Annotated in this window: 47 protein-coding genes and 1 pseudogene (1 of these 48 cut by a window edge); 28 read left to right on the forward strand and 20 right to left on the reverse strand. The window is 73.9% G+C overall.

Translation table 11 applies throughout. The features are described from left to right. Positions 1-1104: Ig-like domain-containing protein (locus tag EDJALFJO_RS26890; protein WP_088289405.1), on the forward strand; the 1104-nt coding region annotated here is incomplete at its 5' end. 3 nt (positions 1105-1107) lie between these two features. Here EDJALFJO_RS26890 and EDJALFJO_RS26895 read toward each other — a convergent pair. Together EDJALFJO_RS26895 and EDJALFJO_RS26900 are read right to left on the reverse strand one after the other, a co-directional pair. After that, entirely contained in the window at positions 1108-2166 is a 1059-nt protein-coding gene (locus tag EDJALFJO_RS26895) for a LacI family DNA-binding transcriptional regulator (RefSeq protein WP_088289448.1), read from the reverse strand. A gap of 10 nt (positions 2167-2176) precedes the next feature. Then, on the reverse strand, positions 2177-4690 hold the full coding sequence (locus tag EDJALFJO_RS26900) for a glycoside hydrolase family 3 N-terminal domain-containing protein (protein WP_198950684.1): 2514 nt from the start codon (positions 4688-4690) through the stop codon (positions 2177-2179). A 287-nt stretch (positions 4691-4977) separates the two neighbouring features. Between EDJALFJO_RS26900 and EDJALFJO_RS26905 the strand changes: the two genes are divergently transcribed. The 5 genes and pseudogenes from EDJALFJO_RS26905 (at position 4978) to EDJALFJO_RS26925 (ending at position 10042) form a co-directional block, all read left to right on the forward strand. Beyond that, on the forward strand, positions 4978-6339 hold the full coding sequence (locus EDJALFJO_RS26905; RefSeq protein ID WP_088289406.1) for an extracellular solute-binding protein: 1362 nt from the start codon (positions 4978-4980) through the stop codon (positions 6337-6339). Further along, positions 6336-7259 carry a carbohydrate ABC transporter permease gene (locus EDJALFJO_RS26910; RefSeq protein WP_233150058.1) on the forward strand — a complete coding sequence of 308 codons (924 nt, stop codon included), beginning with the start codon at positions 6336-6338 and terminating at the stop codon, positions 7257-7259. The genes EDJALFJO_RS26905 and EDJALFJO_RS26910 overlap by 4 nt, the downstream gene beginning before the upstream one ends. Before the next feature lie 32 nt (positions 7260-7291). Continuing rightward, positions 7292-8166: pseudogene (locus tag EDJALFJO_RS35835) on the forward strand (carbohydrate ABC transporter permease); the annotation flags it as partial. Positions 8167-8195: 29 nt separating this feature from the next. Next, entirely contained in the window at positions 8196-8948 is a 753-nt protein-coding gene (locus EDJALFJO_RS26920; RefSeq protein ID WP_088289408.1) for a ThuA domain-containing protein, read from the forward strand. After that, positions 8945-10042 carry a Gfo/Idh/MocA family protein gene (locus EDJALFJO_RS26925; RefSeq protein WP_088289409.1) on the forward strand — a complete coding sequence of 366 codons (1098 nt, stop codon included), beginning with the start codon at positions 8945-8947 and terminating at the stop codon, positions 10040-10042. Before EDJALFJO_RS26920 ends, EDJALFJO_RS26925 begins: the two co-directional genes overlap by 4 nt. Here the strand turns inward: EDJALFJO_RS26925 and EDJALFJO_RS26930 are convergent. Together EDJALFJO_RS26930 and EDJALFJO_RS26935 are read right to left on the reverse strand one after the other, a co-directional pair. After that, positions 10028-11587: an FGGY-family carbohydrate kinase gene (locus EDJALFJO_RS26930; protein WP_088289410.1), complete on the reverse strand. Its 1560-nt coding sequence runs from the start codon at positions 11585-11587 to the stop codon at positions 10028-10030. The two genes, EDJALFJO_RS26925 and EDJALFJO_RS26930, sit on opposite strands and share 15 nt — an antisense overlap. Next, positions 11584-12615: a zinc-binding dehydrogenase gene (locus tag EDJALFJO_RS26935; RefSeq protein ID WP_198950685.1), complete on the reverse strand. Its 1032-nt coding sequence runs from the start codon at positions 12613-12615 to the stop codon at positions 11584-11586. The genes EDJALFJO_RS26930 and EDJALFJO_RS26935 overlap by 4 nt, the downstream gene beginning before the upstream one ends. Before the next feature lie 66 nt (positions 12616-12681). Between EDJALFJO_RS26935 and EDJALFJO_RS26940 the strand changes: the two genes are divergently transcribed. The 4 genes from EDJALFJO_RS26940 (at position 12682) to EDJALFJO_RS26955 (ending at position 16089) form a co-directional block, all read left to right on the forward strand. After that, positions 12682-13485 carry an MBL fold metallo-hydrolase gene (locus tag EDJALFJO_RS26940; protein WP_158220580.1) on the forward strand — a complete coding sequence of 268 codons (804 nt, stop codon included), beginning with the start codon at positions 12682-12684 and terminating at the stop codon, positions 13483-13485. Positions 13486-13534: 49 nt separating this feature from the next. After that, positions 13535-14449, forward strand: coding sequence for a LysR family transcriptional regulator (locus EDJALFJO_RS26945; protein WP_198950686.1), 915 nt, complete (start codon positions 13535-13537; stop codon positions 14447-14449). A 159-nt stretch (positions 14450-14608) separates the two neighbouring features. Further along, on the forward strand, positions 14609-15343 hold the full coding sequence (locus EDJALFJO_RS26950; RefSeq protein WP_088289413.1) for an SDR family NAD(P)-dependent oxidoreductase: 735 nt from the start codon (positions 14609-14611) through the stop codon (positions 15341-15343). Between the two features lie 20 nt (positions 15344-15363). Next, positions 15364-16089: a Stf0 family sulfotransferase gene (locus tag EDJALFJO_RS26955; protein WP_088289414.1), complete on the forward strand. Its 726-nt coding sequence runs from the start codon at positions 15364-15366 to the stop codon at positions 16087-16089. Here the strand turns inward: EDJALFJO_RS26955 and EDJALFJO_RS26960 are convergent. From EDJALFJO_RS26960 to EDJALFJO_RS26970, 3 genes are all read right to left on the reverse strand, one after another. Continuing rightward, positions 16086-16823, reverse strand: coding sequence for an SDR family NAD(P)-dependent oxidoreductase (locus EDJALFJO_RS26960; protein WP_088289415.1), 738 nt, complete (start codon positions 16821-16823; stop codon positions 16086-16088). The two genes, EDJALFJO_RS26955 and EDJALFJO_RS26960, sit on opposite strands and share 4 nt — an antisense overlap. A gap of 1 nt (position 16824) precedes the next feature. Next, positions 16825-18081 carry an NAD(P)/FAD-dependent oxidoreductase gene (locus EDJALFJO_RS26965; RefSeq protein WP_088289416.1) on the reverse strand — a complete coding sequence of 419 codons (1257 nt, stop codon included), beginning with the start codon at positions 18079-18081 and terminating at the stop codon, positions 16825-16827. A gap of 97 nt (positions 18082-18178) precedes the next feature. Further along, positions 18179-20920, reverse strand: coding sequence for a helix-turn-helix transcriptional regulator (locus EDJALFJO_RS26970; protein ID WP_088289417.1), 2742 nt, complete (start codon positions 20918-20920; stop codon positions 18179-18181). Positions 20921-21052: 132 nt separating this feature from the next. Here EDJALFJO_RS26970 and EDJALFJO_RS26975 point away from each other — a divergent pair, with 132 nt between their 5' ends. Beyond that, positions 21053-22153 carry a trans-aconitate 2-methyltransferase gene (locus EDJALFJO_RS26975; RefSeq protein WP_088289418.1) on the forward strand — a complete coding sequence of 367 codons (1101 nt, stop codon included), beginning with the start codon at positions 21053-21055 and terminating at the stop codon, positions 22151-22153. 35 nt (positions 22154-22188) lie between these two features. Continuing rightward, complete coding sequence (locus EDJALFJO_RS26980; RefSeq protein WP_198950687.1) at positions 22189-24384, forward strand: alpha/beta fold hydrolase; 2196 nt, start codon at positions 22189-22191, stop codon at positions 24382-24384. Between the two features lie 159 nt (positions 24385-24543). Here EDJALFJO_RS26980 and EDJALFJO_RS26985 read toward each other — a convergent pair whose 3' ends face one another. After that, positions 24544-25473 (reverse strand): S8/S53 family peptidase, encoded by a 930-nt coding sequence (locus EDJALFJO_RS26985; protein ID WP_158220581.1) that lies wholly within the window; start codon positions 25471-25473, stop codon positions 24544-24546. Here EDJALFJO_RS26985 and EDJALFJO_RS34575 point away from each other — a divergent pair. Then, the gene (locus EDJALFJO_RS34575; protein WP_158220582.1) at positions 25465-25848 is read left to right on the forward strand and encodes a hypothetical protein; all 384 of its coding nucleotides are present in this window, start codon (positions 25465-25467) and stop codon (positions 25846-25848) included. The two genes, EDJALFJO_RS26985 and EDJALFJO_RS34575, sit on opposite strands and share 9 nt — an antisense overlap. A 348-nt stretch (positions 25849-26196) precedes the next feature. Here EDJALFJO_RS34575 and EDJALFJO_RS26990 read toward each other — a convergent pair whose 3' ends face one another. Continuing rightward, positions 26197-26814 (reverse strand): hypothetical protein, encoded by a 618-nt coding sequence (locus EDJALFJO_RS26990; RefSeq protein WP_143448807.1) that lies wholly within the window; start codon positions 26812-26814, stop codon positions 26197-26199. Between the two features lie 18 nt (positions 26815-26832). Between EDJALFJO_RS26990 and EDJALFJO_RS26995 the strand changes: the two genes are divergently transcribed. The 4 genes from EDJALFJO_RS26995 to EDJALFJO_RS27010 all read left to right on the forward strand — a co-directional run bounded on the left by EDJALFJO_RS26995 (position 26833) and on the right by EDJALFJO_RS27010 (position 32082). Then, the gene (locus EDJALFJO_RS26995) at positions 26833-28545 is read left to right on the forward strand and encodes a CHAT domain-containing protein (RefSeq protein ID WP_143448808.1); all 1713 of its coding nucleotides are present in this window, start codon (positions 26833-26835) and stop codon (positions 28543-28545) included. 330 nt (positions 28546-28875) lie between these two features. Next, on the forward strand, positions 28876-30084 hold the full coding sequence (locus tag EDJALFJO_RS27000; RefSeq protein ID WP_233150059.1) for an iron-containing alcohol dehydrogenase: 1209 nt from the start codon (positions 28876-28878) through the stop codon (positions 30082-30084). 10 nt (positions 30085-30094) lie between these two features. After that, entirely contained in the window at positions 30095-31417 is a 1323-nt protein-coding gene (locus tag EDJALFJO_RS27005) for a sensor histidine kinase (protein WP_088289423.1), read from the forward strand. Continuing rightward, positions 31414-32082, forward strand: coding sequence for a response regulator transcription factor (locus EDJALFJO_RS27010; RefSeq protein WP_088289424.1), 669 nt, complete (start codon positions 31414-31416; stop codon positions 32080-32082). The genes EDJALFJO_RS27005 and EDJALFJO_RS27010 overlap by 4 nt, the downstream gene beginning before the upstream one ends. 27 nt (positions 32083-32109) lie before the next feature. Here the strand turns inward: EDJALFJO_RS27010 and mftM are convergent, their stop codons facing one another. From mftM to mdo, 4 genes are all read right to left on the reverse strand, one after another. Then, entirely contained in the window at positions 32110-33066 is a 957-nt protein-coding gene (gene mftM, locus EDJALFJO_RS27015; RefSeq protein WP_088289425.1) for a mycofactocin oligosaccharide methyltransferase MftM, read from the reverse strand. Beyond that, complete coding sequence (locus tag EDJALFJO_RS27020) at positions 33063-34577, reverse strand: VWA domain-containing protein (RefSeq protein ID WP_088289426.1); 1515 nt, start codon at positions 34575-34577, stop codon at positions 33063-33065. Before EDJALFJO_RS27020 ends, mftM begins: the two co-directional genes overlap by 4 nt. A 3-nt stretch (positions 34578-34580) precedes the next feature. Then, complete coding sequence (locus tag EDJALFJO_RS27025; protein WP_088289427.1) at positions 34581-35903, reverse strand: MoxR family ATPase; 1323 nt, start codon at positions 35901-35903, stop codon at positions 34581-34583. Between the two features lie 108 nt (positions 35904-36011). Next, entirely contained in the window at positions 36012-37304 is a 1293-nt protein-coding gene (mdo, locus tag EDJALFJO_RS27030; RefSeq protein WP_088289428.1) for an NDMA-dependent methanol dehydrogenase, read from the reverse strand. Between the two features lie 440 nt (positions 37305-37744). Between mdo and EDJALFJO_RS27035 the strand changes: the two genes are divergently transcribed. Beyond that, entirely contained in the window at positions 37745-39559 is a 1815-nt protein-coding gene (locus tag EDJALFJO_RS27035; RefSeq protein ID WP_143448809.1) for a hypothetical protein, read from the forward strand. A gap of 15 nt (positions 39560-39574) precedes the next feature. Further along, complete coding sequence (locus EDJALFJO_RS27040; protein ID WP_158220583.1) at positions 39575-42154, forward strand: helix-turn-helix domain-containing protein; 2580 nt, start codon at positions 39575-39577, stop codon at positions 42152-42154. Here EDJALFJO_RS27040 and EDJALFJO_RS27045 read toward each other — a convergent pair. Further along, positions 42114-42767 (reverse strand): hypothetical protein, encoded by a 654-nt coding sequence (locus EDJALFJO_RS27045; RefSeq protein WP_088289431.1) that lies wholly within the window; start codon positions 42765-42767, stop codon positions 42114-42116. The two genes, EDJALFJO_RS27040 and EDJALFJO_RS27045, sit on opposite strands and share 41 nt — an antisense overlap. Positions 42768-42921: 154 nt before the next feature. Between EDJALFJO_RS27045 and dinB the strand changes: the two genes are divergently transcribed. Continuing rightward, positions 42922-44202, forward strand: coding sequence for a DNA polymerase IV (dinB, locus tag EDJALFJO_RS27050; protein WP_233150060.1), 1281 nt, complete (start codon positions 42922-42924; stop codon positions 44200-44202). A 28-nt stretch (positions 44203-44230) separates the two neighbouring features. Here dinB and EDJALFJO_RS27055 read toward each other — a convergent pair whose 3' ends face one another. After that, positions 44231-45073 (reverse strand): DUF2785 domain-containing protein, encoded by an 843-nt coding sequence (locus EDJALFJO_RS27055; RefSeq protein ID WP_088289432.1) that lies wholly within the window; start codon positions 45071-45073, stop codon positions 44231-44233. 170 nt (positions 45074-45243) lie between these two features. Between EDJALFJO_RS27055 and EDJALFJO_RS27060 the strand changes: the two genes are divergently transcribed. Together EDJALFJO_RS27060 and EDJALFJO_RS27065 are read left to right on the forward strand one after the other, a co-directional pair. Further along, positions 45244-46398, forward strand: coding sequence for an acyl-CoA dehydrogenase family protein (locus tag EDJALFJO_RS27060; protein ID WP_088289433.1), 1155 nt, complete (start codon positions 45244-45246; stop codon positions 46396-46398). A gap of 23 nt (positions 46399-46421) precedes the next feature. Further along, positions 46422-47579: an acyl-CoA dehydrogenase family protein gene (locus EDJALFJO_RS27065; protein WP_088289434.1), complete on the forward strand. Its 1158-nt coding sequence runs from the start codon at positions 46422-46424 to the stop codon at positions 47577-47579. Between the two features lie 4 nt (positions 47580-47583). Here the strand turns inward: EDJALFJO_RS27065 and EDJALFJO_RS27070 are convergent, their stop codons facing one another. Then, a complete protein-coding gene (locus tag EDJALFJO_RS27070; protein ID WP_088289435.1) occupies positions 47584-47946 on the reverse strand; it encodes a hypothetical protein in 363 nt (120 codons plus the stop codon). A 245-nt stretch (positions 47947-48191) separates the two neighbouring features. Here EDJALFJO_RS27070 and EDJALFJO_RS27075 point away from each other — a divergent pair, with 245 nt between their 5' ends. Continuing rightward, positions 48192-48656: a VOC family protein gene (locus tag EDJALFJO_RS27075; RefSeq protein WP_088289436.1), complete on the forward strand. Its 465-nt coding sequence runs from the start codon at positions 48192-48194 to the stop codon at positions 48654-48656. A 12-nt stretch (positions 48657-48668) separates the two neighbouring features. Here EDJALFJO_RS27075 and EDJALFJO_RS27080 read toward each other — a convergent pair whose 3' ends face one another. Beyond that, positions 48669-49604 carry a 3-keto-5-aminohexanoate cleavage protein gene (locus EDJALFJO_RS27080; RefSeq protein WP_088289437.1) on the reverse strand — a complete coding sequence of 312 codons (936 nt, stop codon included), beginning with the start codon at positions 49602-49604 and terminating at the stop codon, positions 48669-48671. Between the two features lie 230 nt (positions 49605-49834). Between EDJALFJO_RS27080 and EDJALFJO_RS27085 the strand changes: the two genes are divergently transcribed. The 3 genes from EDJALFJO_RS27085 (at position 49835) to EDJALFJO_RS27095 (ending at position 52550) form a co-directional block, all read left to right on the forward strand. After that, the gene (locus EDJALFJO_RS27085; protein WP_088289438.1) at positions 49835-50509 is read left to right on the forward strand and encodes a hypothetical protein; all 675 of its coding nucleotides are present in this window, start codon (positions 49835-49837) and stop codon (positions 50507-50509) included. Between the two features lies 1 nt (position 50510). Further along, complete coding sequence (locus EDJALFJO_RS27090) at positions 50511-51101, forward strand: TetR/AcrR family transcriptional regulator (RefSeq protein ID WP_088289439.1); 591 nt, start codon at positions 50511-50513, stop codon at positions 51099-51101. Positions 51102-51191: 90 nt separating this feature from the next. Further along, positions 51192-52550 carry a hypothetical protein gene (locus EDJALFJO_RS27095; protein ID WP_088289440.1) on the forward strand — a complete coding sequence of 453 codons (1359 nt, stop codon included), beginning with the start codon at positions 51192-51194 and terminating at the stop codon, positions 52548-52550. 193 nt (positions 52551-52743) lie between these two features. Here the strand turns inward: EDJALFJO_RS27095 and EDJALFJO_RS27100 are convergent, their stop codons facing one another. From EDJALFJO_RS27100 to EDJALFJO_RS27105, 3 genes are all read right to left on the reverse strand, one after another. Next, a complete protein-coding gene (locus EDJALFJO_RS27100; RefSeq protein WP_198950688.1) occupies positions 52744-53328 on the reverse strand; it encodes an NUDIX hydrolase in 585 nt (194 codons plus the stop codon). Between the two features lie 63 nt (positions 53329-53391). Continuing rightward, positions 53392-53523 (reverse strand): hypothetical protein, encoded by a 132-nt coding sequence (locus tag EDJALFJO_RS36035; RefSeq protein WP_255392591.1) that lies wholly within the window; start codon positions 53521-53523, stop codon positions 53392-53394. Between the two features lie 128 nt (positions 53524-53651). Next, on the reverse strand, positions 53652-54362 hold the full coding sequence (locus EDJALFJO_RS27105) for a response regulator transcription factor (RefSeq protein ID WP_088289441.1): 711 nt from the start codon (positions 54360-54362) through the stop codon (positions 53652-53654). A 117-nt stretch (positions 54363-54479) separates the two neighbouring features. Between EDJALFJO_RS27105 and EDJALFJO_RS27110 the strand changes: the two genes are divergently transcribed. Continuing rightward, positions 54480-54860 carry a response regulator gene (locus tag EDJALFJO_RS27110; RefSeq protein WP_158220584.1) on the forward strand — a complete coding sequence of 127 codons (381 nt, stop codon included), beginning with the start codon at positions 54480-54482 and terminating at the stop codon, positions 54858-54860. After that, positions 54857-57262, forward strand: partial view of an ATP-binding protein gene (locus tag EDJALFJO_RS27115; RefSeq protein WP_088289443.1) — the 5' portion only. It continues 126 nt past the right edge of the window; only the first 2406 of its 2532 coding nucleotides appear in the window; it begins with the start codon at positions 54857-54859; its stop codon lies beyond the right edge, outside the window. The genes EDJALFJO_RS27110 and EDJALFJO_RS27115 overlap by 4 nt, the downstream gene beginning before the upstream one ends.

Raw genomic sequence — 57262 nt, forward strand, 5'->3', positions numbered from 1 at the left:
ACCCCGACCCCGACCGCCCCCGCGCCGGTCGTCACCGTCGCCGGCGGGTCCAAGATCGGCTACGGCAAGCGCGTCCGGCTCGCGGTCACCGGCGGGTCGTTCACCTCCGTCCAGGTCGCGACGGCGAAGGGCGCCGTCGCGCTCGACGGCGACATCGCCCCCGACGGGGCCACCTGGCTCTCCGAGGAGACCCCGACGCCCGGGACGTCGTACGTCGTCTCGGCGACCGTCAAGGACGCCGTGGGCCAGGACCGCCCGTCGGCCGCGAAGTTCGCCGTCAAGCCGGTCCCGGTCGACCAGAAGCTCGGCTTCACCGTCTCCCCCGCGGCCGGCGCGAAGGTCGGGATCGCCGAGCCGATCGTCGTCCAGTTCTTCACCACCGTCACCGAGAAGGCCGCGGTCGAGAAGCGCCTCGTCGTCGACGCGCGGACACCAGCCGGCGAGAGCGTCGTCGGCAGCTGGCACTGGCTCAGCGACACCCAGGTCGACTGGCGCCCCAAGGAGTTCTGGACGCCGGGCACGAAGGTCTCGCTGAACATGCGCGTCGGCGGCGTCAAGGCGGCCGCCGGCCGTTACGGCCGCAAGGACTACGCGCAGACGTTCACGATCGGCGCCAAGCGGCTGCTCAAGGTCGACCTCACGACCCACACGGCGAAGCTCTACCACGGCAGCAAGCTCGTCGGGACGTGGCCGACCGGCGGCGGCAAGCGCGGCCTGGAGACGTACAGCGGCACGTACACCGTGCTCAACAAGTCGCAGACCGTCCAGATGGACTCCTGCAGCGCCCGGATCACCTGCGACAAGAAGAACCCCGAGTACTACGACCAGGAGGTGTTCTGGGCGACCCGGATCACCCGGTCCGGCACGTTCGTCCACGCCGCCCCCTGGGACGGGCTCATGGGGCGCGCCAACGTGTCCCACGGCTGCGTCCACCTGTCGACGCGGAACGCGAAGATGTTCTTCGACCAGGCGGTCCCCGGTGACCCGGTGATCGTCTCCCGCAGCGGCCGCGGTCCGCAGGAGCGGATCGCCACCAAGGACCCGGGCCTCTACCCGTGGAACCTGTCCTGGAAGAAGTGGGTCGCCGGGTCGGCGCTGGCCTGACGGTCAGCCCGACCGTCGGCCCGCGGGCGCGGCGGTCGACCCGCGGACGACGAGCCGCGTCGCGAGCTCGACGTGGTGGGAGTCGATCGTCTCCCCCGCGGCGAGCCGTAGCGCCGTCCGCAGCGCGACGGCGCCCATCTCGGAGAGCGGCTGCCGGATCGTCGTGAGCGGCGGCGACGCCATCCGCGCGAGCTGGGTGTCGTCGAAGCCCATGACGGACAGGTCCTGCGGGACGCGCAGCCCCCGCACCCGGGCCGCCTCGATGACGCCGAGCGCGACCTCGTCGGAGCCCGCGAAGATCGCCGTCGGCGGCTCGGGCAGGTCGAGGAGCTGGGCCCCGCCCTCGAACCCCGACCCGTAGTCGAAGAGCGCCGCCGTGACGTACTCCGGCGGCAGCGGCAGCGCCTGTGCCTCGAGGGCGGCCCGCAGCCCGCCGACCCGGGCCTGGTTGCACGCGGCGGTCGGCGTCCCGCCCGCGTACCCGATCCGCCGGTGCCCGAGGGCGAGCAGGTGCTCGCCGGCGGTCATGCCGCCGGCGAAGTTCGTCGCCCCGACGCTCGTGAGCCGGGCGAGCTGCGGGTTGAGCGGGTCGATGACGACGACCGGCACCTTCGCCCGGTCCAGCGCCGCGAGGTGGGTGGCCGTGAGCTCACCGGTGATCGCGACGACGGCGCGCCGGCCGGCCGCCGCGATCCGCCGGGCCCACGCGCTCGGCGACTCGAGGGCGGGCTGGACGCGGTCGCGCCGCGGCCCGCTGCTCACCGAGACCGTCACGCCGAGCTCGACGGCGGCGTCGAGCACGCCCTGGACCACCTCACCGGTGTAGGCGTGGAGCCCGTAGTCGAAGACGAGCTCGACGGTCGTCGTCCCGTGGCCCTCGGCCCGCCGCGGGGCCGGAGCGACGTACTGGTGCTGCTGGAGCACGTCCTGGACCCGGGCCCGGGTGTCCGCGGCGACGTCGCTGCGCCCGTTGAGCACCTTGCTCACGGTGGCGACGGACACGCCGGCGGACGCGGCGACCGTCGCCAGCGTCGGCCGCCCGCGGCGCGCCCCGTTGTCCATGGCGTGCTCGCTACCCGGTGACCGCGACGACGTCGACGGGCGTGTGGAGCCGGCGGCCGTGCCCGACGGTGCGCAGCGCACCGGTGAGCGTGAACCCGCTGCGGCACGGCAGGTCCTGCGCCGAGGTGCCGACGAGCACCTCGACGTCGCCGGGCTCGACGACGCGCTGCAGGTCCCGGCCGGTGAACGCCGTCCGGTCGGCGTGGACGTGGAACGTCACGTCGGCGGCGGCCCCGGCGGCGAGCGGCAGCCGGGCGAAGCCCACGAGCTGCTTGACCGGCCGGGTGACGCTCGCGAGGACGTCGTGCAGGTACAGCTGGACGACCTCGTCACCGGCCCGCCCGCCGGTGTTCGTCACGCGCACGGTCACCGCGAGCTCGCCGTCGGTCGGCACCTCGGCGGCGGACAGTCGCAGGTCGGAGACGGCGAACGTCGTGTAGGAGCGGCCGTGCCCGAACGGGAACAGCGGGGCGGCGTCGAGGTTGCTGATCCCCGCGCTGTCGGGCGCGCCGAGCGGCGGCACGAGGTACGTGCCGGGCTGCCCGCCGACCCCGCGAGGGATCTGGACGGGGAGCTTGCCGGTCGGCTGGACACGACCGGAGAGTACCCCGGCGACCGCCCCGCCGCCCTCCTCCCCGGGCATGAACGCCTGGACGAGCGCGGCGGCGCGTCCGTGCAGGTCACCGAGGGCGTAGGGCCGCCCGGAGACGACCACGACGACCACCGGGGTGCCGGTCGCGAGGACGGCGTCGAGCAGGTCCTGCTGGACGCCCGGCAGCCGCAGGTCGGGCGCGTCGCAGCCCTCGCCGGAGGTGCCGAGGCCGAAGAGTCCGGCCCGGTCCCCGACGAACGCGACGCAGACGTCGGCACCGCGGGCGGCCTCGACGGCGTCCGCGAAGCCCGACCGGTCCTCACCGAGGACGTCGCAGCCGCGGGCGTGGACGACGTCGACGCCGCCGGCCGGGTCGCCGTCCGCACCGACGGACAGCTCGGCGCGCAGCGCGTCGACGGCCGACGTCACGTCGACCCCGAGGCCCTTGTCCGCGTAGCGGGGCAGCACGTGGTTGGGGAAGGCGTAGCAGCCCATGAAGGTGCGGGGGTCGTCCGAGCACGGCCCGACGACGGCGACGCGGCGCAGCGCCGGGCGACCCTCGCCGAGCAGCGGCAGCACGGTGCCAGGGTCGAGGAGGACGACGGACCGCTCGGCGAGCTCACGGGCGATCGCTCGGTTCGCCGCGGAGTCGAGGTCGACACCGGCCGCCTTGGCGACCGAGGCCTCGGGGGTCCAGTCCGGGTCGAGCAGCCCCAGCTCGACCTTCTGCCGCAGGTGCCGGCGCACGGCACGGTCGACGAGCGCCTCGTCGAGGGCACCGCTGCGGACCCGCTCGGCGAGGTTCTGGCCGAAGCCGAGGGTGTCGGGGAGCTCGACGTCGATCCCCGCGGCGAGGGCCTGCGCCCCGGCGTCGTCGAAATCCGCCGCGACCCGGTGCATCGAGGCGAGGAACGGGACCGCCCAGTAGTCCGAGACCACGGTGCCGGTGAAGCCCCACGCGTCGCGCAGGAGCTCGGTGAGCAGCCACGGGTCGGCCCCGGCGGGGATGCCGTCGACGTCCGAGTAGGAGTTCATCACCGACCGGGCGCCGCCGAGCGCGATGGCCGTCTCGAACGTCGGCAGGATCATGTCGAGCAGCTCGCGACGTCCCATCGGGACCGGGCCGTGGTTGCGGGCCCCCCGGGACGCCGAGTACCCGGCGAAGTGCTTGAGGGTGGCGACGACGCCGGCGTTCTCCAGCCCGCGGACGTAGGCCGCACCGAGCATCCCGACGAGGTACGGGTCCTCGCCCATCGTCTCCTCGACGCGGCCCCACCGGTAGTCGCGGACGACGTCCATGACGGGCGAGAGGCCCTGGTGGATCCCGAGGGCGGCCATGTCGTGGCCGATCGCGGCGGCCATCCGCTCGACGAGCTCGGGGTCGAAGGTGGCGGCCCAGGCGATCGCTGCCGGGTAGACGGTCGCGCCGTAGGCGGTGAAGCCGGTGAGGCACTCCTCGTGGACGATCGCCGGGACGCCGAGCTCCGAGGCGGCGAGGACGACGTGCTGCTGCCGGACCACCTCGGCCGCCCCCTCCGCGACCGAGACGGGGCGGCTGCCGTAGACCCGGGTCAGCTGCCCGAGGCCGTGGACGGCGGCGTCCTCGAGCGCGACGGTGCCGCCGGCGGCGAAGACGTCCTGCATGGGGGCGACGTTGAACGTCTCGGCGGGCTCGTCGGAGCCGTCGAGGGCGAGCGGTTCGGCGGCCGCGCCGTTCGCGTCGGCCGGCGCCTGGACGGCGTCGTGGCCGACGTCGGCATCGTCGTCGGCGTGCATGTCGTTGCCGGCCCACCGGCTGCCGAGCTGGCCGACCTTCTCCTCGAGGGTCATGGCGGCCAGCAGCGCCTCCACCCGCTCCTCGACCGGACGGCTCGGGTCCCTCCAGGCCGCTGCCGTGCGGGTGTCGGGCGCGCTGCTCGTGGGGCCTGCCATCGTTGTCTCCTTGCCGGACCGAACACCGAAACTTTTCGCAATGTAAGCCAGTATCGCCGGCGTCTCCAAGGACCATCGGCACGCTCGGCACTGCTGGGAGTGTTGCGCTTTGGTCGCGATGTCGCAAGAGACCTCCCCACCTATTGACACACCGGCGCCCGAAATCTACGTTACGGCTCACGGCAGTCTTTCGAAATGTTTCGCTCCATGCCTCAGCCTGGGGATGACTGCCGGGTGGAGCACCCCGTGCCCGCGGCCGGACCGCGGCCCTCACCCCGGAGATCAGCGTGGATCCAAGGACCACCTCTCGGCGCAGCTTCCTCACCTTCGCCGCCGGCCTCCCCGTCGCCGGCGCCACCCTCGCCGCCTGCGGCAGCTCGGGGCCCACGTCGACGAGCAGCAGCGCGGCCGCCGGCGGCGACTCCGCAGCGGCCGGCAGCGGCGCCACCTACTGGACCCTCACCGGTCAGCCGCAGGAGGACATCCGCAAGGCGACCGTCGCCCGGTTCAACACGGCGAACGCGAGCACCAAGATCACCCAGACGCTCTTCCAGAACGACGCCTACAAGCAGAAGATCAAGACGGCGCTCGGTGCCGGCCAGGGCCCGACGATCCTGTGGGGCTGGGGCGGCGGCGGCCTGAAGAGCTGGGTGGACGCCGGCCAGGTCGACGACCTCACCTCGTGGTTCGGCGAGAACGCCGACGTCAAGGACAAGCTGTTCCCGGCGGCCTTCGGTGCGGCGACGGTCAACGGCAAGATCTACGCGATGCCGGCCGAGACCGTCACGCCGATCGTGCTCTTCTACAACAAGAAGGTCTTCGAGAAGGTCGGCGCCCAGCCGCCGCAGTCGTGGGGCGACATCCTCGACCTCGTGCCGAAGTTCAACGCGGCGAAGATCGCGCCGTTCTCGCTCGGCGGCCAGTCCCGCTGGACGAACATGATGTGGCTGGAGTTCCTCTTCGACCGGATCGGCGGCCCGGAGGTCTTCCAGGCCGTCTTCGACGGCGAGAAGGACGCGTGGTCCAACCCGGCCGCGATCCAGGCCCTCACCGAGATGCAGAAGCTCATCAAGGCGAACGGCTTCATCAAGGGCTTCTCGTCCATCACGGCCGACTCCAACGCCGACCAGGCCCTGCTGTACACGGGCAAGGCCGCGATGATGGTCCACGGCGCCTGGACGTACGGCGGCATGAAGGGCAGCGGCGGCGACTTCGTCACCGGCGGCAACCTCGGCTACATGAACTTCCCCGGCGTGGACGGCGGCAAGGGCGACCCGAGCGACTCGGTCGGCAACCCGGCCCAGTACCTGTCGATCTCCTCCAAGGCGACGGACGCGGAGAAGGAGACGGCGAAGAAGTTCTTCAAGACCGCCGTCCTCGACGCCGACGAGCAGAAGGCCTGGATCGGCGCCGGCAACATTCCGATCGTCCAGGGCGCCGACAGCCTCATCGGCAGCGGCGAGGACGCCGACTGGCTCAAGTTCCAGTACTCGATCGCCAGCGGCGCGAAGAGCTTCGCGCAGTCCTGGGACCAGGCACTGAGCCCGACCGCGGCAGAGGTGCTGCTCGACAACATCGCCAAGCTGTTCCAGCTGTCGATCAGCCCCGAGCAGTTCGCGACCAACCTGAACGCGACGATCGGCCAGTGAGCACGCTCGCTCCGCCCGTCGTGAAGGGCACCCGGTCCGCCAACAGCGGCGGGCGGAGCGGGTCCCTCGGCTGGCTGGTCCTCCCGGCTCTCCTCTTCTTCGTCACGTTCGGGGTCGTCCCGCTGTTCGGCGTCCTCTTCCTGTCGTTCACCCGGTGGGACGGCATCGGTGCCATCCACCCCGACGGGCTCAACGCCTGGCGGTCGGTCCTGGGTGACCCGCAGCTGCTGCACTCCCTCGGGGTCACGTTCCTCATCATGATCCTGTCGTGGCTCGTGCAGACCCCGGCCAGCCTGCTGCTCGGCACCTTCCTCGCCGGCCACCAGCGCTACCGCGGGTTCCTCGCCGTCCTGTACTTCATCCCGCTGCTGCTGTCGTCCGCGGCGATCGCCATCACCTGGAAGGCCCTGCTCGACCCGAACTTCGGGCTCGGCGCGGGCCTCGGGCTGTCGTTCCTCCAGCAGGACTGGCTCGGCAAGGACGCCCTCGCCGTCGGGGTCGTCGTGTTCATCGTGTCCTGGCAGTTCATCCCGTTCCACTCCCTGATCTACCAGGGCGGCGTCCGGCAGATCCCGCGCTCGATCTACGAGGCGGCCGAGATCGACGGCGCGGGCCGGTGGCGGCAGTTCGTCTCCATCACCCTGCCGCAGCTCAAGTACACGATCATCACGTCGTCGACGCTCATGGTCGTCGGGTCGCTGACCTTCTTCGACCTCATCTTCGTCCTCACCGCGGGCGGCCCCGGCGACGCCACCCGCGTCCTCGCGCTCGACATGTACAAGCGTGGGTTCATGGCCAACCTCATGGGCCCCGCGAGCGCGATCGCCGTGATCCTCGTCCTCGTCGGCCTGGGCATCGCGCTCGGCCTGCGCCGCCTCGGCGGCACGGACCAGACGGACAGCATGCTGGAAGGTGCCTGACATGGCCGTGACCACGCCCCCCGCACCCACCNCCACCCGCCCCAGCCGTCCGACCAGCAGCGCCAGCGGCACCAGCACGACGGCGAAGCTGCTGCGGCTCAACTGGTTCGGCGGTATCGCCGGCTGGATCTGGCTCGTCGTCGGGATGCTCCCGATCTACTGGATCGTCATCTCCAGCTTCAAGAGCCAGAGCAACTTCTTCGCCACCAACCCGCTGCTGCCCCCCGACGAGTGGACCCTCGACAGCTACCGGCTCGTCGTCGAGTCCGACTTCATCCGCTACTTCGCCAACAGCGTCGCGGTCACCGTCGGCGCGATCGTCCCCGCCGTGCTCATCTCGTTCATGGCCGCGTTCGCGATCGTCCGGGGCGGCAACGGCTGGTTCCTGCGGCTGTCGAACTCGCTGTTCCTCATGGGCCTGGCGATCCCGCTCCAGGCGGTCATCATCCCTATCTACCTGATCATCATCCGGCTGCAGCTCTACGACACCCTCACCGCGATGATCCTGCCCTCCATCGCGTTCGCGATCCCGCTGTCGGTGCTCGTGCTGAGCAACTTCATCCGGGACGTCCCCCGCGAGCTCTTCGAGTCCATGCGTCTGGACGGCTGCAGCGAGTGGGGCACCATGTGGCGTCTCGCGTTCCCGCTCACCCGGCCGGCCATCGTCACGGTGACCATCTACAACGCCCTCGGGGTCTGGAACAACTTCATCCTGCCGCTGATCCTCACCCAGAGCCCGGAACGACGCACCCTGCCCCTGGCGCTGTGGACCTTCCAGGGCCAGTACGGCGTCAACGTCCCCGCCGTCCTCGCCTCCGTCGTCCTCACCACCCTGCCCATCCTCATCTTCTACGCCGTCGGACGACGGCAGCTCCTCTCCGGCCTCACCGCCGGCTTCGGCAAGTAGGTCCTCGGCGACAGCGGCGGAAAGGCGTCATGAGCAGCGAACGCACCGCACTCGTCGTCCGCGGCGGGTGGTTCGGCCACCAGCCCGTCGAGGCCACGGGGCTGTTCCTGCCGTTCCTCGAGGCACAGGGCTTCCGGGTCGACGTCCACGACTCGCCCGCGCCGTACGCCGACGCCGGCTACATGGCCGGGGTCGACCTCGTCGTCCAGTGCATGACGATGTCGACGATCGAACCGGACGAGCTCGCGGGGCTGCGCTCGGCCGTGGCGGCCGGCACCGGGATGGCCGGCTGGCACGGCGGCATCGCGGACTCCTACCGCAACAGCTCCGACTACCAGCAGCTCGTCGGCGGGCTCTTCGCCTGCCACCCGGGCAAGGCCCCCGAGGAGCGCGTCGGCGAGCAGTCGGACAACTACGTGCCCTACCGGGTGAACGTGCTCCCCGCCGCGGCCGGGCACCCGATCACCCGCGGGATCGAGGACTTCGACCTCGTCACCGAGCAGTACTGGGTGCTCGCCGACGCCTACGTCGACGTCCTCGCGACGACGACCCAGGCGGTGCGGCCGTGGGACGAGTGGGACCGGCCGATCACCTCCCCCGCCGTCTGGACCCGGCGCTGGGGCCGCGGCCGGCTCTTCGTCTGCACGCCCGGCCATCGGGTCGAGGTGCTCGAGAACCCGAACGTCCGCACCCTGGTCGAGCGCGGGATGCTCTGGGCGGCAAGGGGTTCGACCGACCCGGACCCGTCCCGCGACGCCGCCGACCAGCCGGCCGCCCTGTGACGCCGCTGAGGGTCGGTGTCGTCGGGGCGGGGAAGATCAGCGGCCAGTACGCGGCGACCCTCACCGGGCTCGCGGACGTCGAGGTCACGGCGGTCGCCGACCTGGACCGGGCGCGGGCGCAGGCGTTCGCCGCCGCGGCGGGGGGTGCCGCCGTCCGCACGCTCGACGACCTGCTCGCCGCCGACGACGTGGACGTCGTCCTCAACCTCACCGTGCCCGCGGCGCACGCCGACGTGGCCCTCGCCGCCCTGGCCGCCGGCAAGCACGTCTACGGCGAGAAGCCGCTCGCCGCGACCGGTGCGCAGGCACGCGCCGTCGTCGAGGCCTCGGCCGCGGCGGGCCGGCGGCTCGGCTGCGCCCCCGACACCGTCCTCGGGACCGGCGTCCAGACCGCCCGGGACGTCGTGGCGGCCGGCACGATCGGCGTCCCGCACGCGGCGACCGCGTTCATGACCACCCCCGGCCACGAGCGCTGGCACCCGGACCCGGAGTTCTACTACCGGCCCGGCGGCGGGCCGCTGCTCGACATGGGGCCCTACTACCTCACCGCCCTCGTCCACCTGCTCGGCCCCGTGGACCGGGTCGTCGGGCTCGCGTCCCGGCCCGCCCGCAGCCGCACGATCGGCAGCGGGCCACGGGCCGGGACGGCGTTCGACGTCGAGGTCGACACCCACGTCACGGGCGTCCTCCAGCACGCCGGAGGCGCCCTGACGACCCTCGTCATGTCGTTCGACGCGTGGGCCACCCGGATGCCCCGGATCGAGGTCCACGGCCCCGGGGGCTCGCTGTCGCTGCCCGACCCCAACTACTTCGACGGCACCGTCGAGGTCTTCCCGGCCGGCGCCGACGCCTGGCGCGAGGTGCCGCCGTCGGCCGGCTACGTCGCTGCCGGCCGCGGGGTCGGCGTCGCCGACCTGGCCCGCGGGCTCGCGGAGGGTACGCCGCACCGGGCGTCCGCCGACGTCGCGCTCCACGTCCTCGACGTCATGGAGTCGCTCCTCGAGGCGGCCCGCACCGGCGAGGCCGAGACGATCGGGTCGACGTGCACCGTGCCGGCGGGCGTGCCGGGGCTCGTCGACCTACGCGCCGGCTGACCGCGGCGGCAGGCTCGACCCCTGCGCGGTGCCCTGCGCACCGCCCTGCAGGGCGGCGAGCCCGGAGAACACCTCGCGCAGCCGCGGGTAGACCTGCTGCTGGAGGCCGAAGACCGGGTCGTACGCGGCGGTGACGTCCGGCCGCGGGGTGACGGTCGCCCCGAGGTGCCCCACGGCGGCGCACACGTCGGCGAGCGCCCCGCCCCCCACGGCGGCCCAGGCGAGCGCTGCGGCGCCCCGGGCGCTGATCTCGCGCCCCTCCGCGAGCCGGAGCCCGCGGCCGGTGACGTCGGCGACGACCTGCGCCCACAGCGGGCTGCGGCTCCCGCCACCCATCGCGCGCAGGCTCGTCACCGGTGTCCCGGCCGCCGCCAGCCCGTCGAGGTGCAGGCGCAGCTCGAACGCGACGCCCTCGAGCAGCGCGCGGTAGACGTGGGCGCGGGTGTGCGCCCCGGTGAGGCCGACGACCGCGCCGCGCGCGGCGGCGTCCCAGTAAGGGGTCTGGGCCGCGTTCCAGTACGGGACGGCGAGCAGGCCGTCCGCCCCCGGCGGCAGCGCCGCGGCCGCGGCCTCGAGCCCGGGGTCGGGGGCCCCGCCGAGTGCGGGGTCCCCGAGCTCGCGGCGGAACCAGTCCGCCAGGTACGCCGCCGCGTTGAGCACCGTCTCCAGCACGTACGTCCCGGCCGGCGCCCCGGCGAGGGTCCGGAAGGCCTGCCCCGTCACATACCGGTCGGAGGGCGTCCCGAGCACCATCGAGGTGCCGAGGTTGAGGTACGCCGCACCGGGCTCCCCGCCCGTGACCACACCCGCCCCGAGCCCGGCGGCCTGGCCGTCGCCGATCCCGGCGACGAGCGGGACGGGCGCGGGCAGGCCGATCGTGCGCGCGACGTCCGGGAGCAGGTCGCCGAGGACGGCGCCCGGCGGCACGAGGTCGGGCAACTGGTCGGGCCGGACCCCGGCGACCGCGAGCAGCTCCGGCGACCACTGCGCCGCGGCGAGGTCGAGCAGGCCGAGGGAGTCCGCCGACCCGGTGCTCGTCGCCCACCGGCCGGTGAGCCGCTCCGCGAGGAACGCGTGCACCTCGGCGACCCGGGCGGCGGCGCCGAGCATCTGCGGCTCGTGCCGTGCGAGCCAGGCGAGCTTGTAGATCGCCGGGGTCGTGTCCGGCGGCTTGCCGGAGACGGCGAGCACCCGGGGCGAACCGAGCGCTGCGATCTCCGCGCCGGCCCGGGAGTCGAGCCACAGGATCGCGGGCCGCAGCGGGCGGCCGTCGGCGTCGAGGCACACGAACGACTCCCGCTGGTGCGTCACGCACAGCGCCCGCACCCGGCCCGGGTCGTCGAGGGCGGCGACGCACCGGGCGAGCGAGGCGAGCGTCGCCGTCCACCACTGCTCGGCGTCCTGCTCGTGCCGTCCGGGGCCGGGGCGGTCGAGGTCCAACGGTGTCGACGCCGTCGCCACCTCACGGCCGCGCGCGTCGAACGCGACCGCCTTGGACGCCGTCGTCGAGCAGTCGACGGCGAGGACCAGCGGCTCGCCCGTCACACGTCGTCCGTCGGTGTCACGACGACCTTGAGACCGGTCCGCGCGTGCGCCACCTCGAACGCCTTCTCGGTGTCGGCCAGCCCGAACGTGTGCGTGACCATGCTCCGGACGTCGACGGTCCCCCGCTCGACGAGGGCGGTCGCCCGCGGGTAGACCTCCTTCATCCGCCGCACGAGCGCGAGCGTCAGACCCTTGCGGCGGGCCGTCGAGGCTGTGAACGTCGTGCTGTCGACGCCGGGGATGCCGGCCAGGACGACGCGCGCCCCCGGCATCGCGGCCTCGATCGCGAGGCCCACGCCGTCGTCCGACCCGACCGCCTCGAACGCGACGTCGACGCCGCGCCCGCCGGTCCGCTCCGCGACAGCGGCGGCGAACGCGGCCGGCTCGTGCGGGAGGACGACGTCGGCGCCGAGCCGCAGAGCGGCCTCGGTGCGGTGCGCGAGCGGGTCCGCCACGAACACCGTCGTCGCGCCCGCGGCCCGCGCGACCTGCACCAGGCCCAGGCCGATCGGGCCGCAGCCGACGACGACGACCGTGTCGCCGACCTGCTGGTGACCCAGGTCGTGCGCGTGGATCGCCACCCCGAGCGGCTCGAGCATGGCGACGTCCGCCGCGGACAGCGCGTCGGGCACCGGGTGCAGCAGGTGGTCGGGCCATGCGAGGTACTGCCGCAGCGCGCCGTCCGTCAGCCCGTGCCCGAGGAACCCGACGGTGGGGCAGAGGTTGCGGTGCCCGGCGACGCACAGCTCGCAGTGCCCGCACGGCACCGCCGGGTCGATCGCGACCCGTTGCCCGGCACGGGGTCCGGCGGCGATCACACCGCCCGCCTCGTGCCCGACGACGACCGGGCGGGTCAGCCGGACGTCACCGATGCCGCCCTCCGCGTACCAGTGCAGGTCGGAACCGCAGATGCCGACGGCGGTGACCCGCACGAGCGACTCGCCCTCACCGGGCACGGGGACCGGCTCCGACGCGACCCGCAGGTCGCCGGTGCCGTGGAGCCTGGCCGCGAGCATCTGGTCGTCCATGGGGACCACTCTTCCCCATCGGTCCGGGCGGTGCGGCGTGGGGCGTCCGGCGCTAGCGTGCGCGGGGTGACGCATCGCGAGCCGGACGACCTGCCGGTCGTCGCACCCGACCGGTGGTTCCGGGTGACCGAGGTCGGGGACGGCGTCACGCTCGTCGAGGAGCCGCACGGCGGCGAGCTGCTCGCCGCGAACATCTGGCACGTCCGGGGCCGCGACCGGGACCTCGTCGTCGACTCCGGCCTCGGCGTCGTGGCACTGCGCGAGAGCCTGCCGTGGCTCTTCGAGAACGACCCGGTGCTCGTCCTCTCCCACGCGCACCTCGACCACATGGGCGGTGCGCACGAGTTCGCCGACTGCCGGGTGCACGCGGCCGAGGTCGACGAGGTCCGCCGTCCCGGCCCGGCGAGCCTGCGCACCGCGACGCTGCTCGACCTGCTGGGCCTGGCCGACGACCCGGCGTGGGCGCTGCCGGACGTCGCGCTCACCGCGCTGCCCCACGCGGGCTTCGACCTCGACGCCTACGGGCTGCGGGGCGTCCCCGCCGCCCGGCCGCTCGAGGAGGGCGACGTCGTCGACCTCGGGGACCGCACCGTCACCGTGCTCTCGCTGCCCGGGCACACCCCCGGCTCGCTCGCGCTGCTCGACGGCTCGGGCGCGCTCTTCAGCGGGGACGTCCTCTACGAGGGCGGCCTCATCGACTCCTGCCACGGCGCGGACGTCGCGGCGTACCGGCGCACGATGGAGCGCCTCCTGCGCCCCGACCTCCTCGGGCGGGACGTCACGCGGGTGCTCCCCGGGCACGGCCGGGTGCTGCCGCCCGCGGACGCCCGGGAGATCGCCGCGGGGTACCTCGCCTCGACACGCCCCTGACGACGGTCGGCGGCCGCCGACCGAACCTGCGCACCGCTAGGTTCCGGGTGTGCCGGCCCGGGTGACGCTCCTCCAGCTGGAGTACTTCGTCGCCGCCGTCGACCACGGGTCGTTCTCCGCCGCCGCGCAGGCGCTGCACATCGCGCAGCCGAGCCTGTCCGACCAGATCCGCCGGCTCGAGCGGCAGCTCGGGGTCGTGCTGTTCGTCCGGACGAACCGCCGGCTCGCCCTCACCGAGGCCGGCCGGCTGCTGCTCCCCCGGGCCCGCACGACGCTGGCCACCGTCGACGACGCGGTGGACGCCGTCCGGCCGGTGCGCACCCTGACCGGCGGCACCGTCTCCTTCGGCACCTTCAGCAGCGCCCACCACTTCCTCCTGACCGACCTCGTGACCCGGTTCCGCGAGCGCTACCCGGGGGTGCGGGTCCGGGTGCTGGGGCGCAACTCGGCCGAGGTCGCGGACGCCGTCCGGGACGGCAGGCTCGAGGCCGGGCTCGTCGCGCTCCCGGTCGACGAGCGCGGCCTCGACGTCACCGCGCCGGTCTGGACGGCGGAGGCGGTCTACGTGAGCGTCGACCCGGCCCGGACGGCGTCACCCGTGACGGTCGAGCAGCTCGCGCAGGCCCCGCTCGTGCTGCCCGAGGCCCGCTGGGGCGACCAGGACCCGACCCGCCGCCAGCTCGGCGAACGGGCCCGGGCCGCCGGTGTCACGCTCGAGCCGGCCATCGAGGTCGAGCTGCCCGCGGCGGCACTGGCGCTGGCCGCCCGGGGCGCCGGCGACGCCGTCGTCTCCCGGCCGCTGCTCGGCGAGAGCGCGTGGTCCGAGCACCTCACGTGGGCACCGCTCGACCCGCCGCTCGTCGAGACCTTCGCGTTCGTCACCCGGACCGGGAGCCAGCTGTCGCCGGCCACCCAGGAGATGATCCGGATGGCGGCCGAGCTGCTGCGCCGGCTGCCCTCCTGACCCCCTGCTGCGGTAAGGCGTCCTCTGGAGGGAGACGCACGCTTCTCGGCCCGGGTGAGGTGCGCAGGGCGCCAGAGGACGGTCGCCATAGGCGTCGCCTACCGGACGTGTCGGCGAGTGCCGCTGTACAGGGCCGGCCCTGCCGTCGATAGTCCGACCATGACGCAGATGACCTCCGCGGCCGTCGTGACCGGAGCGGCCAGCGGCATGGGCCGCTCGGTCGCCGAACGCTTCGTCGCCGAGGGCTGGCGGGTGCTCGCGGTGGACGTCGACGCGAGCGGCCTCGCCGCGGTCGCGGCCGAGGTCGGGGCGGGCTACGTGCCGGTACCCGTCGACATCCGGGACCGCGCGGCCGTCGCGACCGCCCTCGGGTCGGCGCACGACGCCGACGGCACGCAGGTGCGCGCCGTCGTCAACGCCGCGGGGATCTACCCGACGACGACGCTCGACGACTTCACCGAGGACACCTACCGGCGGATCTTCGACATCAACGTCCTCGGCACGCTCAACGTCACCGCCGAGGCCGTCGCGCTCGTCCGGGCGCACGACGGCGGCGGTGCGGTCGTGAACTTCGCGTCGATCGACGCGTTCGCGGTCTCCCGCGGCCAGCTCGTCTACAGCGCCTCGAAGGCCGCCGTCGTCTCGGTGACCCGGTCGCTCGCGATCGAGCTGGCCGGCGACGGCATCAGCGTCAACGCGATCGCCCCGGGCTGGGTCTCGACGCCGGGAACCCTTGCGGGCGGCCGGATCGAGCAGGCCGTCAAGGCGGTCCCGCTCGGCCGCGCCGCGACCCCCGAGGAGATCGCCGACTGGGTCTACCGGCTCGGCAGCGTCCCCGGCGCCTACCTCACCGGCGAGACCGTCGTCATCAGCGGCGGCCTCGTGATGCGGTAGGCACTGGCTACGCTGCCGCGATGAGCGAGCCGTCGGGCTACCTCCTCTGCGGCACCCCGCGCACCGGGAGCACCCTGCTGTGCAGTCTCCTGAGGTCGACCGGCGTTCTCGGACGACCCGAGTCGTACTTCCGCGAGCCCGACGAGGCCGCGTGGGCTCGGCGGCTGGGCGTAGGGGTCGCCGCGGAAAGGGCGGCCGACTATCCGAGCTACGTCAGGGCCGTTCGCGCCGCCGCCACGACGGGGAACGGGGTCTTCGCGGCACGCGTCATGTGGGGCTCCCTCGACCGGGTCGTGCACGGCCTGGGTGGGCAGCCGGGGGACCACGAGATCCGTGCCCTCGAGGGCGCTCTGGGGCCGCTGGTCTTCGTCCACCTCCGGCGTCTGGACGTCGTCGCCCAGGCGGTCTCCTGGTGCCGCGCCGAGCAGACCGGCTACTGGCAGGACGGCGACAGCGCGCTCCGGGAGCCGTACGAGGACGCCCACCTGCTGAGGAGGCTGCACGACACGGTGCTGGCGCACGAGGCCGCGTGGTCGTCCTGGTTCGACCGGCATGCCCTGCGGCCGCTCGAGGTCAGCTACGAGGAGATCGTCGCCGAGCCGGGTGACGTCGTCCGGCGGATCGCGGAGCACGTCGGGGTCGTGATCCCGAGCACCTGGCAGCCGGTCCTGGAGCACCGCCGGCAGGCTGACTCTCTCGACGATCTCTGGCGCGCGGCCATGCGTTCCGCCCTCGACGACGGCTAACGCGCCAGGTACCCGCCGTCGACGACGATCTCGGTGCCGGTGACGAACGTCGAGTCGTCGCTCGCGAGGAAGAGCACGGTGCCGCTCACCTCGCGGGCGTCGGCCCGCCGTCCCATCGGGGTGAGCGGGACGACGCCCGTACCCTCGTTCTCGTTCATCGCTGTCCGGACGCCGCCGGGGCAGACCGCGTTGACCCGGATCCGGTCCGCGGCGTGCTCGATCGCAGCGGTCTTCGTCATCGTCACGAGCGCCGCCTTGCTCGCGCAGTAGGCGACGTAGCCGCTCGCACCGGCGAGGCCGAAGATCGACGAGATGTTGACGATCGAGCCGCCGCCGCGCTCGCGCAGGGCCGGGATCGCGGCCTGCATGCCGAGCAGGGCGCCGGTGACGTTGACGGCGAGAAGTGCGTTCCAGTCCTCGAGGCGCTCCTCGAGGAGCGGGTTGACGTGGATGATCCCGGCGTTGTTCACGAGGACGTCGAGGCCGCCGAACCGGTCGGTGGCCGTGCCGACGGCGGCGGCCCAGTCCTGCGGGGAGGTGACGTCGAGGTGCAGGTAGTCGACGCTCAGGCCCTCGGCCCGCAGCGCCGCCGCGGTCGCCTCGCCGTCGGCGTCGAGGACGTCGCCGGTGAGGACCCGGGCCCCCTCCTCGGCGAGCCGGCGCGCGTGCGAGGCGCCCTGTCCGCGGGCGCCGCCGGTGATGACCGCGACCTTGCCGTCGAGCCGTCCCGCCATGTCAGGCCACCTTCTGCTCGAGCGCGGCGACGGCCTTCTCGGCGTCGGCCATCTGCTGGTTCCAGACCACCTTGACGATGTCGATGCGGCTGTCCGGCCGCTGGCGGTCGAAGGCGTGCGCCACCGTAGTGCCCTTCTCCAGCAGCCGGATCACCCGGGCGACGAGCCGGGTCTGCCGGCCGTACGGCGGTAGCTGCGGGCCGCGCGGCGCGGACAGGCCCACGAACCACAGCCGCTCGAGGCCGACGGGGACGGTGAGCCCGGCGACCCGCAGCGGGACGCCGTCCTTCCACTGCAGCAGCGCGCTGTCGAGGAACGGCAGCGTCGTCCGGAACCCGGTCGCCCAGAGGATCGTGTCGAACTCCTTCGACGTGCCGTCGGTGAAGTGCACGACCTGCCCGTCGATCCGCGAGATGCCCGGGACGACGGTGACCCGGCCGTGCTGGATCCAGTACGGCAGCAGGTTGTTCACGACCGGCGGCTGGTCGTTGAGGTTGCGGGTCACCGGCTCCGGCAGGCCGCGGTAGACCTCGGGCGGTCCCATGACGATCCGGACCAGGGCCCGGGAGACCCGCTCCTGGAGCACCGGCGGCAGCCTCGCGAGCCAGGTGAGCTCGGCCCGCGGCCGGCCGAAGATCGCCTTCGGCTGGAAGACCTGCCCGCGCCGGACCGAGATCGAGACGTCGAGGCGCGCGTTCGCGGCGTCCACCGCGAGGTCGCAGCCGGAGTTGCCGGCGCCGACGACGAGCACCCGGTCGCCCTTGACGTCGTTCAGGTTCCGGTAGCGCCCGGAGTGCACGCCGTGCCCGGTGAAGTCCGCAGCGACGTCGGGGAGGTTCGGGTTCCACAGGTGCCCGTTGGCGACGAGAACCCCGTCGTACCGGGTGCGGGCGCCGTCCGACGTCTCGACCCACCAGCCCTGCGCCCCGGCCGGTCCCTCGGGTTCGACCTTCAGCACCTCGGTGCCGAACGTGACGTGCCGGCGCAGGTCGAACCGGTCGGCGAAGGACTCGATGTAGGCGAGCATCTGCGCGCGGCTCGGGTACACCGGGTACTCCGGGGGCATCGGGTGACCCTCGAAGCCCGAGACGTCGCGCGAGGTGATGAGGTGCAGCGACTCGTAGTCGGTGTGCCAGTGGCCCCCGACCCGGTCGCTGCGCTCGAAGCAGTCGACGGCGAAGCCCTGGGCGAGGAGCACCTGGAGCGCGCCGAGCCCGGCGGCCCCGGCCCCGACGACGCAGTAGCGCGGTGTGGTCATGCCCCCAGGGTTCGTCGTGCGCGGGCGGGCGTCCAGGCGCACTTGGCGGCGTCGTCCATAGGCAACGCCTTGAGCAGAGCCGGCACGATGCCGCGACTCACACCGCTCCGGCGCCGCCGAGCCGCTCGACGAGGCCGGCCCGGGTCGTCACGCCGAGCTTGGTGTAGACGTGCCGCAGGTGGTACTCGACGGTCTTGGGGCTGAGGAACAGCGCTGTCGCGGCCTGCCGCGTCGTCCGGCCCTCGGCGAGCAGGACGGCGACCTGCAGCTCGCGCGCGGTGAGCCGCTCGTGCGCCGAGCCGTCCCGCCGGGCGGCGACCTCACCGGTCGCCTCGAGCTCGGCGGCGGTCGTGGCCGCCCACACCTGCGCGCCGAGGCGCTCGAAGGCCGCGAGCGCGGCCCGCAGCTGCCCGCGGGCGTCGACCCGGCGGCGCGCGCGGCGCAGCCGGGCGCCGTAGGCGAGGCGGGTCCGCGCCTCCTCGAACCGGTCCGGGGTGGCGGCGTGCAGGTCGAGCGCGGCGGTGAACCAGACGTCGAGGTCCTCGCCCGGTGCCACCAGCCCGCAGGCCCGGGCCGCCCGGGCCCTCGCCCACGGCAGGCCCTTGAGGTCGGCCGCGGCGGCGTACCGTTCGGCGGCCTCCCGCGCGGCGTCCGGCTCACCGGCGCGCAGCAGGGCCTCGACGAGGTCCGGGGTGGGCCAGACGTCGGGGTCGGCGAGGTCGAGCCGGGTGAGGATGCCCTCGAGGTCGGCGAGCCGCTCGCGGGCCGCACCGACCTCGCCGAGGGAGAGGTCGATCTCGGCGAGCGCCTGCTCGGCCCAGACCCGCGCGATGTCGACGGGGTACTCGGCGCACAGCTCGAGCGCCTGGGCGGCGAGCGCACGGCACGCGTCGGCGTTGCCGAGCCGGGCCTCCAGGCAGGCCTGCCCGGCGACGGCGAGCGCGAGCGTCGTCGTGGACCCGAGCTCACCGGCCAGCGCGGCGCACTCCGAGTAGTGCGCGGTGGCGCTGTCCCAGCGGTCGGTCGTCGCGTCGTCCCGGGCGAGCGTGAAGAGCAGGGTCGGCAGCGTGCTGATCGCCGAGCGGGCCCGGGCCTCGTCGAGCGCGGTCGCGACGAGGCTGCGGACGGCGCCCCGCTCGCGCAGGAACAGCGGGCCGTACATGAGCCAGGCCGGGCGGATGCCGACCCGTTCCGCAGCCGTCGCGGCGTCGAGCAGGGCCGCACCCTCACGGATCTGCTCGCCCCCTGCCCGCCCCGCGAGGATCTGCGCCATCCCGACCGCGAGCGTCCCGACCCCGCGCGCCGCACCGGAGACGTCCCCGCGGAGCAGGACCGTGAGCCGGCGGCCCGCGTCGAGCGCCGCCGCGGCCGAGCCCTGGAAGAACCCCACGCTCACCGCGTCGGCCAGCAGGAGCACGGCCTGGGACGGGTCCGTCGACGCGACGGTGGAAGCGGCCCCGAGCAGCGCCCGCCGGGCCCTGGCCGGGTCACCGCGCTGCGCGGAGATGTCCCCCGTGAGTGCGAGGGCCCGCACCCGCACCTGCGTCGACGCAGGCAGCCGGACGGCCTCGTCGACGAGGTCGACGGCCCGGTCGCCGTCCCCGGCGTGCCACGCGGACTCCGCTGCCGAGAGCAGGTGCTCGGCCCGCTCCCCCGCCCCCGTGACGAGCCGCGCCGCGCGTTCGGACGCAGACGCCGCGACGGCGTGCGCACCCCGGCTGCCGGCCGTGGCGGCGACCCGGGCCATCTCCGCCGCGAGGGCGTCGTCCGGTCCGATCGCCGCCTCGCACCGGTGCCAGGCCCGGCGGTCGACGTCCTCGGCCGGGAGCGCGTCGGCGACGAGCCGGTGCACCTCGCGCCGCTCGTCGGGGAAGGCGAGGGCGTAGGCGGAGGCCCGCACGAGCGGGTGCGCGAACGCCAGACGCGCCGGGCCGACGGTGACGAACCCGGCCCGCTCGGCGGGCGCGAGCGCCTGCAGGTCCACCCCGTCGGCCGCCGCGACCCGGGCGAGCACCCCCAGGTCGGCACCGCCCGCAGCGGCGACGAGCAGCAGCCGCCGGGTCTGCGGGCCGAGCGCGGTGATCTGCTCGGAGTACCAGGCGGTGAGTGCCTGCGGCACCGCGACGGGTGCGGGCGAGCCGAGCGCCGACGACAGGCTGCTGCCCGACTCGTGGACGAGGCCGAGCACGGCGAGCGGGTTGCCCGCCGTCACCTCGTGCAGCAACCGACTGCGCTCCGGGCCGGCCGGGTGGCCCGCGCCGGCGGCGAGCGCGGCGACGCCGTCCCGGTCGAGGCCGCCGAGGACCAGCGCCGGCAGCCCGGCCGTGACGAGCGCGCCCTCCTCGCCGGTGCGCGCCGCGACGAGGACGAAGACCGGGTCGGCGAGCAGCCGCCGGCAGGCGAACGCGATCGCCTCGGCCGAGGGCCGGTCGAGCAGGTGCGCGTCGTCGACGACCACACCGACGGGGCGGTCCTCGCTCCAGCGGACGAGCAGGCTGAGGACGGCGGCCCCGACGGCGAGCCGGTCGCCGACGACGCCGGCGCGCAGGGCGAGCGCGACAGCGAGCGCCTCGGCCTGCGGTCCGGGCAGGAGCGCGAGGTCGTCGTCCGTCGGGCGCAGCAGCTGCGAGAGGCCGCCGAAGGGGACGTCCCGCTCGGCCTCGCTGCCGACCGCCGCGAGCAGCCGGACGCCGTCCGCGTGGTCGCGGGCGTACCCGAGCAGGGTCGTCTTGCCGATGCCCGCCTCGCCGGTGACGACCAGCACCCCGGCACGCCCGACCCGGGCCCCGGCGACGAGGCCGTCGATCCGCTGCCGCTCGGCAGCCCGGCCGATGAGCATCGCGCCAGTCTAGGAACCCCGGTGCCCCCTGGGGGCGGTCGCGGCCAGGACCAGGTGGGTCCCCTGATGCGACGTGCCCGCACCCGCGACGACGGTGGGACCACACCCACCCACTGTTGCGAGGAGCGCACGATGACGACGACAGACCCGGGGACCGCGACCGCACCGGCCGCCCCCGAGATCGACATGGACAAGCTCATGGCCTTCGTGTTCCGCGCCGTCGACGAGGTCGGCGCCACGCTGAACACCGCACTCGTCGTCATGGGCGACCGGCTCGGCTACTACCGGCTGCTCGCGGCGCACGGGGCCCTCACGGCGTCCCGGCTCGCCGACCTCTCCGACACCGGCGAGCACTACGCCCGGGAGTGGCTCAACGCGCAGGCGGCGGGCGGGTACGTCACGTACGACCCGGCGTCGCGGACGTACACGCTGCCCGCCGAGCACGCGGTGGCGCTCACCGACGAGACGAGCCCGGTCTACCTGCCGGGCTTCTTCCAGATCGCGCACGGCACCGTCCGGGACGCCCCCGGCGTGCTCGAGGCCGCCCGGACGGGCGACGGCGTCGGCTGGCACGAGCACAACGCCGACGTCCACGACGGCTGCGAGCGGTTCTTCCGCCCCGGCTACCACGCGCACCTCGTCGCGGACTGGCTGCCGGCGCTCGACGGCGTCGTCCCGAAGCTCACCGCGGGCGGCCGGGTCGCGGACGTCGGCTGCGGGCACGGCGCCTCGACGGTGCTCATGGCGCAGGCCTTCCCGGCGTCGCTCTTCGTCGGCTCCGACTACCACGAGGGGTCGGTCACCATCGCCCGGGAGCGGGCCGCCGAGGGCGGGGTCGGCGACAGGGTCCGCTTCGAGGCCGCCACGGCGACGGCGCTGGCGGGCGGCCCGTTCGACCTCGTGACGACGTTCGACGCGCTGCACGACATGGGCGACCCGATCGGTGCCGCGCAGCACGTGCTCGCGAACCTCGCCGAGGACGGCACGTGGATGATCGTCGAGCCGGTCGCCGGCGACGCCGTCGAGGACAACCTCAACCCGGTCGGCCGGGCGTACTACGGCTTCTCGACGCTGCTGTGCACGCCGTCCTCGCTGGCCCAGGACGTCGGCATGGCGCTCGGCACCCAGGCCGGTCCGGCCCGGATCCGGGACGTCGTGACGACCGCGGGGTTCACGCGGTTCCGGATCGCGGCGCAGACTCCGTTCAACAACGTCTTCGAGGTGCGTCGCTGACCCGCGCGGGTCGGTGACGCAGGGGCGGGGCAGCGATGACGACGACGATGCCGGCGGCGGGCACGGCCGCAGGGCGGACGGCGTACAGCCCGGGCAGCCGGGCGGCGCTGCCCGACGCGGCAGGCGTCGTCGTCCGCGAGGGCGTGGAGCTGGCCTGGGAGCGGTTCGGCACGACCGGGCCGCACGTCGTCCTGCTCCCGACATGGTCGATCGTGCCGTCGCGGGTCTGGCGGGCCCAGACGGCGTTCCTCGGCCGGCACTTCCGGGTCACGACGTTCGACGGCAGGGGCAGCGGGGCCTCGGGGCACCCCGCGGAGGCGGCGGCGTACTCCGACGAGGAGTACGCCGCCGACACCCTCGCCGTCCTCGACGCGACGGGCGTGCCCGGGGCCGTGCTCGTCGGGCTGTCGTGCGGGGTCTCGTGGGCGGTCCGGGTCGCGGCGATGCGGCCCGACCGGGTGCACGGCATCGTCGCGATCGCCGCGTCGTGCGGACTGGACGTCGCCCAGCCGCACCGCGAGACCCATGCGTGGGACGGGCCGCCCGCCCCGGACCCGGACGGCTGGGCGATGTACAACAAGGCGTTCTGGCTGGAGTCGGGGCCGCAGGGGTACGACCGGTTCCTCGAGTTCTTCTTCGGCCGGATGTTCAGCGAGCCGCACTCGACGAAGCAGATCGAGGACTGTCTCGTCTGGGGCCGGGAGACCGGCCCGGAGGTGCTGGCCGCCGTCACCGCGGGCCGGCTCGGCTGCGACGGCGCGGTCTGCACGCCGCTCGAACCTCTCTGCCGGGACCTGCGCTGCCCGGTGCTCGTCGTCCACGGCACGCAGGACGCCGTCAGGACCAGCGCGATCGGCGAGCGGCTCGCCGAGCTCACCGGCGGCGAGCTGCTGCTCGTCGAGGGCGGCGGGCACGGGCTGCCGGCGCGCGACCCGGTGCTCGTCAACCACGAGATCAAGGCGTTCGCGGAGAAGGTGTCCGGGCCGCCGTCCGCCCCGGCCCGCCGCACCTGGGCCCGCGGCCTGGACCGGCCGAAGCGGGCGCTGTTCCTGTCGTCCCCGATCGGGCTCGGGCACGCCCGCCGGGACGCCGCGATCGCCGCGGAGCTGCGGGCCCTGCACCCCGGGCTGCAGGTCGACTGGCTCGCGCAGGACCCGGTGAGCCGGTTCCTCGAGCACCGCGGCGAGCGGGTACACCCCGCCTCGGCGTCCCTGGCGAGCGAGAGCCGGCACGTCGAGAGCGAGTGCGCCGACCACGACCTCGACGCGTTCGCGGCGATCCGCCGGATGGACGAGATCCTCGTCGCGAACTTCATGCTCTTCGACGAGGTCGCAGCGAGCGGGTACGACCTCGTCGTCGGCGACGAGGCCTGGGAGGTCGACCACTTCCTCCACGAGAACCCCGGCCTCAAGCGGGCGCCGTTCGTCTGGCTCACCGACTTCGTCGGCTGGCTGCCGATGCCGGACGGCGGCGAGCGGCAGAGCCTGCTGACCGCCGACTACAACGCCGAGATGCTCGAGCACCGGGCGCGCTTCCCCGCGCTGCGCGACCGCTCGGTGTTCGTCGGCGACCCGCAGGACGTCGTCCCGGCGTCGTTCGGGCCGGGGCTGCCGCAGATCGCGGAGTGGACGCGGTCGCAGTTCGACTTCGCCGGGTACGTCAGCGGCCTGACGCCGGTCGGGGACGACGAGCGCGCGGCCCTGCGGGAGCGGCTCGGCTACCGGGACGACGAGCCGGTGTGCGTCGTCAGCGTCGGCGGCTCGGCCGTCGGGCTGCCGCTGCTGCGCCGGGTCGCGGACGCCGTCCCCGCGATGCGCCGGGCCGTCGACGGGCTGCGGGTGGTCCTCGTGACCGGCCCGCGGATCGACCCCGACGCGATCCCCGCCCGGCCGGGTCTGGAGGTGCACGGCTTCCTGCCGGACCTTCACCAGCACCTCGCGGCGTGCGACGTCGCGGTCGTGCAGGGCGGGCTGTCGACGACGATGGAGCTCACCGCGAACCGGCGGCCCTTCGTCTACGTGCCGCTGCGCAACCACTTCGAGCAGAACATCCACGTCCGGCACCGCCTCGACCGGTACGGCGCCGGGCACTGCCTCGACTACGCGCAGGCGTGCGACCCCGACGCCCTCGCCGCCCAGGTCGCGCGAGCCCTGACGACGCCGGTCACGTCGCGTCCGGTCGCGACGGACGGCGCCGCGAAGGTCGCCGGCTGGCTCGCCGACCTGCTCTGACGGCCCCTCGGCCCGGTCCGCCACGCAGCCCTGAGACAGCCGTACCCCCGGTCGTCACAAGAGCGCTCCAACGCCCGACACGCCGTGTTCCCGGGTCGTTGGTGTGTTCTGCGGCACGGCTGTCTCAGATGCCGGACGGCGTAGGGCCCGGTTCGTGGGTCAGTCGCCGGCGAGCGCGTCCCCGGGGCGCAGGACGGCGCCGACACCCGGGATCGCCTGGGTCTGCCCGAACTCGACGAGCCGCTGCGCGGCCGTGACCCCGTTCTCGCCGGTCGCGGACATCCGCGCCGCGATGAGCCCGGCGACGAGCGGCGCGGAGAACGACGTGCCGCTCCACCGGGCCATCCCGGAGAACTCCTGCGTCTCACCCTTCCGCGGCGACTCCTGGTACGTGTAGCAGCCGTGCGCGAAGGCGTTGACGAGGTCCTCGCCCGGTGCGTAGACGTCGACCCAGCCGCCGTGGTTCGAGAACCACGCCCGGTCGTCTCCGCGTGCCGAGAGCGCACCGACGGCGACGGTGTTCGCCATCGCGGCGGGCAGGAACGGGTCGCGGACCGAGTCGTTGCCGGCGGACACGACGAGGACGACACCCTTGTGCCGCGGCAGGATCGTCTCGACGACGTGGCGCAGCGCGAGCATCCCGCTGTTGCCGTACGCGTAGGTGCCGGCCGACAGGCTGATGACGTCGACACCCGCGCGAAGCATCTCGACGATCCGCATCGCGATCTCGGTCTCGAAGGCACCGCCGGCGAGCGAGAAGGTGCGCAGCACGTGGACGTCGGCACGCGGCGCGATGCACCGCACGACGCCGGCGATGAAGGTGCCGTGCCCGGTGTAGACGGGGATGTTGCCCGCTCCGTCGGTCTCCTTCTCGTACTCGCCGGTGACCCCGACGAGCCAGTCATGGTCGGTGCCGGCGTTCTCGAAGAGGCCCGTGTCGATGACGCCGACGAGGACCCCGGCGCCGTCGGGACTGCCGCTCGCCTGCGGGGGCCAAGGCCGGGAGTGCTCGGGGACGTACTCCGGCTCGGTCGCCGGGCAACGAGAACCCGGCAGGATCGGTGGCGTGATCGACAGCAGGTGATCCACGGCTGCGACATCGACCCCGAGTTCGGCCTCGACCTCTGCGAGTGCCTCGAGGACGTCGACCTTGTCCGGAAGCGCGATCTGGGAGATGCCAGCAAACAGGTTCGGCCGGATGACTTCGAACGCAGCCAGGTCGCTGTCGAATCGTGCTGCGAGAGTTCGGATCACGAGGTTGAGATATCCGTCGCGGACGACGAGCCGACCTCGCCTGAACACGGCGCGCGGCGGCAACCCCGGCTCCTCGCCCTTCGGCACATCAGGCCAGTTCGGCGGATCGGTCTGGACCTGCCCCTCGAACGCACTGAGCAGAAGCTCCGTCTGCTCGCGCTGGACGGACCGTCTGTCGATCGGCATGGCCGACTCCTTCGCCCCGAATGATCTACGTGCCCGCGATGGGTAAGTCTGTTGCCATGTGTGCAACCTGTCTATGGTCTTTCCATGCCGACCAGAACGCGACGTCGGCAGCCTCTCGACACGGAGGCGCTGCTAGCCCTCGCCATGTCACGCCCACTGGAGGCTGAGCGTCGGGCTCGGTCGATCCTTGCGGGGCAACCTGACCCGGCCGCAGCAGCTACCGCTCGCCAGGCACTCGGCATCGTGCTTCGTGACCGTGGGGAAACCCACGCAGCGTGTCGCGAGCTCAGGCGGGCACTCAAGACCGCGGAGACGATGGGCGACACCGCACGCAGCGCCGACATCATGTCGACGCTGGGTGTCACCCTCGCCTTACAGGGAGACACGACGGCGGGGATCGCCTGCCTCACCACAGCGCGTTCGCTGGTTAGAGGCGCGGCGGCAGGGCGCGTCCTTGTGCGGCTCGGGTATGTCCTCACTTTGAAGGGGCACCAGCACGAGGCCCTCGAAGAACTCTCGGCCGCTGTGACGCTGCTGCACAGGGCAGGTGACGAACTGTGGGAGGTACGCGCAAGGAACAACCACGCGGTCGTCGCACTCGCTCTGGGAGAGACCGACCTGGCCGAAGCAGAGTTCACCGCAGCTGCAGAGCACTTCGAGCGAGCTGGGCAGCAGTTCGAGCACGCGATCGCCACTCATCACTGCGGCGCCGCCGCCATCGCCGGCGGCAGGCTCCCGCGGGCTCTCGAGCTGTTCGCCCAGAGTCGGCGTCAGTACGAAGCACTCGATGTCTTCGTGCCGGAACTGGATCTCACAGAATGCTGGGCGCTCATCGCGGCGGGACTGTCGTCCGACGCGCACGTGACGGCAACTACGGCCTTGTCGAAGGCTGGTCGGCTGAGAAGTCGGCCAATGGCCGTCGCAGACCTGCACCTCATCGCCGCAAGTGCGGCCGTCGCGATCGGGCAGCACACCGACGCAGAGCGTCATGCGAAGGCAGCAGCTCGCTTGTTCGAGAGTCAGGGGCGGCCCGCCTGGGCAGACCAAGCACGACTCGTCGCGCTGGGGGCAGCCATCGCGGACCGCCTACCGTCGCGCCTCGACGCGACCCGGGCAAGCACTCTCGCGCTGCGGCTCAGAAGGCTGGGCTTCGAGAACGCCGCGCACGCCCATCTCGTTGCCGCCAGGATCGCGCTCGCCGCCCGTCGTACAGATCTTTCCATCTCCCATCTCACCGCAGCCGCCACCTCCCGCCGCCGCGGCTCCGCCATCGACCGCGTCACCGGCTGGCTCGCCCAGGCCCTGCTCTGCCGCACGATGAACAACCCCCGAGCGATGCTCGCCGCCTGCTCACGCGGCCTCGACGTCCTCGAGGAGTACCGCCTCACCCTCGGCGCCACCGAGGCCCGGGCCACCGCGACGACCCACGGCCGCGAGCTCGTCGAGATCGCACTGCGGCACGCGGTGGCGACGAACGACGCCCACAAGGCGGTCCGCTGGAACGAGCGGCTGCGCAGCACCCAGTGGCTGCCGTCGTCCGCGCAGGACCGCGCCGATCCGGCGCTCGTCGCCGAGCTGGCCGCCGTCCGGGACGTGAGCCGGCAGCTCGCCGAGCAGCAGGGCGACGAGGCGGCCCTCGCCCGGTTGCGCCGCCGGCGCGACCAGCTCGAGGCGTCGGTGCGGTCCCGGGCGCTGCGCCGCGAGGCCGGCCCGGCCCCCGTCGACAGCAGCCCACGGGCGCGGACCAGCACAGCCGACCGCTGGCGGCCTCCGGACGGCATCGCCCTCGTCGAGCTGTTCGAGCTCGACGGCACCCTGTACGCCGTCACCGCGACGAGCCGGCGCACGAAGCTCCACGAGGTCGGCCCGGCCGACGCCGCGGCGACATCCGTGCAGCACGGCCAGACCCTGCTCCGCCGCACCGCCCGCGGCGCCGCCCGGCACACCGACCAGCTCCTCGCCGCCGCCGGGCAGCAGCTCCAGACCCGGCTGCTCGGCCCGGCCGCCGCCGAGATCGAGCGCAGCGGCGCGCAGACCGTCGTCCTCGTCACGACCGCCCGGCACTACGCCGCCCCGTGGACCCTGCTCCCCGTGCTCGCCGAGCGCGGCGTCTCGATCTCGCCGTCCAGCCAGGCCTGGCGACGGGCGGACGCCGCCCGCCCGCCGCGCGACGGGCACGTCGCCCTCGTCTCCGGGCCGGGCCTCGCGACCGGCGGTGGCGAGCTCGGGGCGCTGGCGGCCGCGCACAAGGAACCCATCGTGCTCACCGGCCCGGATGCCACCGCCGAGCGCGTCCTCGCCACGATCGACCGCGCGGCGCTCGCGCACATCGCCGCCCACGGCACGTTCCGCTCGGACAACCCGCAGTTCTCCTCGCTGCGCCTCGCCGACGGCCCGCTCACCGTCTTCGACCTCGAGCGCCTGCACCGGCCCCCGCACCGGATCGTCCTCGCGAGCTGCGACTCCGGCGTCATGGCCCCGGCCGGCGCCGACGAGCTGCTCGGCCTCGTCACGTGCCTCGTCTCGCTCGGCACGACCGGCGTCCTCGCACCGATCTCGCCGGTGAACGATGCCGCCACGGTCGGGTTCATGGTCGCCGTCCACGCCGGGCTCGCCGGCGGGCTCGGCCTCGTCGAGGCCGCCCGCCAGGCCCGCGAGAAGCACGCGGACGACGCCCTCGCCCGCGCGACCGCCGCCTCCTTCCTCGTCTTCGGCGCCTGAGGGCCGTCCACTACACCGTCGCGAAGATCGAGACACCTACCCGATCGGGCAGGTCGGGACTGGCCGCCGGGGCCGGGGACCGGGCCCGCCCGGTCGGTTACCGTCACCACACGGGGCAGGACGGGGGACCCACCTCCCGCCGACCTCCGACGACGCCGCACGGGACGACGACGCCCCAGGAGGACCGCGATGAGCGCAGTGCCCGCGGGACGCCCCATGTCCGGAAAGCCCGCTTCCGCTGCTGCGCTCACGCTGCGCAGCGGGGTACCGTCGAAGGGCCGCCGCGAGTCTCGCGGGCGCTGGTTCGCTCCGACGAAGGAGGCCGCGATCGTGACGCTGAGCCTCCCCGACCTCCCCGAGGCGGCACCGGAGCCGGCCGCCGCGCGACCGGCGTCCGTCGTGAAGTTCCACGCGCCCGAGATCGTCTTCGGCCACGGCAGCCTCGCCGAGGCCGGGCACTGCGCGCTGCGCCTGGGCGCCCGCCGGCCGTTCGTCGTCACCGACCCCGGCATCGTCGAGGCGGGCTGGGTCGCCGAGCTCGTCGGGCACCTCGCCGCCGTCGGGCTGCCCGCGACCGTCTGGACCGACGTCACCCCGAACCCCAAGGACCACGAGATCGCCGCGGGCTACGAGCGGTACCTCGAGTCCGGCGCGGACGTCATCATCGCGATAGGCGGCGGCTCGTGCATCGACGCCGCGAAGGGCGTCGCGATCCTGTCCGGCAACGGCGGGCGGATCCTCGACTACGCCGGTGTCGACCGCGCCGACCGGCCGATCCCGCCACTCATGATGATCCCTTCGACGTCCGGCACCGGCGCCGACGTGAGCCAGTTCTGCATCGTCACCGACACCGCCCGCGCGATGAAGGTGACGATCATCGGGCGGGCCCTGGTCCCCGACATCTCGCTCACCGACCCGCGGCTGCTCACGACGATGCCCGACGACCTCAACGCGGCGACCGGGCTCGACGCCCTGACCCACGGCATCGAGGCGTACGTCTCCCGCGCGCACCACCCGCTGACCGACATCCATGCGCTGTCCGCCGTGCGGCTCATCGGCCGCGACCTCGAGCGCACGATCGTGCAGCCGGACGACGAACCCGCCCGCACCGGGATGGCGCAGGCGAGCCTGGAGGCCGGGCTGGCCTTCACGAACGCGATCCTCGGCGCGACGCACGCGATGAGCCACCAGGTCGGCGGCCTGCTCGACGCACCGCACGGGGTGTGCAACGGAGTCCTTCTGCCGCACGTGATCCGCTACAACGCGGCGACCGACCCGAGCCGCTTCGCCGTCCTCGCGGACGCCGTCGGGCTGCCGGTCTCCGGGGTGCCGGCGTCCGAGGCCGCACTCATGCTCGCCGACTGGGTGCGGGCGCTCGGCGACCGGGTCGGCGTGCCGAAGGGCCTGCGCGAGCTGGGCGTCAGTGAGGCCGACCTGCCGCGGCTGGCGAGCACCACGCTCGAGGACGCCTGCCTGACGACGAACCCGCGCGACACCGACGCGTCCGCCGTCGAGGCGCTCTTCCGGGCCGCCCTGTGAGGAGCCGGCCGTGAGCAGCGCGGACCTCGCCTCGCTCACCGGCGTCCGCTCGGGCAAGAACTCCTACTACCGCGAGTTCCGCCGCAGCTCCGAGCGGCTCGAGGCCGCCGTCCGCTCGCTCGACCACATCTCGGTCGCCCTCGTCCGTACCGTCGAGGGCCCGCGCGCGCTGCTCACGGCCGTCGTCCAGGCCGCCGCCGAGCACCTCCAGGCGCGCTGGGTCGTGCTCGCCGTCGCCGACGGCTGCCTGCCCGAGTCCAGGCCCCGGTTCCTCGGGCTCGACGAGACGGGCCGGGTCGTCGACACCGTCGAGGCGCTGCCCGAGGAGGCCCGGCCGTGGCTGGCCCGGCTGCGCGGCGACCCGCCGGACCGCGCCGAGGCCGAGGAGTCCGGGCTTGTCGTCGTCCCGATGTCGATCGACGGCGTCCCGGTCGGCGGCGTCGCCGGCCGGGCGGCGTCCCGCGAGCTCACCGAGCCGCTCGACCTCTCGGTGCTGCGGATCCTCGTCAACCAGGCGGCCGTCGCGCTGCACACCGCCTCGCTCTACAACTCCAGCGTCGCGCTGCGCACCCGGGCCGACCAGCTCACCCAGGAGGCGAACCAGCACGCCCGCGACCTCGCCGTCCGCAGCCAGGAGCTGCAGAGCGCGCAGGCGCTGCTCATCGCCGCCCGCGAGCGCGAGGCACTGGACGTCGAGCGGCACCGGATCGCCCGCGAGCTCCACGACAGCGTGACGCAGTACGTGCTCTCGGCGGGGATGGCGGTCGAGGTCGCCCGCGGGGAGCTGGAGGGGACGGACGTCGCCCGTCGGCTCGCCGAGGCCCGGGACCTCACCCAGCACGCGGTCGGCCAGCTCCGGGCGGCGATCTACTCGCTCAACCAGACCGGGGACGGCGACGCACCCGTCCTGCCCCGGCTGCTCGAGCAGGCCTGCGCACTGCACGCCCGGCCCGGCCTCGCCGTCGACCTGCGGCTCGAGGGCTCGCCGGTCGCGCTGCCGGTCGCCGCGGAGCAGTCCCTGGCCCGGCTCGCCGGCGAGGCGCTGTTCAACGTCTCCGCGCACAGCGGCGCGAACCGCTGCGTCGTGCGGCTCTCCTACGGCGGCAGCCAGATCCGGCTCACCGTGGACGACGACGGCACCGGCGACCCGGCGACGCTGCGCACCCTGCTGCGGGTCGAGGAGGCCGGCGACGTCGACGGCCGGCACCGGGGCCTGGTCAACATGGCGAGCCGCGCCGAGGAGCTCGGCGGCAGCTTCGCCGTCCGCCGGTCCCGCCTCGGCGGCGTCCGGACCCTCGTCCAGGTGCCCGTCGTCCGGAGAGCAGCGTCATGACCCAGACCGCCGCACTGAGCGCCCCGACGAGCACCGACCTCATGCTCGTCGACGACCACGCGATCGTCCGCCAGGGCCTGCGTGCCGTCCTCGAACGGGAGCACGACCTGCGCGTCGTCGCCGAGGCGTCGTCGCCGGCCGAGGTGATCGCCGTCCTCGGGCACGCGACGCCGCACGTGCTGCTGCTCGACCTCAAGCTCTCCCCGAACCAGGACACCGAGGGTCTCGACCTGTGCGCCCGGATCACCAAGGAGCACCCGGCCGTCGCGGTCCTCGTGCTGACGACGCTCCTCGACGACCGGCTCGTCCTCGACGCGATCACGAGCGGCGCCAAGGGATACGTCGTCAAGGACGTCGACACGAGCGAGCTCGTCCGGGCGATCCGCGCCGTCCGGCAGGGCGGCAGCGCGTTCGACGCCCGCAGCGCCGCCGCGATGGTCCGCAGCCTCAACGCCGCCGGCGAGGCCGAGGCCCGCCGGCTCACCGAGCGCGAGCTCGAGGTGCTCCGGATGCTCGCCCAGGGCATGTCGAACCGCACCATCGGCGGCAAGCTCTTCATCTCCGAGACGACCGTGAAGTTCCACGTCGGCAACCTCATGCGCAAGCTCGAGGTCTCCCGCCGCGCGGAGGCGGTCTACGCAGCGAGCAAGCTCGGCCTCATCTGAACCCACCCCGGGCACCGGCGGACGGCGTCACAACCGGTCGAGGACCAGCCAGCCGCCGTGGTGGTCGTCGACGCGGGCGGCCCAGCCGTTGGTGCGCAACGACTCCCCCGTGCTGCACAGGTCGTCGAGGCCGATCGTCCGGACGTGCCCGAACGTCGGGTCCGCGTCGTCCTCGATCGGCACCGCGACGACGACGCGGCGCCGAGCGAGCCGGGTCGCCTCGTCGAGGATCCTCGCCCCGTGGGCGGCGTCGACGTGCTCGAGCAGGTGCAGCACCGTGACGACGTCGACGGCGCGGTCCGGCAGCGGCACCCGGGCCGCGTCGCTCGCCATCGTGCGCACCGGCGTCCCGAGCCGGCGCGACATGACGTCGAGCAGCCGGGCGGTGCCGGGCGCGACGTCGCACGCGAGGACGTCCCGGACCGCACCGGCCCGGCCGTCCGCGACCCGCAGCGGCAGGAAGCCGAAGCACGACCCGAGGTCGAGCAGGCTGCGCGCACCCGTCCGCGCGACGAGCGCCTCGGTCCGCAGGTAGATCGGCGCGAACTCCGCGAGGGTGCCGGCACCAGCCGCTCCGGCACCGGCGCGTGTGCCGTCCGTGAGCTCGGCGAGGCGGTACAACGTGTTGCGGTAGAACGCCTCCCACGCCGTGCCGGGGTCCTCGTGACAGGTGAGCACGACGCCCGCGACGATGCTCTCGAAGGCGTCCGCGCCGACGACCCAGCCGGGCGCGAAGAGCTCGTCGGCGACGAGCGCCGAGACGTCGGCCGACACCGACGTCGTCCCGAGGCCGTGGACGACGAGCAGCCGCCCGCCGAGCCGGCCGATCCCGAAGTGCGTCGTCCGGCCGACCCAACGCTCCGGGCCGATCAGGGCCATCGGCCGGCGCCGGACGACGACGACCGCCTCGTCGACGTACCGGCCGTCGGGCGCGGGGCGGAACGGGTCGACGGGCACCGGCTCACCGGCCGGCAGCGCGCTCATGCGCCCGGGGCCAGCCGGTCGAGGCCGGACAGGTCCCGCACCACCTGCACCCGCGAGCAGTGCTCGGCGTACAGCGGCAGGTCGCAGCGGCCGAGGCGCCACGAGTAGGACGGCTCCGGCGTGAGCCAGACCGTCTCCCGGACCCGGCGGGTCATCTCCTCGAACGCCGCGACGTTCGGGTCGTGCCCGTTGCCGCGGCCGTCGCCGAGGACGACGAGCGTCGTCCGGCGGGTGAGTGCCGTGCCGTTCTCCTCGACGAACGCCCCGAAGACGCTCCCGTAGTCGGAGTCCGCGTCCACGTCGAGCACGCCGCCGGCCGGCAGCCCCGCGACGACGAGACCGAGCGCGTCCTCGGGGTGCCGCTCGGCGAACAGGTCGGTCGTCTCGACGGCGTCGGCGACGAAGGCCCACGACCGCACCTGGGAGACGAGGCTGCTCAGGCCGTGGACGACGTGCAGCGTGAAGCGGGACGTCGCCCGCACCGAGAGCGAGACGTCGACGAGGACGACGAGCCGCGGGCGGTCGTGCGGGCGCGACACCGTGACCGGCCGGAACGGGATCCCGTCGTACCGCATGCTCTGCCGCATCGTCCGGCTGCCGTCGACCCGGCCCGCGGCGCTGACCCGGCGCCGGGCGCGCGGTGCGCCGTGCATCGTCCGGACGAGGCGGCGCAGCGACTCCTCGAGGTCGGCGCGCTGCTCCTCGTCGAGCGGGTCGTGCACGGGCGCCGGCGTCAGGCCCTGCGACTCGACCTCGCGGTCGAGGGCGAGGAGCTTCTCGAGGTGGTCCTTGAGCCGCTCCGGCAGACCGACGAGCAGCCCGCCGATCCGGCGCCGCAGCCGGGCCAGGTCCTCGGGGTCGAGGTCGCCGTCCGACCCGACCTCGCCCGCGAGCCAGTCGAGCAGCGCGAGCTCCTGCGCGACGGAGAGCATGACGTCGAGCGCCGGCCGGTCCGAACGGACGAGGTCGCCGGGGGCGCCGGCGCCGTGCAGCCGCGAGACGGTCAGCTCGACCCGGGCCGCCTCGCCGAGCACGCTCGTGCGGTCCGTCGACAGGACGATCTCGTCGGTGAGCGCGGCAAGGTCGATCTTGTTGGCCTCCTGGTGGAGGTTGTACTGCTCGGCGAGGTCCTGCTCGTCGAAGTAGTCCCGGATGTCGGCGGGCTTGCCGTGCGAGTGGCCCTGCTGCGGCGTCTTCGACGGCTCCTCGGAGAGGGTCATCGCCTCGGTCTCGCCGCCGTCGTCCAGGTCGTCGTGCGTGTGGCCGTGGCCCTCCGGCGCGGGGGGCAGCACCGGCCGCAGCCGGAAGAACGCGTCGAAGACGCGGTCGAAGGCGGGCTGGTCGCGGCGGTCCTTGACGAGGGTCACGGCGAGGGCGTCGCGCAGGACGTCGCGGTCCGCGAGCACGCCGGGGACGGCCGCGACCCGCACCGCGTCGAGGGTCTCCGAGACCGAGATCCGCACCCCGACGAGCCGCAGGAGCCGGACGAACCGGTGGACGGCACCCTCCACGCGTCAGCGCCCCGTGCCCGGGGCCTTGCCGGAGCCGGAACCCTTGCGTCCCAGGGCCGCCGCGAACGACCGGCCGCCCTGCCCGGGGCCGACCGTGCGGCGGGCGACGGCCTGCTCCCCCGCCGTCGGGCTGCCGTAGTACGCCTCGTCGTGCCGGCCGGGCCGGTCCTTCGCGGCGCGCACCGCGCGGCCGTCGACGTCGCCGTCCTCGGCATGCGCATGCGTGCCCGGGCCGTGGTCGTGGTGCGGCTCGCCGGGCCCGTGCGAGTGCCCGGGCCCGTGCGCGTGGCCGTGCCCGTGGGCGTGCGCGTCGAGGGACGACGGGACGACCGCGTTCGGGTCGCTGAACGCGGGCAGGGTGTCGAGCGCCCGCTGCAGGTCCCGCTGGTACTTGAGGACGACGTTCGCCGTGTCCGACAGCACCGCTGCGGTGAGCTCCTCGACGCCGAGGACGGCGAGGGTGCGCGCCCAGTCGACGGTCTCGGAGATGCTCGGCGCCTTGCGCAGGTCGAGCCCGCGCAGCGAGCGGACGACGTCCACGAGCCTGCGGGCGAGCGCGTCCGGCAGCCCGGTGTCCTTGGAGCGGACGATCTCCAGCTCGCGCTCCGGGCTCGGGTAGTCGAGGTACAGGTGGAGGCAGCGCCGCTTGAGCGCCGCGGACAGGTCCCGCGTCGTGTTCGACGTGAGGATGACGTACGGCTGGTGGACGGCGCGGAAGGTGCCGAGCTCGGGCACCGACACCTGGAACTCCGCGAGCAGCTCGAGGAGGACGGCCTCGAGCGCCTCGTCCGCCCGGTCGATCTCGTCGACGAGCAGGACGACGGGCTCGGGCGAGCGCACCGCCTCGAGCAGCGGCCGGGCCGCGAGGAAGGTCTCGGAGAAGAACGCGCTGTCCTGCTCGCCGATCCGCGCGACCGCCTCGCCGATCGTCGTCGTGTCCGCGACGACCTCGGAGATCTTGTCCCGCAGGAGCTGGGTGTAGAGCAGCTGCTTGCCGTAGTCCCACTCGTAGAGGGCCTTCGTCTCGTCCTGGCCCTCGTAGCACTGCAGCCGCAGCAGCCGCCGTCCGGTGACCGCGGCGAGCGTCGCGGCGAGCTGGGTCTTGCCGACGCCGGCCGGCCCCTCGAGGAGCACCGGCCGGCCGAGCCGGGACTGCAGGAACACCGTCGTCGCGAGCCGCCGGTCCGCGAGGTACCCGACCTCGGCGAACCGGGTGACGACGTCCTCGACGTCGGCGAACTCGCCGGCCCCGAACGACTGGTCACCGGCAGCCCGGGCGGCGGGCCCGTCGTGCCCGGTGGCGGGGCGGGAGACCTCGGAAGCCATGTCACTCCTCAGACAGAGTCGAAGACCGCCACCCCACCGAGTTACTAGCCGGTCTGACCCGATAGATGGGTCTGACCGGCTAGTAACTGCGGCGAGGGGCGGGGCGGGTCAGGACAGCAGGTCGTCGAGGTCGCCGGTCATGCAGTGCTCGACGACGGGGCGGACCGTCTCGAACGTGCACTCCTTGGCGTTGCCCGGGGTGCAGGCGTCGCCGAGGACGTGGTTGGTGATCCGGTCCACGTCCTTGTCGTCGCCGGTGATGACCGAGGCGTTCTCGTAGAACTTCGTCGGGCCGGCGCCGAGCCGGTTCTTCGAGTACGAGCTCTGGGTCACGTCGACGAAGCGCTCCGGGATGCCCACGTCGCGCAGCAGCCGGATCGCCGCCGCGAGCGCGGCCTCGGCCGCCTGGACGTCGGTCATGCCGTGGGTGTCGAGGCCCATCGCGCGGCCGATGTCGGCGAAGCGCTTGTAGGCGACGGGCATGTTGAACGCCCACACCCGGGGCAGCGCGATGGCGTTGTTCAGCCCGTGGTGGGTGTCGTAGAACGCGCTCACGGCGTGCGAGATCGAGTGGATGATCCCGAGGCCGCCGGAGTTGAACGCCTGGGCGGCGATGTACTGGGCGTACATCATCCCCTCACGGCCGGCGAGGTCCTGGCCGTTCCACACCGCGGCCCGCAGGTTCTCCGCGGTGAGCTTGATCGCGTGGAGCGCGTTGCCGAGCGACGGCTGGAAGTTCAGCCGCGAGACGTACGGCTCGCTGGCGTGCGCGAGCACGTCGAAACCGCACTGCGCCGTGTAGTCGATCGGGCAGTCGAAGTAGAGCACCGGGTCGTCGATCGCGAGCGTCGCCACGGACGCGTCGTCGAAGGCGACGTACTTGTGCGGGTTGTCGGGGTCCGTCGTCGTGTCCGTGATGACGTACGCCCACGACGTCTCCGAGCCGGTGCCGGCCGTCGTCGAGACCGCGATGTGCGGCGGGTTCTTCGGGTTCTCGCTCTTGTTGAAGCCCTCGAACTCGTTGACGTTGCGGCCGTCGTGCGCGACCGAGATCCGGGCGCCCTTGCACGCGTCGTGCGACGAGCCGCCGCCGATCGACACGAACGAGTCGCACTTGTTCTCCTGGTACAGCGCCACGGCGTCCATGACGTTGTAGTCCTTGGGGTTCGACTCGACCTTGTCGTAGATGACGACCTCGAGCCCGTGGTACTTCATCGACTCCGAGATCTTGTGGACGATGTCGGTGCCGCGCAGCCCGCTCGTCATGATGAGCGTCCGCCGGAAGCCCAGCTTGAGCGCCTCCGGCCCGATGAGCTCGTGCGCGCCGGGCCCGAGCATCGCCCGGGGGAACGGGTGGAACTCCTTGATGGGGAACGGCTTGAGCAGCTCTTCGACCTGCATGGTCGGCCTCCTCCTGCTGGGGTTCGCTGGGGTGGCCTGGACCGTAAGCCGGTCACGGACGGCGGCAGAAGGTGTGACGGCGAACACTGGCCCCGGACCCGCCCTAGGGCCCGGGCGGACCTGCCCGAACGGGCAGGCACCGAGGGCGGAACGGCCAGTGGCACCGCCCCGCCCCGACGGTCGGACCAGGTTCCGTAGCAGGATCTGCCGGAGGTTCTGCCGGTTACGCATGGAGTCGCACCGGGGCCCTGCATAGGCTCCGCCCGACCTGGAAGCCAACGATCTCGGGGACTCTCGTGCGCACACTCCGACTGGTGGCCCTGACCGCCGCCGTCGTCCTGCTCGGCACCGCGTGCGCGGGGCCGCCGACCCCTGCACCCTCACGGGGTCCGGCGCCGAGCCCGGCGGCGGACCCCGGGTACGACCGTCTGCTGCGGCAGGTGAAGCCGGACGGGACGGTCGACCGGGCCACCGCCCTGGCAGCGTTCTCGACGGCGATCGGGCCGGTGCCGGGCGCACCGACCGTGACCGACGCACCTGGAGTGCGTGCCTCCGGCACGGCCGCGGTCTGGTGGACGCTCGCGCACTGGCGAGAGCTGGATGATGCGCAGCAGGGCGCGGTGCGCGGCGCTCTGCTCGACCGGCACATCGCTCCGGCAGCCTTCGTCGCGGCCGGAGCGGCCGATCCGGACCTGCCGTGCAGCACCGCCGACAGCCCGGATGCCGGACGTCTGCGCCCGACCCTGGATGCGGCGGTCTCCGACATCGCAGGTCGGCTGGGCCGATCACTGCGGATCCCGGTGCACCTGACGATGAACCGCGCGCAACGCGAGAACCACCCCGACGGGTCCCTCACCGTCATGTACACCTACCCCTGCCGGGGCACCGGCACGGCCGATGGCACACGTCCCACGGGCTGCACCATCCACGTCAATCCGCACGCGTTCGACACCACCTTCAGCGACGCCGACCGTTCGGCGTTCCTGGTACACGAGGCGATGCACTGCTACGTGCTGGACCTGCTCGGGCCTGCGGCGGAGAACCTGGCGCCCTGGCTGCAGGAGGGGATCCCGATGTGGGTCCAGGTGGCGCTGCGCGGCGGCGACGCCAAGGCCACCGAGAAGTGGTACCAGTACCTGGAACCGGACCGGCGCTCGCTGTTCGGCCGCAGCTACGACGCGATCGGCTTCTACGCCCAGCTCGCCGGCTCGGGAGCGGATGTCTGGTCCCGGATCGACCCGATGCTCCGGGGATTCGGCGCCGGCGGCAACGCCGCCGCCTGGCGGGCCTCCAGCGCACGGGCGGCATTCCTGCGCGGCTGGGCCCCGGGCACCCTTCACGGGCGACGACAGGGCGCGGCCTGGGACATCACCGGGTACGGCATCCCCCCGGCGCGACCGAGTCAGGGCACAGCACGTCAACTCGCTGCAGGCGACACGGTCGTGGCCAAGACCCCGGCCGCCGGAGTGGATGTCGTCTCACTGGTCCTGCCTGCGGACGCCGTCCTGCTCCTGACCGCGACCGGAAAGCCCGAAGGGCTGCTGGGCAGCGCGGACGGCGACCACCCGGTACCGGACCTGCTGACCGCGCCGGTCTGCACCGCGGCTGCCGGCTGCACCTGCCCGGAAGGGAGCCCGGCCGCCGGGGTCCGGCTGCCGGGGGTGGCGGCCGGACCGGCCGACCTGGCGATCACCGGCGGCCTGGCCCGGAGCACCGTCACCGTCACGGTGTCCACGCTTGCCGACCACTGCGCCCAGCCGCCGCAGTGCCTGCCAGGTACCTGGACGATGACCGGGTCGAGACTGGCCCTGGTCGGCGGGGTCAGCGAGACAGGCGGCGCCGGTGCGGTGCTCCGGATCGAGGCCGACGGGACGGCCGCGGCGAGCTTCGACCCGATGCAGCCGGTGACTTTCCGTGCCCGGCAAGGCCTGGCCGGCACGCTGCAGTACGACGGCACCGCCCGGTACCGGCTGAAGCTTCCGCCCGAGAACGACAGCACCGGCACGATCGGGGTCGGTGTGGTGGACCTCGATCGGGTGAGGGTCACAGTGAAGATCACCAGCCCGTTCGAGGACACCGTCTTCGACCACGAGCCACTCGGCCGGCTCGCCCGCTCGTTCGGATCCGGGGTCCATCTCGACGGCCGCCCGCTGGGCTCCGCGCACAGCTTCAAGTGCACGGCATCCACCCTGACCCTGATCGCGGACGGTGCCGACGGCGTGACCGGAACCTGGTCCTTCCGACGCTCGTCCTGATGCATGCATCCCGCAGTGACGTGGGACACATCGCCTGCATCCGCTGGCATACTGTCCGATATGTATGGCTCGGCCGACGACGGCGGGCGCTTCGCGGCGGTGCTGATCGCCCACCGACTGCGCGCCCACCTGTCCCAGGAGCAGCTGGCCGAGTGCTCCGGGGTCAGTGTGCGGGCGATCGGCGACATGGAACGGGGGACCACGCAGCGGCCGCAAGGCGGGACGGTTCGTGCGCTGGCGCAGGGCCTGGACCTGGACGCCGAGGAGGCACGCGAGTTCGCCGCAGCGGCACGGCAGTCGCGGCCGCAGCGTCAGGTCCGTGCAGGTGTCTGCCGGTTGCCCGTGCCGAGCACGGCGACGATCGGCCGTGACGACGAGCTCGCCGACCTGACCCGGCTGCTGACCGGCCCCCAGCCGCGGATGGTGACCGTGACCGGCCCGGGCGGGGTGGGGAAGACCCGGCTGGCGCTGGAGGCCGGGCGCCGGGCCGCCCCGCGTTTCGAGACGACGGACTTCGTCGACCTTGCAGCCGTGACCGAGCCCGGCCAGGTCGCCGCGGCGGTCGCGGCCGGGGTGTCGCTCCCGCGCGGCCTCACCCGGACCCTGGACTCGGTGGCCGACATCATCGGGGACCGCGCCTGGCTGCTCGTCGTCGACAACTTCGAGCACGTGCTGCCTGCGGCGGGCGACGTCGCGCTCCTGCTGTCCCGGTGCCCCCGCCTCAAGGTGCTCGTCACCAGCCGGGTGCCGCTGCAACTGTCGGCCGAACATGTCCGGGACCTCGGCCCCCTGGCGGTCCCCGCCCCGGCGCTGGGCTACGTCCACGAGCCGGGGCCGGCCTTGACCGAACTGAGACGGCTGCCGTCGGTGGCTCTGCTCGTGGAACGGGCGGCCGCGGTCCGGACCGGGTTCGAGGTGACGGTCGCCAACGCGGCCGATGTCGCGGAGCTGTGCCGCCTGCTGGACGGCCTGCCGCTGGCGCTGGAACTGGCCGCAGCCCAGCTGCGGCTGAGCGGCCCGGCCCAGATCGTCGGCCAGCTCCGGAGCGCGCTGGGCCGGCCGGTGGGTGAGGTCGACGGTGCCCCGCGCTGGCAGAACCCTGCCGTCGACGTCCCGGACCGGCACCGTTCGCTCGCGGCCACCGTCGAGTGGAGCGCCCGCCGGCTCGGTTCCGACGAGGCGCGGCTGCTGGAGATCCTCGGCGCCTTCGCCGGCGGCGCGAACCCGCAGCACCTCGCCCAGGTGGCGGCCGGGGCCGGCTTCGCAGCCCCGGTCGAGGCCGCCGCCGCCGCGCTGGCCGGAGCGAACCTTGTCTCTGTCCGCACGGACCGTCACGGGCACCCGCGGCTGGTGCTGCTGGAGGCCGTCCGTCAGGTGGCCGCCGACCGGCTGGCCAGGTCGCACCGGTCTTCCTCGGTCGCCGCGGCCCACTGCCGGGTGTTCCTCGACCTGCTGCGCGACCGGGACGCGTCCGACAGCGAGCTCGAGACGGAGTTCGAGAACGTCCGGTCAGCCGCGCTGACCGCCGCCGTGAGCCTCCCGGCGGAGCTGGACCCGGGCACTGTCCGGGCGCTCACCCGCTACCTGCTCGGGCGAGGGCAGTTCCACGAGGCCCGGGAGACGCTGCCGCTGCTGGCCGCGGCGACCCCGGTGGAGTCCGCCGCGGCCGTGGCCTGGCACGGAACCGGGGTGGCCGCGAACGAGGACCGGGACTATGCGGCCGCCCTCGCGCTGGCGCTCCGGGCGGCAGCCGTGTTCGAGACCACCGGAGACGTCGTCGGGCTCTGCGACGCCCGGATCCTCGCCGGTGCGGCACACCGGGAGCTCGGACACGCTGACGCCGCGTGGCAGGCCTTCTCGGACGCCGTACGGGTCGCCGAGGCGGGCGGGGCCGAAGGGAAGGCGAGCGTCGCCCGGAACAACCTCGGCACCCTCGCCCAGGACCGGGGCGATGCCGAGACGGCTCGCACCCTCTACCTGGACAGCCTCGCCGCCAAGCGGCGGCTGGGGGATGCCGCCGGGCAGACGGTGGCGCTCGGCAACCTCGCCGCGCTCGCCCTGGACCAGGCTCGGTTCGCCGAGGCGGCCGCAGGGCTGGTCGAGGCGATGGCACTGCAGCCACGGTCCCCGAACCGGCGCAGCACGGCGTACATGCTGGCCCTGCTCAGCGAGGCCAGGCTCGGCCTGGGCGAGAGCGCACTCGCCGCGACCGCCGCCGAGCAGGCCCTGGCTGCGGCCACGGAGGTGGGGCACCGGCCGGTGATCGGGATGGCCCTGGCGCGGTTGGCCGATCTCGCGGTGCAACGCCAGGACCCGACCGCCGCCGAGACGCTCTACCTGCAGGCCCTCGAGAACGTCTCCGGCGTCCCGGAGCGGGCCCGGACGTTGGAGCGGCTGGCCGTGGTACTGGCGCCGTCCCGCCCCGCCGCCGCCGAACGGCTGCGACAGGAGGCTACGGCGGCGCGGGCCGAAGCAGGCGTTCCGGTCCCGCAGGCCCAGCGGATGTGGCTGCACGCAGCCACATCCGCACCTGCGGCGGGGCCGGCCGGCTCGGTCACAGCGTCGAGACCACCTGGCGGGCGAGCTCGACCATGACGTCCTCGTGCTGCACCAGGTAGCTGCACACCACGATGCGGCTTCCCTTGCGGACGTAGACGAAGGTCTGCAACGACTGCGCGACGAAAGCCTCGTCCCCCAGCCCGGCGAGCGGCTTCGGCGGTCGCACCGAGGTGGTCCGGATCTTCTCGAACTCCTCGTGGCCGCCGTCGGCGTAGTAGACGTCGACGCTGAGTCCCTCCGGCACGTCCGGGTGCTCGAACTCGTACTCGCACCCGGCGAAGGAGACGATGCCCTCCGGGGAGCCGAGCAGCCGCGGAGGGTACACGTCCTCCGTCGCCTCGGAACCTCGCGGCGTCAGCCCGACGACCTGCCCCACGGTCGCGGCATCGAGCCGGTCGCAGACGGAGCCGGCCGCCTGCTGGTCGGTCTGTCCGGCAGGATCGGTCTGCCCGGCGTCCCCAGCCACGGTGTCACCCCCGGCGCCGCCGTCCGGCTCCGCGGCAGAACCGGCGCCCGCAGCGGCCAGGTCCGAGCCCGCCGAACAGGCGGCGACGCCCGGGGCCAGGAGCAGCAGACAGAGCAGGACGGCGAACTTCCGACCGGACGCCGTCGGACGCGGCGTCGGGCGCGGACCTGGGTAAGTGACCATGGCCCGGCACGCTAGGAAACGCACCGTCGGGGCGACCAGGCAGAACCGGGCGAAACCCCGGCGGAACTCCCGACCGAAGCGGCAGCCCGACCGTTCGGCGCCCCGAGGCCAGTCATCAATGACGTTCGAACATTTGTTCGAATAGCATGCTGTCGTGCGCGTGACACAGAAGCAGCCGAGGGCCGGGCCGACGATCCTGCACGCCGACCTCGACGCCTTCTACGCCTCCGTCGAGCAGCTCCTCGACCCGGCCCTGCGCGGCCGGCCGATCGCCGTCGGCGGCAGCGCGGACGGCGGGGTCGTGCTCGCGGCGTCCTACGAGGCGAAGGCCTTCGGCGTTCACGGCGGCATGCCCGGGTGGCGTGCCCGCCGGCTGTGCCCGGCGATCCGGTTCGTCGGCGGCCACTTCCGCGAGTACCAGCGGCTCGCGGACGACGTCATGACGGTGCTGCACGACTTCACCCCGGCCGTCGAGCGGATCTCCATCGACGAGGCGTTCCTCGACGTCTCGGGGGCGACGCACCTCTTCGGGCCGCCGACGGCCATCGCGCAGGCCCTGCGGCAGCGGGTCCGCACCGAGGTCGGGCTGCCGATCTCGGTCGGCGCCGCGCGCACGAAGCACCTCGCGAAGGTCGCCTCCCAGGTCGCCAAGCCGGACGGGCTCGTCGTCGTCGAGCCGGACGACGAGCACGAGTTCCTCGCCCCCCTTCCGGTCGCGCTCATGTGGGGCGTCGGCCCGGTCGCGCAGCAGCGGCTCGCCGAGCGCGGCATCCGCACCATCGGCGACCTCGCCGCGACGCCGTCGTCCGCCCTCGAGCGGCTGCTCGGCGACGCCGTCGGCGCCAAGCTGAGCGCGCTCGCCCACAACGAGGACCCGCGCCGGATCGTCACGTCGGCCCGGGCGCGCTCGGTCGGCGCCCAGTCCGCCCTCGGCCGCCGGATGCCCGAGGCCGAGCTCGTCCGCCGGGTCCTCACCCACCTCGCCGACCGGGTCGCGACCCGGCTGCGCGCCAAGGAGCGCGCCGGCCGCACGATCACCGTCCGGGTCCGCTACACCGGGATGCGCGCGGTGACCCGGTCGACGACGCTCGGCGCCGCGATCTCCTCGACCCTCTCGCTCACCGAGGTCGCCGAGCGGCTCGCCTGGCAGGCGATCGGCGACGAGACCGGCCCGACGCCGGAGATCACCCTGCTCGGGATCTCCGTCTCCAACCTCGAGCACCAGGGCGTCGTCCAGCTCGAACTGCCCTTCCAGCCGGAGGACCCGCACCGGCCCGGGTCGCCGACCGGTTCGGCGCGCTGGGTCGTCGACCGCACCGTGGACGCCGTCCGGGAGAAGTTCGGCCGGCACGCCGTCGGCTACGCCCCGGTCGAGCTGGCCCGCGGGGCCGGCGTCCCCGACGAGTTCCGTGAGCTCGCCGAGCACGATCTCTAGAACAGGGCCGACGGCCGCCAGGGCTCCCTCAGGGCCGCAACGGTGGCCACCACGGCGCGAGCGCGCGCAGGACGGCCGCGCGGACGGCCACCGCCGAGCCGCAGACGACCGGGGTCCCCACGAGGGTGACCGCCGCCTGGCTGTCGACGAGGACGTACAGCATCTGCAGCGCGCGCACCGTGTTCGACAACCACGGCGGCGTCCGGGCGGACCCACGGGCCCCCGCCGTGACCCGCGACTCCACGAGCGCGAACCAGCCGTCGACCGCGTCCCGGTCGACGTCGTCGCGACAGCACAGGCCGTAGAAGGCCTGGGCGATCCGGGCGTCCTCGCCGTCCGCGAACAGCGGCGTGGCCGGGTCCAGCAGCCGGTCGAACAAGGCCTTCGCGATCCGCCCGACGTCGGCCGCCGTCAGCCGTGGCGAGAGCGCGAAGACGCCGAGGGCGTCCGCCCCGTGGGCCGGCGCGTGCAGCCAGCCGCAGTCGTCGTCCCAGGCCCGCAGGTCGCCCTCGGAGACGTACCAGGCGATCGTCGCGGTGAGCCACGCCCGGACGACCCCCGTCGGCACGAGCGGCCCCGCGGTGACGGCCACCCGCCCCACGATCTCGGCCAGGGCCAGCACCGCAAAGGACCGCGCCTGCGGTCGCGGGTCGCCCAGCCGTGCCGCCAGCCGGTTCCCGAGCTCCTCGAGCTCCGTGTCGAGCACGCCGCGCTCGACCCAGGCGGCGAGGACCGGGTAGGCCGTGCCGTCCCTGACCGCCATCACAGGGCTCGCGAGCATCTCCTCGAGGTCGGCGAGGAGGTCCTCCAGCGGGACGCCCGGCGGGACGGGGCACCCCGCGTCGACGATCTGCCCCCAGTCGACGATCACGGCATCGACCTTGCCCCTCCGGCGGCGCAGAGGCAACCAGGTCGGCGGAATCCGTGTGACGGCTCGCAGGGCACGACCCCCGAGCACGGCTCGCCACCCACAGAGCCGTTGGCTACTCTTCAGTAACCGGCGACGTACGCCGGATCCCCCACCGGCGAGGGAGCTCGACGATGAGACTGCGCCTGTCCGAGGCCGACGCGGCGTTCCGCGAGGAGATGCGCGCGTTCTTCACGACGCAGGTGCCCGAACGGATCCGGTCCGTCGTCGCCGAGCGCCGCGAGCTGAGCAAGGACGACATCGTCGAGACGCAGCGGATCCTCAACGCTGCGGGGCTCGCCGTCCCGGCGTGGCCGGCCGAGTGGGGCGGCCGTGGCTGGACCTCGCTCCAGAAGCACATCTGGCACGAGGAGATGCAGCTCGCGAACGTGCCTGCGCCGCTCGCGTTCAACACCTCGATGGTGGGCCCGGTCATCGCGACGTTCGGCAGCCAGGAGCAGAAGGAGCGGTTCCTGCCGGCGACGGCCAACATCGACATCTGGTGGTCGCAGGGCTTCTCCGAGCCGGACGCCGGCTCCGACCTCGCCTCGCTGCGGACGGCGGCCGTCCGGGACGGCGACCACTACGTGGTCAACGGCCAGAAGACGTGGACGACCCTGGGCCAGTACGGCGACTGGATCTTCACGCTCGTCCGCACCGACCCGGACGCCCCGAAGAAGCAGATGGGCATCTCGTTCCTGCTCATCGACATGACCTCGCCCGGGCTCACGGTGCGGCCGATCAAGCTCATCGACGGCGGCCAGGAGGTCAACGAGGTCTTCTTCGAGGACGTCCGCGTCCCGGTCGGCAACCTCGTCGGCGAGGAGAACAAGGGCTGGACCTACGCGAAGTTCCTCCTCGGCAACGAGCGGGTCGGCGTCGCGCCGGTCGGCTCGACGAAGAGCGTGCTCGCCCGGGCCAAGCAGCTCGCGAAGGACCGCCTCGACGACCCGTTCGTCGCCGCCCGGTTCGCCGAGCTCGAGACGGAGCTCCTCGCGCTCGAGCTCACGGCGCTGCGCGTCGTCGCGAACTCGGCGGACGGCAAGCCGCACCCGGCGTCGTCCGTGCTCAAGCTGCGCGGCACCCAGCTCCAGCAGGCCGTCACCGAGCTGCTCGTCGACCTCGCCGGCCCCGGCGGCGTCGCCTCGGGCGCGGACGACGGCTCGGCGGTGCCGCAGTGGGCCCGGGTGGCCACGCCGCGCTACCTCAACTACCGCAAGGCCTCCATCTACGGCGGCTCCAACGAGGTGCAGCGGCAGATCATCGCCGGCACCATCCTCGGGCTCTGACCGGCTCAGAAGGGCTGACGACCATGGACTTCGAGCTGGACGACGAGCAGACGGCCCTGCGCGACGCGGTGCGCCGCCTCCTGGCGAGCACGTACGCGTCGATCGACGGCCGCCGCGCCTCGACCGCCAAGGCACCGGGCTGGGACGAGGGGATGTGGGGCCGGCTCGCCGAGATGGGCGTGCTCGGGCTCCCGTTCGCCGAGGCGGACGGCGGCATGGGCGCCGGCCCGGTCGAGGTCGCCCTGGTCGCCGAGCAGCTCGGGCGGGTCCTCGCGCCCGAGCCCTTCGCCGAGGCGGTCGTCCTCGCCGGCGGGCTGGTCGCCGCCGCAGGGAGCGCCGCGCAGAAGGAGCAGCTGCTGCCGGGCGTCGTCGACGGCACGACGGTCGCGGCGTTCGCGCACTTCGAGCCCGGGGCCGCCGCCGTCGCCCCGCCGCGGAGCGTGACGGCGATGCAGGACGGTGACGGCTGGCTGCTCGACGGCGTCAAGGAGCCGGTGCTCCACGGAGCACAGGCCGGCCTGCTCGTCGTCTCCGCCCGCGTCGACGCGGGCGGCACGGACCGCACCGGGCTCTTCGTCGTGGCGACCGACGCCGCCGGGCTCGACCGGGTCGACTACCCGACGTACGACGGCACCCGGGCGGCCAGGGTCACCTTCGCCTCGACGCCGGCGACCCCGCTCGGTGCCGCCGGGTCGGACGCCTCGGACGTGCTCGCGCTCGTCACCGCGCACGCCCAGGTGGCGCTCTGCCACGAGGCGGTCGGCGCGATGGCGACGGCCCTCGACCTCACGACGGAGTACCTGCGGACCCGCAAGCAGTTCGGCGTCCCGCTCAAGACGTTCCAGGCGCTGACCTTCCGCGCGGCCGACATGTACGTCTCGCTCGAGCTCGCCCGCAGCATGGCGCTGTGGGCGACGCTCGTGCTCGCGGACGGCGACCCGGACGCCGCCGTCGTGGCGGCGACCCGAGCCGTCGTCCAGACGAGCGCCGCCGGGCGGCACATCGGCCAGGAGGCGATCCAGCTGCACGGGGGCATCGGCATGACCGCCGAGTACGCCGTCGGGCACTACACGACCAGGCTCACCGCGATCGACCAGCTCCTCGGCGGCCGGACGGCGCACCTGCGGGTGCTCGCGGACCATGTCGGCGAGTACGACGTCGTCGACCCGCTGGCCGTGTGACCGCTCAGCTGTAGCGGTGGTTCTTCTCCGAGTGGCCTGACGGACGGGTGCACGACTTGCCGCTCATGTTGCGGTGCCCGCACAGCGCCTCGGCCGTCTCGGCGTCGTCGTCAGCAGCACCGGGCCCGCCCGCGGCCTCGGCCGCCGCGTCGGCAGCCTCTTCCGCCACGGTCCGCGGCTTGGACGACCGCGCCCGCTTCGGCTTCTCGGTCACCGATGCGCCGCCCTCGACCGCCGCCGGCGACGCGGCCCTGGTCGCCGTGGCAGCAGGTGCACCACCTGCCGCCGTCCGCTCGGCGGCCAGCTTCGACCTGTACTCGGCGAACCGGGCTTCTCTCATCGCGCGCTGCGCATCGACCTTGCTCACGCCGTCAGGCTAGACGGTCCCACCGACACCGGCCTGCCGCCGTCCACAGGCAGTGGTGTGATCTGCGGTGGCCGACCGGATTCCGGGTGGCCGCCCGGGATCCGGTCGACGATCCCGGATCATGGTCGGGCGCCACCAGGGCACATCTCGACCCCATTTACTTGACCATTGAAATAAATCCTCCGTAGGGTCGGCCGGAGCATCGGAGGCCGCCCGACGGGGGCGGCACGGCGGCAGGAGGACCCGTGCAGGTCAAGGAGCTCGGACATCTGGTCCTCTACGTGCGCAGCCTCGCGACCTCGGCGCACTTCTACCGGGACGTCCTGGGCTGGCGCCCCATCCTCGACGGCACCCTGGGGCCGAACCCGATGCCCGTCGCGGCCTTCAACGCCCCCGGCGGGCGCACGCACCACGAGCTGCTGCTCATCGAGGTCGGCCCGGACGCCGCCGCGCTCCCGCAGGGCCGCCGGGTCGGGATGTACCACTTCGGGCTCAAGGTCGGGACGTCGGACGACGAGCTCCGCCAGGCGCTCGCGACGCTGCGGGCGAACGACGTGACAGTGCTCGGCGCGAGCGACCACGGCATGACGCACAGCCTCTACATCGCCGACCCCGACGGCAACGAGATCGAGCTCTACATCGACGTCCCGGGCGTCGACTGGGACGACCCGGCGCTCATGGCCACGGAGATCAAGCCGCTGCAGCTCTGACCGGCGGACCGGTCAGACCTTGACCGAGTCCCGCCCCTTGAGCGCGAGCATCGCCCGCGCCTCGTCGGGCGTCGCGATGTCGTGACCGAGCTCGCCGAGCAGCCGGGCGACCTTCGCGACCTGCTCGGCGTTGTTCTTCGCGAGCTCGCCGCGGCCGAGGTAGAGGTTGTCCTCGAGGCCGACCCGGACGTTGCCGCCCATGAGCGCGGACGCCGTCGCGAACGTCATCTGGGCCCGGCCGGCGCCGAACGCCGAGAGGTAGTAGTCCTCGCCGAAGAGCTTGTCGGCGATCGACACCATGTGCGTGAGATTGTCGAGGTCGGCGCCGATCCCGCCGAGGATGCCGAAGATCGTCTGCACGAAGAACGGCGGCTCGGCGAGGCCGAGGTCGACGACGTGCGCGAGGTTGTAGAGGTGCCCGACGTCGTAGCACTCGAACTCGAAGCGGGTGCCGCGCTCCTTGCCGAGCAACTGCAGGGTCGTCTCGATCTGGGTGAACGAGTTGGCGAAGATGCTGCCGCGGCTGCCGAGCACGTAGGGCTTCTCCCACTCGTGGAGCCACTCCCGGTCCTTCGCCGCGGCGGCCGCGAAGTTGAAGTTGATCGACCCCATGTTCAGCGAGGCGACCTCGGGCTCGAACTCCAGGGCGGCGGCGAGCCGCTGCTCGACGGTCATGGTGATCGCGCCGCCGGTCGTGATGTTGATGACGGCGTCCGTGCCGTGCGCGAGCGCGGAGACGAAGGGCCGGTAGACCTCCGGGTCGGGCGAGGGCCGGCCGTCCTGTGGGTCGCGCGCGTGCAGGTGGAGGATCGCGGCGCCCGCCTCGACCGCGGCGGTGCCCTGCTCGACCATCTCCTCGGCGGTCACCGGCAGCCCCGGCGACATGGACGGCGTGTGCACCGAGCCGGTCAGGGCACAGGAGATGATCGTCTTCTTCGCTCGCTTCACGGTGTGCTCCAGACGTGGGATCGGTCAGAAGACCGTCGCGCGGACCGGCCCCTCGGCGACAGGTCCTTCGAGGACAAGGTTCGTCGTCGCGCCGCGCCTCGCCGCCCACCGGGGCAGCCGCCGCCGTCCGACGACCTTCTGGGCAACTCCCGCTGCACAGCTGCTTGACGAGAACGGTTAGAGGTTCTAACTTTTAGTTAGAGCCTCTAACCTATGTCTCGGGAGCCGTCATGAGCACCAGCACCCTGCGCAGCACCGCCCTCGTCGGCGGCATCGCTTTCACCGCCACCTGGATCGCCGGGCTGCTCGTGGCCCCGGCGGGGACGGACGTCACGTCGACCGGCGCCGAGGTCGTCGCGGCGATCCGGCCGCACGCAGGCGCCACGGCCCTGCAGTACGTCCTCACCGAGCTCGTGCCGGCCGTCGTCCTCGCGGTCACCGTCGGCGCCGTCGCCGCGTACGCGGCGCGGGTCGGCACCGCACGGGCCGACGAGCGGCTCGTCGCGACGGCCCGCCTCCTACGGAGGACGGCGATCGCCGCCGGGGGCATCAGCGCGTTCCAGGGCACGCTCGGCCTGGCGCTCGCGCTCGTCGCCGTGCCGCGCGGCGCGGACGGCGCGGCGGTCCTGCTCTTCGAGACCGTCAACCGCGCGGACGGCGTCAAGATGTTCGTCCTCGCCGGGATGGCGCTGCTCGGGCTGAGGCTCGGTCGGCTCGGCGTGCTGCCCACGTGGCTCACCCCGGTCGCCACCCTGCTCGCCGTCTCGGTCGCCGTGTCGGGCGTCGGCTACCTTCTGCTCGTGACCACCCTTGCCGCCGCCGCGTACGTCTCGCTGCCGCTGCTCCTGGTCTGGGTGACGGGGTCCGGTCTCGCGGCCGCCCGCCGGCTCGGCGACGGCCGCTGACGTGCCCCGCGTCGGGCTGACCCGCAGCCGGGTCGCCGCGGTCGCCGCCGACCTCGTCGACGAGACCGGCTTCGAGACGCTGTCGCTGTCCGCCGTGGCGAAGCGGATCGGGGTCTCCCAGCCCGCGCTCTACAAGCACGTCCCCGGGCTCGACGCCCTGCGCCGCGACGTGGCGGTCCTCGCGGTCGGCGAGCTCGCCTCGATCCTGCGTGGCGCCCGCGCCGGGCTGCACGGCCGGGACGCGCTGCACGCGGTCTGCACCGCCTACCGGGAGTACGCCGCCGCGCACCCGGGACGCGCCGCCGCCTCGGTCCGCGCACCGGCACCGGGCGACGCGGACCACGCCGCCGTCGGCGCGGCCACCGTCGGCGAACTGCTCGCGGTGCTCGCGGACTACGGCATCGGCGACGGCGAGGAGGGCGTCCACGCCGTCCGCGAGATCCGTGCATGCCTGCATGGGTTCGTCACGCTCGAGGCGGGCGGCGGGTTCGGCCTGCCCGCGTCGGTCGACGAGACGTTCTCCCGGCTCGTCGACGCGCTCGACGTCGCGTTCGGCTCCCGGACGGCGGGGCACCGGCCGCCTGCGCACTGACCTGCTCCCGCGCGGGGCCGGTCGGTGGTGCTGGCACCACTGGTGCCACCACGACTGCGCCCGGCGACCGCGTCGTCGGACGATCTGCGCATGACGACAGCGAACCGACGTACGACGGCCCGGCGGGCGTCCTCGGTCCTCACGGCGGCCCTCGTCGCGGTGGGCCTCACGACCACGGCAGGTGCCTCACCGGCCCACGCCGCCGACCCGCCGCTGCGCCCGATCCTCGTGTGCGAGCCCGGCGTCTGCATCCTCGACGCCTCCGGCCTCGACTCCGACGGCGACGGCTGGTCCGACGCCGACGAGACGTCGACCGGGTACGACCCGAAGGACCCCGCGAGCCACCCCTCGGTGCTCCAGATGATCGACGTGTGGGTGCGCGGCGAGGTCCGGCCGGAGGGCTTCGGCCTGCGCGAGGTCGTCGTCCTGCCGGAGACCGCACCGGACGGCTCGGCGCTCGACGGGAAGATCACCGGGATCGGCCCGGAGCGCAAGGACGCCATGACCCGGCTCGGGCTGACGAACGACCGGCTCGACGGGCTCGACACGAGCAACGGCCTGCGCGCCGTCCTCGACCTGGGCGGGGCGAAGACGAGCGGAGGCTCCGTGCCGGTCTACGTCGGCGGCGTCGAGCTGTCGACGATCGGGATCGTCTACTCGTACTCGACCGGGCACGCGGACGGCTCCGCCGACGCGGTCTGGGTGCGGGGAGGCAAGTCCGGCTCGATGCACCTCGACCCTCCGTACATCGACCCCGACGGCTCGATGAGCACGACGATCCACGTCCAGACCACGACGAAGGAGCCGGGCGGAGGCTCGACGAGCACCGAGACGGACTCCGCCGGCACGTCCCACTCGGACGGCAGCGCCGCATCGTTGACGATCACGACGACGGAGAAGAAGGACCCCAACGGCAAGGTGGTCTCCACGACGAAGACCGAGACGACGACGGTCGTCGCCGCCGACGGGACCAAGACCGAGACGACGAAGAAGACGACCACCGAGCAGAACGGCGAGGGCACGATCACCACCGAGTCGAGCTCGACGACGGTCACCGACAAGGACGGCAAGGTCGTCAAGAAGACCTGCAGCCCGAGCCCCTGCGAGATGACGGGAACGGAGATCGACCCGTCGCCGCAGTACGTCCCCGGCCAGGTCGTCGTCGCCACCCCCGAGCAGTCCCGGGCGCTCGAGGTCAGGTTCGGCGGCTACACGCACAAGGGCGAGACGCCTGTCCTCGACAGCGACTCGACGCCGTCCTGGCCGCTCTACTCGCGGCTCAACCCGGGGACGATCCTCGTCGACCCGAACAACGACATGGTCTGGGGCGTCGACCTCAGCGCCGTGCCGGACTTCGACAAGTTCGGCGGCAACGTCACCTTCGCCCCCGGTGTGAACCACCCGGACACGACCTGCATCCCCAGCACGACGACGCCGTGCCCGTCGTGACCCACGGGTGCTGCCGCCGTCCCGCCGGGCGCAGGAAGTGGTGGCAGCACCACTGACGCAGGCCCGGATCAGCGGAAGGATCTGCAGCGGGGCACCGGGTGGGGCGATCCGGTGCCGACGGCTCGGCGGCGGACGCCGCGGGGGCCGCACGTGTCGAGGGCGGGTCGGGCGCGGGGGCGCCGGCCCGCCCTCGTCATGTCCCGGCCTCGCGAGCCAGGGCTCCCGTCATCCCGAGCGCGCGGACGAACCACCCCAGATGTGGCTCCGTCACGCCCGCCGGCGCGGCCGCCACCTCGTGCGGTGCCCACCACCGGACACCGCGCAGCTCCCGCCGGTCCCACGTCAACGACGTCGCGGCGTCCGCCCGCAGCACGTACCAGAGGCTCACGTCGACGTGGCTGTCCGGCCCCGTCGTCGGCGTCCAGGTGAGCAGCACCGGGCCGGGCAGCAGGAGGTCGGCCTCCAGCCCGAGCTCCTCACGGGCCTCGCGCCGCACCGTGCCGGCCGGGTCCTCACCGGGCTCGACGTGACCACCTGCGGGGAGCCACAGGCCCGAGCGGCGGTGGTCGACGAGCAGGAGCCGCCGCGACGCCGGGTCGACGACCGCGACGTAGCCGACGAGATGCGGCGCGGGCGTCGCGGGTGGCTCCCGCCGGAACACGTCGTCCGTCGAGGCCAGCCAGTCCAGTGCCCTGGCGTGGTGCTCGGCCGAGACGGCGTCCAGCAGCGGGATCCGCTCGACGAGGGCGGCGACGGTCGCGGCAGAGGCCAGGGGCACGGCGCGACGCTAGCCGCGGGCTCCGACAGCCGATCCGGCGCAACCCGTTGCGGGCAGGGCCGGTCAGCTCTGGGCGAGCATCGTCAGCGTGTAGCCGAGCGTCCCGATGAAGGCGAGGAACGCGAGGGTCCCGGCGCTCATGAGCAGGTAGGGCTTCGCGAAGGAGGGCTTGCGCCGGGTCGTCGTCGCGGTCATGTCGGTCTCCTGATGGACGAGGCTGCATGAGCGGGGGCACGCCCGTCGCGAGCGCGCTCTCCGAGGCTAGGCAGCGATCAGGGACCGTCGGCGGGACCTTCCTCCCGGTGGATCACGGCCGCGGCAGGTCAGCTGCCGCCGGCCTGCAGGTAGGCGAGGACGGCGCTCACGCGCCGGTTCACGTCCCGGTCGTCGTAGAGCCCGAGCTTGGCGAAGATCGAGTTGATGTGCTTCTCGACGGCCCGGTGGGTGACGAAGAGCGCCTGCGCGATGGCGACGTTCGACCGCCCGGTGGCCACCGCCCGCAGCACCTCGACCTCCCGCTGGGTGAGCGTCGTGATCGGCGACGGGCCGGCCCCGGCGGGTGCGTCGTCCGGCTGCTCGGCCCGGCGCCGCACGAGCAGGCCAGCGACCTCGTCGTCGACGTAGGAGCCGCCGGACGCCACGGCCTGCACCGCGGTCAGGAGCTCGCCGGGGTCGCTCACGTGGTCCTTGAGGAGGTACCCGCGCCCCTGCGGCCCGGCGGCCATGAGCCGCGCCAGGTACGCCGGGTCGGCGAACTGCGACAGGACGACGACCCCGACCCACGGGTGGCTGCCGCGCAGCCGCTCGGCCGCCGCGATGCCCTCGTCGCTGACCCCCGGCGGCATCCGGATGTCCGTGACGACGACATCCGCCCCGCCGGGTTCGGCGAACACCCGGTCGACGACGCCGAGCAGCCCTTCGAGGGACGACGCCGTACCCACGACCTCGACCTCCGGGGTGAGGCCGAGCAGCGCCTCGACACCGGCGCGGACGACGGCGCTGTCGTCGGCCACGACCACGCGCGTCCCTGTCACGGGCGTGATCCTAGGGGCCCGCGGCGACACGCCGGGAGACCGGCGGCAGCACGGCGGCGGGGCACGGTGGTGGCAGCACGATGGACCCGGCGCGGACGGACCTGGATGATGACGCGGATGGGTGGGGATCTGATCAAGGTGCTCGTGGTCGACGACCACGCGCCGTTCCGCGCAGCCGTGGGGGTGCTGTGCATGGCCGACGGGGGGCTGGCGGTCGTCGCCGAGGCGGCGTCGGTCGCGGAGGCGCTCGAGGCGCTGTCCGCCGACCCCGACCTGGTCGTCCTCGACGTCAACCTCGGCGGGGTCGACGGTGTCGAGGGCGCCCGGCAGGTGCGGGCGCTGCGGCCGGGGCTGCCCGTCGTCCTGTGCTCGACGGCGGCGCCCTCGGAGCTGCCGCCGATCCCGGACGACCCCGGCGTCACGTTCGTCCCGAAGCAGAACCTCGACGCGCACGTCCTCCACGAGTGGTTCGACCGGTGCCGGCAGCACCCGGGGTGACCGGGCCGACCGGGGTGACCGGCGCGACCCGCGCGACCGGGACCGGCTGGCCCCCGCGGCGCCCGCTCACGGCCTCGGAGCGGCGGCTCCTGCAGATGATCGACAAGGGGTCCGTCGACGACCTCGTCGCCCAGGCGCTGCTGCTCGCGATCGTGGTCTGGGTCGGCTCGCCCTGGCTGTGGGTCGGCTGGGCCTCCCGCTGGCTCGCCCTCTCCGGTGCCCGGCTCGCGCGGCGCGAGATCCTCGCCGACCGGACGCACCGGGCGCTGTTCCTCCTCGCGGTCGGGCACGGGCTCGCCGGGGTCGGGGCCGTCGTCTCCGTCCCGGAGGCCGCTCCGCTCGTCATGCTCGTCATGTTCGGCGACCTCACGCTCGCGGGCTACACCGACCGCGGCGCCCGCCGCGGCTACTTCGCCCTCTGCCTGGCGAACGCCGCGCTCGTCGCCCTCGTGAGCCTCGGCGACTGGTCGGACGTCGCCGACCTCGCCCCGCGGTGGCTCTACGTCGTCGTCCTCGGCGCGCACGGCCTGGCCACCGGCACCGTCGCGGCGCGGATCGCCCGCGAGACGTACACGGTGCTGCGGGACCGGGGTGACCGGCTGCGCGCGCTGGCCGCGCGCGCCCGGGACGCCGACCGCGAGGGCCAGCTCGACGTCGCCCGGGCGCTGTCCTCCTCGACGGCGCGCGACCTGGCCCGGCTCGCCGACCTCGTCGCCGGGCTGCGGACCGAGCAGGACGCCGAGCGGGTCCGCGCGGGGGCCGCGGACGGCAGCGCGACGGCCAAGAACGCCCTCGCCCGGCTCCGGGCGCTCTCCCACGGCGTCTTCCCGGACGTCCTGCACCAGCACGGCCTCGGGGCTGCGCTGCGCGCGCTCGACCACACGGAGCGGGCCGACCCGGCCGCGCCCGGCGTCGTCGTGGTGGAGGACGCCGGAGCGCGGCTGCCCGCCGACGTCGAGTCCGCGTTCTACGCGCTCGTCGTCGCGTGCCGACGGGCCCGGCCCGGGGCCCGTCTCACCGCCGCGATCCGCGAACGCCGGGGGTACGCCGAGCTGCTGCTCACGGGGGACGGACCGGACGGCGACGGGCTCGAGGTGGACGACGAGACGCTCGCCGCACTGACCGACCGGGTCGACGGCGTCCGCGGGACGCTCGACGTGACCCGGGCGGACGGCCGGACCACGGTGCACGCGGCGGCCCCGCTGGACGTCCCGCCCGCCGCCGCGGACGCCGACCCGCAGGCCGTCGCGATCCTCACCCGGTTCATCTCCTCGAGCACGCTGCTGTGCGCGCTCGGTCTCGTCGCGACGAGCGCCGTCTGGGCGGTGACGCGGCTGGTCGCCGTGGGCATCATCGACGCGGTGCTCGTCGTCGTCATGGCGAGCGTCCTCGGCGCGGGCGCGCTCGAGCGGCGCGGACGGCGCGGCGCGGCGCTCGGGCTGCTGTGCTTCGAGACGGCGTTCGCCGGCATCGTCGTCAGCGCCGCGATCCCGGCCTTCGCCCCGACCGCCGCGCTCATCGTCATGCTCCCGCTCATCCTCGGGCTGCCGTACCTCTCCCGGCGCGCCCTGGAGGCGATCGGCCTCGCCCAGACACTCATGGTCGTCCTCGTGATCTGCCTGGGGGTCGCCGAGACCGGGCTCGTCGACGCGGCCCTGCTGCCGCAGTGGGTGTACCTCTCGCTGCTCGCACCGACGGTCGTCGCGGTCGGCCTGCTCGTCGTCCTCGCGCTCGGCGAGGGCCGGGCCGCCGTCGACGCCTCGAACGAGCACCTCCAGACCGCCCTGCTCGACCTGCTCAAGGACATCGACGCGACCCGGCGCGGGATCGAGCGGGACCTCCACGACGGGGCCCAGCAGCACCTCGCGGCCCTCGCGATCCAGCTGCACGTCGCGGAGCAGCTCGCGGCGCAGGTGGCGACGTCCGGTACCGGCGGGTCGCGAGCAGGTGCGGAACCCGTTGCGCGGCAGGCGGCGCCGACCCCGGCAACCGGCGTGAGCACACCGTGGCAGCGGCTCGGTGTGGTGCTGGAACGGGTCGCGGGTCAGGTCGAGCAGGCCCGCGAGGAGCTGACCCTGCTCGTCGACGGGCGGTTCGGTGAGACGCTGCGCGAGATCGGCGTCGACGAGGCGCTCCGGCGCTCGGCCGCGCTGGCCCGCCGGCCGGTGACGGTGACCGCGCAGGGCGCGGACGACGTCCCCGCGGCGGCGGCGATGACCACCTACTTCGTCTGCAACGAGGCCGTGCAGAACGCGACGAAGCACGCCGGCCCGGAGGCGTCCGTCGCGATCGACCTGCACCTCGTCGAGGAGCCGGACGGGCCCCGGCTGACGTTCCGGGTCAGCGACGACGGCCAGGGCTGCGACCCCGCCGTCCTGCACGCGGGCCGCGGCGTCGCCGAG

This window comes from Kineosporia sp. A_224, assembly GCF_002198655.1.
GTDB lineage: Bacteria > Actinomycetota > Actinomycetes > Actinomycetales > Kineosporiaceae > R-H-3.

What these genes read in the sequence shown, in the direction of transcription:
- EDJALFJO_RS26895 (WP_088289448.1), bottom strand. Translation starts at nt 2,166, where the DNA reads ATGGACAACGGGGCGCGCCGCGGGCGGCCGACGCTGGCGACGGTCGCC.
- EDJALFJO_RS26900 (WP_198950684.1), bottom strand. Translation starts at nt 4,690, where the DNA reads ATGGCAGGCCCCACGAGCAGCGCGCCCGACACCCGCACGGCAGCGGCC.
- EDJALFJO_RS26920 (WP_088289408.1), top strand. Translation starts at nt 8,196, where the DNA reads ATGAGCAGCGAACGCACCGCACTCGTCGTCCGCGGCGGGTGGTTCGGC.
- EDJALFJO_RS26935 (WP_198950685.1), bottom strand. Translation starts at nt 12,615, where the DNA reads ATGGACGACCAGATGCTCGCGGCCAGGCTCCACGGCACCGGCGACCTG.
- EDJALFJO_RS26950 (WP_088289413.1), top strand. Translation starts at nt 14,609, where the DNA reads ATGACGCAGATGACCTCCGCGGCCGTCGTGACCGGAGCGGCCAGCGGC.
- EDJALFJO_RS26955 (WP_088289414.1), top strand. Translation starts at nt 15,364, where the DNA reads ATGAGCGAGCCGTCGGGCTACCTCCTCTGCGGCACCCCGCGCACCGGG.
- EDJALFJO_RS26960 (WP_088289415.1), bottom strand. Translation starts at nt 16,823, where the DNA reads ATGGCGGGACGGCTCGACGGCAAGGTCGCGGTCATCACCGGCGGCGCC.
- EDJALFJO_RS26965 (WP_088289416.1), bottom strand. Translation starts at nt 18,081, where the DNA reads ATGACCACACCGCGCTACTGCGTCGTCGGGGCCGGGGCCGCCGGGCTC.
- EDJALFJO_RS26970 (WP_088289417.1), bottom strand. Translation starts at nt 20,920, where the DNA reads ATGCTCATCGGCCGGGCTGCCGAGCGGCAGCGGATCGACGGCCTCGTC.
- EDJALFJO_RS26975 (WP_088289418.1), top strand. Translation starts at nt 21,053, where the DNA reads ATGACGACGACAGACCCGGGGACCGCGACCGCACCGGCCGCCCCCGAG.
- EDJALFJO_RS26980 (WP_198950687.1), top strand. Translation starts at nt 22,189, where the DNA reads ATGACGACGACGATGCCGGCGGCGGGCACGGCCGCAGGGCGGACGGCG.
- EDJALFJO_RS26990 (WP_143448807.1), bottom strand. Translation starts at nt 26,814, where the DNA reads ATGACGCTCTGCGTCGGTGTGCTGCCCGATCGCGACGGCCGCACTTGC.
- EDJALFJO_RS27010 (WP_088289424.1), top strand. Translation starts at nt 31,414, where the DNA reads ATGACCCAGACCGCCGCACTGAGCGCCCCGACGAGCACCGACCTCATG.
- mftM (WP_088289425.1), bottom strand. Translation starts at nt 33,066, where the DNA reads ATGAGCGCGCTGCCGGCCGGTGAGCCGGTGCCCGTCGACCCGTTCCGC.
- EDJALFJO_RS27025 (WP_088289427.1), bottom strand. Translation starts at nt 35,903, where the DNA reads ATGGCTTCCGAGGTCTCCCGCCCCGCCACCGGGCACGACGGGCCCGCC.
- mdo (WP_088289428.1), bottom strand. Translation starts at nt 37,304, where the DNA reads ATGCAGGTCGAAGAGCTGCTCAAGCCGTTCCCCATCAAGGAGTTCCAC.
- EDJALFJO_RS27045 (WP_088289431.1), bottom strand. Translation starts at nt 42,767, where the DNA reads ATGGTCACTTACCCAGGTCCGCGCCCGACGCCGCGTCCGACGGCGTCC.
- EDJALFJO_RS27060 (WP_088289433.1), top strand. Translation starts at nt 45,244, where the DNA reads ATGAGACTGCGCCTGTCCGAGGCCGACGCGGCGTTCCGCGAGGAGATG.
- EDJALFJO_RS27065 (WP_088289434.1), top strand. Translation starts at nt 46,422, where the DNA reads ATGGACTTCGAGCTGGACGACGAGCAGACGGCCCTGCGCGACGCGGTG.
- EDJALFJO_RS27085 (WP_088289438.1), top strand. Translation starts at nt 49,835, where the DNA reads ATGAGCACCAGCACCCTGCGCAGCACCGCCCTCGTCGGCGGCATCGCT.
- EDJALFJO_RS27095 (WP_088289440.1), top strand. Translation starts at nt 51,192, where the DNA reads ATGACGACAGCGAACCGACGTACGACGGCCCGGCGGGCGTCCTCGGTC.
- EDJALFJO_RS36035 (WP_255392591.1), bottom strand. Translation starts at nt 53,523, where the DNA reads ATGACCGCGACGACGACCCGGCGCAAGCCCTCCTTCGCGAAGCCCTAC.
- EDJALFJO_RS27110 (WP_158220584.1), top strand. Translation starts at nt 54,480, where the DNA reads ATGGGTGGGGATCTGATCAAGGTGCTCGTGGTCGACGACCACGCGCCG.